Origin of the sequence: Janthinobacterium sp. SUN176 (genome assembly GCF_030587335.1) — a bacterium.
GTDB lineage: Bacteria > Pseudomonadota > Gammaproteobacteria > Burkholderiales > Burkholderiaceae_D > Janthinobacterium > Janthinobacterium kumbetense.
The window spans coordinates 1,135,641-1,193,311 of sequence record NZ_JAPWIA010000001.1 but is presented as its reverse complement, the minus strand read 5'-3'; the positions used below and the strand labels follow the sequence as shown (position 1 = coordinate 1,193,311).

36 protein-coding genes (2 of these 36 cut by a window edge) are annotated in these 57,671 nt (G+C 67.7%); 18 read left to right on the top strand and 18 right to left on the bottom strand.

Annotated features, from left to right (window positions below):
• Together O3299_RS05365 and O3299_RS05360 are read right to left on the bottom strand one after the other, a co-directional pair.
• Positions 1–2,573 carry the 5' portion of a TonB-dependent siderophore receptor gene (locus O3299_RS05365; RefSeq protein ID WP_305061685.1) on the bottom strand. Its footprint begins 373 nt before the window's first position, so the window shows 2,573 of its 2,946 coding nt (coding positions 1–2,573); the start codon lies at positions 2,571–2,573; the stop codon falls past the left edge of the window.
• 104 nt (positions 2,574–2,677) lie between these two features.
• Entirely contained in the window at positions 2,678–6,028 is a 3,351-nt protein-coding gene (locus O3299_RS05360; protein WP_305061684.1) for a TIM-barrel domain-containing protein, read from the bottom strand.
• Positions 6,029–6,373: 345 nt separating this feature from the next.
• On the opposite strand from O3299_RS05360, the gene O3299_RS05355 reads away from it, so the two are divergent.
• The 8 genes from O3299_RS05355 to O3299_RS05320 all read left to right on the top strand — a co-directional run bounded on the left by O3299_RS05355 (position 6,374) and on the right by O3299_RS05320 (position 16,514).
• Positions 6,374–7,522 (top strand): SIS domain-containing protein, encoded by a 1,149-nt coding sequence (locus O3299_RS05355; RefSeq protein ID WP_099664232.1) that lies wholly within the window; start codon positions 6,374–6,376, stop codon positions 7,520–7,522.
• The gene (locus O3299_RS05350) at positions 7,509–8,462 is read left to right on the top strand and encodes an ROK family protein (RefSeq protein WP_305061683.1); all 954 of its coding nucleotides are present in this window, start codon (positions 7,509–7,511) and stop codon (positions 8,460–8,462) included. Before O3299_RS05355 ends, O3299_RS05350 begins: the two co-directional genes overlap by 14 nt.
• Positions 8,462–9,805, top strand: coding sequence for a D-tagatose-bisphosphate aldolase, class II, non-catalytic subunit (locus tag O3299_RS05345; RefSeq protein WP_305059877.1), 1,344 nt, complete (start codon positions 8,462–8,464; stop codon positions 9,803–9,805). Before O3299_RS05350 ends, O3299_RS05345 begins: the two co-directional genes overlap by 1 nt.
• A 35-nt stretch (positions 9,806–9,840) precedes the next feature.
• Complete coding sequence (locus tag O3299_RS05340) at positions 9,841–10,608, top strand: DeoR family transcriptional regulator (RefSeq protein ID WP_034781637.1); 768 nt, start codon at positions 9,841–9,843, stop codon at positions 10,606–10,608.
• Between the two features lie 3 nt (positions 10,609–10,611).
• Complete coding sequence (locus O3299_RS05335) at positions 10,612–11,706, top strand: N-acetylglucosamine-6-phosphate deacetylase (RefSeq protein WP_305061682.1); 1,095 nt, start codon at positions 10,612–10,614, stop codon at positions 11,704–11,706.
• A 50-nt stretch (positions 11,707–11,756) separates the two neighbouring features.
• Positions 11,757–13,544 carry an MFS transporter gene (locus O3299_RS05330; RefSeq protein WP_305061681.1) on the top strand — a complete coding sequence of 596 codons (1,788 nt, stop codon included), beginning with the start codon at positions 11,757–11,759 and terminating at the stop codon, positions 13,542–13,544.
• Positions 13,545–13,752: 208 nt separating this feature from the next.
• Positions 13,753–15,150 carry an amino acid permease gene (locus O3299_RS05325; protein WP_305061680.1) on the top strand — a complete coding sequence of 466 codons (1,398 nt, stop codon included), beginning with the start codon at positions 13,753–13,755 and terminating at the stop codon, positions 15,148–15,150.
• 77 nt (positions 15,151–15,227) lie between these two features.
• Positions 15,228–16,514: a DUF445 domain-containing protein gene (locus O3299_RS05320; RefSeq protein WP_305061679.1), complete on the top strand. Its 1,287-nt coding sequence runs from the start codon at positions 15,228–15,230 to the stop codon at positions 16,512–16,514.
• A gap of 7 nt (positions 16,515–16,521) precedes the next feature.
• Here O3299_RS05320 and O3299_RS05315 read toward each other — a convergent pair whose 3' ends face one another.
• The 3 genes from O3299_RS05315 to O3299_RS05305 are packed head-to-tail and all read right to left on the bottom strand — an operon-like array spanning position 16,522 to position 19,580.
• Positions 16,522–17,544, bottom strand: a complete 1,023-nt coding sequence (locus O3299_RS05315; RefSeq protein WP_305061678.1) for an LLM class oxidoreductase — start codon at positions 17,542–17,544, stop codon at positions 16,522–16,524.
• 18 nt (positions 17,545–17,562) lie between these two features.
• Positions 17,563–18,186 carry a glutathione S-transferase family protein gene (locus O3299_RS05310; protein ID WP_305061677.1) on the bottom strand — a complete coding sequence of 208 codons (624 nt, stop codon included), beginning with the start codon at positions 18,184–18,186 and terminating at the stop codon, positions 17,563–17,565.
• Positions 18,183–19,580 (bottom strand): MFS transporter, encoded by a 1,398-nt coding sequence (locus tag O3299_RS05305; protein ID WP_305061676.1) that lies wholly within the window; start codon positions 19,578–19,580, stop codon positions 18,183–18,185. Before O3299_RS05305 ends, O3299_RS05310 begins: the two co-directional genes overlap by 4 nt.
• A 123-nt stretch (positions 19,581–19,703) precedes the next feature.
• Between O3299_RS05305 and gcvA the strand changes: the two genes are divergently transcribed.
• Positions 19,704–20,606 carry a transcriptional regulator GcvA gene (gene gcvA / locus O3299_RS05300; protein ID WP_305061675.1) on the top strand — a complete coding sequence of 301 codons (903 nt, stop codon included), beginning with the start codon at positions 19,704–19,706 and terminating at the stop codon, positions 20,604–20,606.
• On the opposite strand, the gene O3299_RS05295 is transcribed toward gcvA, so the two are convergent.
• On the bottom strand, positions 20,603–20,860 hold the full coding sequence (locus O3299_RS05295; protein ID WP_305061674.1) for a hypothetical protein: 258 nt from the start codon (positions 20,858–20,860) through the stop codon (positions 20,603–20,605). The two genes, gcvA and O3299_RS05295, sit on opposite strands and share 4 nt — an antisense overlap.
• Positions 20,861–21,285: 425 nt before the next feature.
• Between O3299_RS05295 and O3299_RS05290 the strand changes: the two genes are divergently transcribed.
• The 4 genes from O3299_RS05290 (at position 21,286) to O3299_RS05275 (ending at position 25,898) form a co-directional block, all read left to right on the top strand.
• Positions 21,286–23,091 (top strand): alpha/beta hydrolase, encoded by a 1,806-nt coding sequence (locus O3299_RS05290; protein WP_305061673.1) that lies wholly within the window; start codon positions 21,286–21,288, stop codon positions 23,089–23,091.
• Between the two features lie 23 nt (positions 23,092–23,114).
• Positions 23,115–23,960: a universal stress protein gene (locus O3299_RS05285; protein WP_305061672.1), complete on the top strand. Its 846-nt coding sequence runs from the start codon at positions 23,115–23,117 to the stop codon at positions 23,958–23,960.
• A gap of 101 nt (positions 23,961–24,061) precedes the next feature.
• Positions 24,062–25,120, top strand: a complete 1,059-nt coding sequence (locus O3299_RS05280; protein ID WP_305061671.1) for an alpha/beta fold hydrolase — start codon at positions 24,062–24,064, stop codon at positions 25,118–25,120.
• Positions 25,121–25,199: 79 nt separating this feature from the next.
• Positions 25,200–25,898 carry an alpha/beta hydrolase gene (locus O3299_RS05275; protein ID WP_305061670.1) on the top strand — a complete coding sequence of 233 codons (699 nt, stop codon included), beginning with the start codon at positions 25,200–25,202 and terminating at the stop codon, positions 25,896–25,898.
• A 9-nt stretch (positions 25,899–25,907) separates the two neighbouring features.
• Here the strand turns inward: O3299_RS05275 and O3299_RS05270 are convergent, their stop codons facing one another.
• A complete protein-coding gene (locus O3299_RS05270) occupies positions 25,908–26,894 on the bottom strand; it encodes a magnesium and cobalt transport protein CorA (RefSeq protein ID WP_305061669.1) in 987 nt (328 codons plus the stop codon).
• A gap of 185 nt (positions 26,895–27,079) precedes the next feature.
• Here O3299_RS05270 and O3299_RS05265 point away from each other — a divergent pair, with 185 nt between their 5' ends.
• From O3299_RS05265 to O3299_RS05255, 3 genes are all read left to right on the top strand, one after another.
• Positions 27,080–27,607: a sigma-70 family RNA polymerase sigma factor gene (locus O3299_RS05265; RefSeq protein ID WP_305061668.1), complete on the top strand. Its 528-nt coding sequence runs from the start codon at positions 27,080–27,082 to the stop codon at positions 27,605–27,607.
• 1 nt (position 27,608) lies between these two features.
• Positions 27,609–28,577 (top strand): FecR domain-containing protein, encoded by a 969-nt coding sequence (locus O3299_RS05260; protein WP_305061667.1) that lies wholly within the window; start codon positions 27,609–27,611, stop codon positions 28,575–28,577.
• A 62-nt stretch (positions 28,578–28,639) separates the two neighbouring features.
• Positions 28,640–31,060 (top strand): TonB-dependent receptor, encoded by a 2,421-nt coding sequence (locus O3299_RS05255; RefSeq protein ID WP_305061666.1) that lies wholly within the window; start codon positions 28,640–28,642, stop codon positions 31,058–31,060.
• Positions 31,061–31,072: 12 nt separating this feature from the next.
• Here O3299_RS05255 and O3299_RS05250 read toward each other — a convergent pair whose 3' ends face one another.
• The 11 genes from O3299_RS05250 to O3299_RS05200 form a co-directional block, all read right to left on the bottom strand.
• Positions 31,073–33,592, bottom strand: a complete 2,520-nt coding sequence (locus O3299_RS05250; RefSeq protein WP_305051721.1) for an ATP-binding protein — start codon at positions 33,590–33,592, stop codon at positions 31,073–31,075.
• 10 nt (positions 33,593–33,602) lie between these two features.
• Entirely contained in the window at positions 33,603–34,631 is a 1,029-nt protein-coding gene (locus tag O3299_RS05245) for an ABC transporter substrate-binding protein (protein ID WP_305061665.1), read from the bottom strand.
• On the bottom strand, positions 34,628–36,265 hold the full coding sequence (locus O3299_RS05240; RefSeq protein ID WP_305051719.1) for a response regulator: 1,638 nt from the start codon (positions 36,263–36,265) through the stop codon (positions 34,628–34,630). The genes O3299_RS05245 and O3299_RS05240 overlap by 4 nt, the downstream gene beginning before the upstream one ends.
• 130 nt (positions 36,266–36,395) lie before the next feature.
• Complete coding sequence (gene paoC, locus O3299_RS05235; RefSeq protein WP_305061664.1) at positions 36,396–38,594, bottom strand: aldehyde oxidoreductase molybdenum-binding subunit PaoC; 2,199 nt, start codon at positions 38,592–38,594, stop codon at positions 36,396–36,398.
• 4 nt (positions 38,595–38,598) lie between these two features.
• The gene (locus tag O3299_RS05230) at positions 38,599–39,558 is read right to left on the bottom strand and encodes a xanthine dehydrogenase family protein subunit M (protein ID WP_305051717.1); all 960 of its coding nucleotides are present in this window, start codon (positions 39,556–39,558) and stop codon (positions 38,599–38,601) included.
• Entirely contained in the window at positions 39,555–40,202 is a 648-nt protein-coding gene (gene paoA / locus O3299_RS05225) for an aldehyde dehydrogenase iron-sulfur subunit PaoA (protein ID WP_289909605.1), read from the bottom strand. Before paoA ends, O3299_RS05230 begins: the two co-directional genes overlap by 4 nt.
• 115 nt (positions 40,203–40,317) lie before the next feature.
• Positions 40,318–41,034, bottom strand: a complete 717-nt coding sequence (locus O3299_RS05220) for a sigma-70 family RNA polymerase sigma factor (RefSeq protein ID WP_305051716.1) — start codon at positions 41,032–41,034, stop codon at positions 40,318–40,320.
• Complete coding sequence (locus tag O3299_RS05215; RefSeq protein WP_305061663.1) at positions 41,031–53,675, bottom strand: filamentous haemagglutinin family protein; 12,645 nt, start codon at positions 53,673–53,675, stop codon at positions 41,031–41,033. The genes O3299_RS05220 and O3299_RS05215 overlap by 4 nt, the downstream gene beginning before the upstream one ends.
• A 165-nt stretch (positions 53,676–53,840) precedes the next feature.
• Positions 53,841–54,824 (bottom strand): DUF4880 domain-containing protein, encoded by a 984-nt coding sequence (locus O3299_RS05210; RefSeq protein WP_305061662.1) that lies wholly within the window; start codon positions 54,822–54,824, stop codon positions 53,841–53,843.
• A gap of 8 nt (positions 54,825–54,832) precedes the next feature.
• The gene (locus O3299_RS05205; RefSeq protein WP_305061661.1) at positions 54,833–55,408 is read right to left on the bottom strand and encodes an RNA polymerase sigma factor; all 576 of its coding nucleotides are present in this window, start codon (positions 55,406–55,408) and stop codon (positions 54,833–54,835) included.
• Entirely contained in the window at positions 55,405–56,148 is a 744-nt protein-coding gene (locus O3299_RS05200) for a hypothetical protein (RefSeq protein WP_305061660.1), read from the bottom strand. The genes O3299_RS05205 and O3299_RS05200 overlap by 4 nt, the downstream gene beginning before the upstream one ends.
• Before the next feature lie 209 nt (positions 56,149–56,357).
• On the opposite strand from O3299_RS05200, the gene O3299_RS05195 reads away from it, so the two are divergent.
• Together O3299_RS05195 and O3299_RS05190 are read left to right on the top strand one after the other, a co-directional pair.
• Complete coding sequence (locus tag O3299_RS05195; protein WP_305061659.1) at positions 56,358–57,374, top strand: M14 family zinc carboxypeptidase; 1,017 nt, start codon at positions 56,358–56,360, stop codon at positions 57,372–57,374.
• Positions 57,371–57,671 carry the 5' portion of an alpha/beta fold hydrolase gene (locus tag O3299_RS05190; protein ID WP_305061658.1) on the top strand. 515 nt of this gene lie beyond the right edge of the window, so the window shows 301 of its 816 coding nt (coding positions 1–301); the start codon lies at positions 57,371–57,373; its stop codon lies beyond the right edge, outside the window. The genes O3299_RS05195 and O3299_RS05190 overlap by 4 nt, the downstream gene beginning before the upstream one ends.

Sequence of the window (57,671 nt, the reverse complement as noted above, 5' to 3'; positions counted from 1 at the left end):
TAGTAGCCGACGGTGTTGCCCTTGATGTCGCTGCCGTCTTCGCTGTCGTGGGTGTCGCGCTTGCGGATGGTGGCCGCAATGCCCGTACTCAGCTTGCCCATGTCTCCCAGCGAAAAGCGCGTGCGCGCATCGATGTCGACGCCGTCCATCAGGGTGCGGCCACGGTTCGAATACGAGTTGATCAAGCCGCCCAGGTTGCCCACCGAGTAGCCGGGCACGCCGCCCGCGCACACGCCCGCGTTGGCGGGATTGGCGCACATGGCCGCCACGGCCGCCACATTGCCACGGTCAGCGTCGGTCAGGTCATTGCGGATGGCGCTGGGCGTGCCGGCCAGGGTCGGACCGTATTTGTCCACCAGTTCCGTAAACAGCTCGTTGAAGTCCTGGCGCACGATTTCGTCGCGGCGGTTGATGAACCAATAATCGATGGAAATGCTCACGTCCTTGGCCGGCTGCAGCACCAGACCGACGGTGGAAATCTTGGCCTTCTCCGGACGCAGGTTCTGGTTCGGCGGCGTCAGGCCGCCCACCGTCGTCGAGCAATTCGAATTGAGCAGGCTCTTGCCCAGGTCCGCATCCGTCGCCACCTTGGACTTCATCAGCGCGCGCGCCATGGCATTCGTTTCATCGCAGCGCACCGTGTCGCGGATGCCGCCCACCTGCGCAAAGACGCCGCCCGTGCCCGATTCGGCCAGGTTGGGCGCGCGGAAGCCTTCAGAATACGTCCCGCGCAGCATCAGGTCGGGCCGCGCGCGCCAGATCACGCCCAGCTTGGGCGCCAGGTTGGCGGCGAAATGCGGATATTTGTCCAGGCGCGCGGCCGCATTCACTTCCAGTGTGTCGGAAAGCGGCACCACCACCTCGCCAAACACGGCGGCGATGGTGCGCCGGCCGTCGAACCAGGAACCGCCCTGCTGCGTGATCAGGCCATTGGCCGCATCCGTGTTGCCGGGCGTGAGAAAACTCTCGCGCATGACGTTGGTGCCCACGGCGGCGCGCACTTCGCGCTCGCCCAGCTTGAACAAGGTGCCTTCCAGCTTCGCATCCCAGGTCATCAGCTTGGTCCAGGATTCGATGGCGAAGGTGGGATAGGCGGCGCGCAGCAGCGCCGCATTGGCCTCGCTGATTTCGCCGAACTTGTAGGCGGGATTGTCCGAAATGAACGTGCGGCCGCTGACGGGGTCTTTCGTGAACGGGCCGAATGCCTGTTCAAAACCCTTGATGTTGATGTTCGCCGTCTGGAACAAGGTGGAATGGCTGCCCGCCACGCTGAGCGCCGTTTCAAAATCCCAGCCGCCGCCGATGCTGCCGCGCAGGCCGACGAGCGCGCGGTAGTTTTCATCGACGTTCTTCTGGCCGAAGTGGCCCGTCGCATCCTGCAGCAGGTAGTTCAAGCCGGCCGCACCGCCCATCTTGGCCACCATGTCGGCATCGAGCTTGCCTTTCAGGTAGACGTTGTTGGGACTCAGGAAAGGCGTGGCGAAGGTGTTCAGGGTATTGCCCGTGTTGCGGGCGAACCAGTTGTTCGTGCTGCCGCTGTTGAAGCTGGACGGACCATTTTCGCCGCGCATCTTGATGTGGGTGAAGGCGCCCTCCGCGAACGCTTCCAGGTCGCCGCCCAGTTTCAGCCGGCCGCTCAGGTAGGCCGTGGCCCGCTCCGAGGTAGGCCCCGTGTCGAGCTGGTTGGGCAGCGCATTCCACACGCAGCGCGTGCCCGACGCTTCCGTGATGCTGGTGTTGCAGCCAGGCGCGGCGCGCTGGGTGCGGGCATTGTTGTTGGCCTTGTCGAAGACAAAGAAGGTTCCGGGGTTCATCGTGCCCGGTTCGCTGCCGACGCCCACGCGCATGTTCGGGATGAAGTTGGGATTATTCGCATAAAAATACGCGGGACGCTTCTGCCAAGTGTCGGCCAGCGCGATGCGGTCGCGCTGGTAGACGTTCACGGAACCGTAGATGTTGTAGCCGTCGCTGGCCAGGTCGCCCAGGCCATACAGCACGCTGGCCTGGCGCTCGCCATAGGATTTCACGCTGGGCGAAAACTCGCCGTTGGCGCGCGCTTCCAGCCCCTGATACGACTTCTTGGTGATGACGTTGATGACGCCGGCCACGGCATCGGAACCATACACGGCCGACGCGCCATCCGTGAGGATTTCCATGCGCTCGATGGCCGCGGCGGGAATGGCGTCGATATTGACGAACATGGTCTGGAAACCGGCCGGCGCGCCATAGAACGACAGGCGGCGGCCATTCAACAGCACCAGGGTGCCCTGCGCACCCAGGCCGCGCAGGTTCGCCTGCGAACCGCCGTCCGAGCCCGTGAACATCGAGCGGAAGTCCTGCTGCGCCGGACGGGCGGCGGGCAGGTTGTCGAGCACCTGCAGCAAGGTGAGCGCGCCCATGTTCTCGATCTGCTTGGCGTTGATCAGCTGTACGGGCGACGCCGTTTCCGCGTTGATGCGCTTCAGGCTGGACCCCGTCACTTCGACGCGCGCCAGCTTTTCTTCCTCCGCTGCCAGCGCCGTTGACGCCAATCCTACCGCCACCATGGCGGCCATCAGTTTTTTCAAGTGCATTCCCATCTCCCTTTTTATCAGTGATTTGTTTTCGTCAGGTTGCAAGAGCCCCTCCCCGGTCCGAAGAGGGGCTCGTTTTTGGTGAAATGATGAAGTGAAGTTGCTTAGCGCGGCTTGACGATCGCGCCTTCCGTGCCGGTCAGCACGGCGTTGGCCCAGTTGCCGCAGACCTGGGCCGGGTGGGCGCCGCGCGCGCCCAGGGTGCGCAAACTGAGCTGGCTCAGGCCGCGCACGTCGATTTCGGGTTTGACCACCCCGGGAGCCGTGACCAGGCCGCTGTCATACAGCAGCCGCTCACCGCTCCAGACCTGGAATTGCAAGCCGCCCGCGCTGCGGCAGCTATCGTCCACGCCCAGGTCGGCACGCAGCAGATTCCAGTTGCCCGCCAGTTGCAAGTCGATGCGGCTGGCGGGTCCCACGCCGAGGCCCTTGCGGAACCACAGCCCGTTCATGCGCATTTCGGCTGCCTTGCCAGCTGGCCTGTCTTTCGCGATATGCTTCGGCAGCGCCAGGTCCGACAGATAGCGCTGCACCTCCTCGCCTTCGGCCACGCGGTGCTCGAGTACGCGGAATTCGGACAGGGTGACGGGCGCCACGTCGGTCGCCAGCGCCGCATCGAACGCGCGCGCCACCGGTACGCCTTGCGCCGCCGTCACCATCGGGTCGGTGGACGCCGCGCCATCGCCTTCCGGATTTTGCGTGCTCATCACGCGGAAGCGCAGCAGGCGCCCGGCCGTGGCGGGGAAGTTGATCGTCTGCGTGCCCTGTTCCAGTTTCAGGGTGCCACGCGCAAGCGGTGCGCCCCACTCTCCATTGTTGTCGCCGATGTAGATTTCATAGTCGCGCACCTGGCCATGCTTCCAGTGCTGGTCGTTGCGCGGCGCCAGTTCGATGCCGTCGACCAGGCGCCGCTCCGTAAAGCCGATCACCCATTCGTGCGGCCCGCTCTTCACGGACGGACTGCGCACGGTGCGGAACCACGTCTCCGGCTTGCCGTCGAAGGCGTTTTCCAGCGGATAGCCATTTTCCTCAAAGGGACGTCCCACCACCTGCATGGCGTCCGCCGGCAAGGCGCGGCCCGGCACGGGGGCGGCCGGGAAATCGGCGTCGACTCTCGCCACGGCCAGCGCGCCGGCGACCTGCAAGGTCAAGGCCTGGCGGATATCCTGCGCCGCCACCTTCACGTGCAGGGTGCCCTGGCGGTCGGCAGCATCGAAATACCAGGCATCAAACGCCTTGTCGTAGGCGGCGCGGTCGACGAACGCCGCGATCACGCGTTCGCCGGCCCGCACGGCGGCCGGGGCCTGGCCCGCCAGCATGCGCAGCGCATAGCCGCGGCGCGCTTCCTGGCCCTGGTACTGGCCATCGACGGCGCCGATGTCGACCTGCACGTCGCCGCCCGTCTGACGCATGCGGATGACTTGCTGGCTGAAGGCGCCGCCCTGGTACTGGCGCGTGTTGCCGTCGTCTTCATACAGCGTGTATTCGGAGCCGCCATGCGGGTAGATATCGAGCGTGAGCTGATCCTTCGGCTTCTGGCCGTCATACAGCATTTCCGGATACATGGGCAGGATGGCGCCGGCGCGGACAAAAACCGGAAGCTTGTCCAAGGTGACCTGCATGTCCAGGTCGCGCCCTTTCGCGTCCGCCGTGGCCTGGCGGCCGTCCCAGTAGTCGTACCACGTGCCCTGCGGCAGGTGGATGCCCTTGCGCCAGCCGCCGCTGACGGCCTGGCTGCGGTAGACGGGCGCCACCAGCACGTCGCGGCCCAGGAGGAACTGGTATTTATAGGCTTCCGTGTAGGCGGCCGGGTCTTGCGGGTAATCCCACATCAGGCCCCGCACCAGCGGCGCGCCCGATTGCTCCGCTTCGCGCACCAGCGTATACATATACGGCGTCAAACGCATCTTGAGTTTCAAGTAGCGGCGGTTGATGTCGCGGTACGGTTGTTCGAACCACCACGGATGCTTGCGCTCGGCCGCGGCCCAGCCGGACATGCCCATCAGCACGGGCGTAAAGCTTTTCCACTGCAAGTCGCGCAGATAGGTTTCCGGGCTGCCGCCAAAGATGGCGTCCACGTCGCCGGACGCATACGCCTGGCCGGACAGGCCCGAGCCGATCAGGGTAGGGATGTGCCAGCGGATGTAGTCCCAGCTGGCGCTCTGGTCGCCCGTCCAGGCCACGGCGTAGCGCTGGATGCCGGCCCAGCCCATCACCGTCCACAGAAATGGCCGGCTGTCGGAGTTGTTCAGGATGCCGTCATAGGCCGACTTGTTCGCGTCCATGGCAAACTGGTAGCCCTTGCCCGTCCACGCCACGTCCAGCTTTTGCACGCGGCTGCCCGCCTGGCCCACTTCCCAGGCGATCTTGTCGACGCCGTTTTCCGTCCACAGGCCCGTGCGAAAGCCGTAGCCGGCCAGGCCCTTCACCGTTTCCGGCAAGTTCGTGTAGCCGCAGCCATAGCCGTCGTTGGGCAAAATCCAGCCGCCCGGCATATCGTGTTCGCGGTATTTGCGCGCCACCGTTTCCACCACGTCCGGCGTCTTGCCCGTGGGGCCATCAGTCCAGCCCTTCGGCACGGAACCGGGCTTTTTCACGTTGTCGCCATCGTTGTAGCAATCGGCGTCGCCGTATTCCAGCGCCCAGCGGGGCAGCATGCGGGCGCGGCCCGTCAAGTCCGTGTAGCGGGCGACGACGTCGCGCACGTCCTTGCCGACGAAGAAATACGCGTCATAGCGGCCTTCCGCGTGCTGCAGCGAGATCTGTTCCTTGTCGCGCAAGTCGTAGTTCCCGTCGGACCAGGTATTGCGCAGCATGCCCCAGCCCCGTGAACTCATGAGAAATGGCGCGGGATTCGGCCGGTCGCCCTCTTCCCAGCCGCCCGAATACGACACGGGCACCTGCTTGCCCTTGAATTCAAAGCGGCCATTCTGCTGGCCGCCGCCAAAGTATCGTTCGCCGGGCAAGCTGGAAAGCACCTGCACGCCCTGCTTGTCGTCGAGCGACAGCGGCTGCACTTCGCGCCACAGGGGCACCGCGTCGCCCTTGCGGTACAAGGTAAAGCGCAGCGGCTTGCGGTCGATGCGCAGGCTCAGGGCTTCGGTGCTGATCAGGATATGGCCGGGCTGTTCGTCGATCTGGTATGCCACCTGTGCGGCCGGCTGGCCCACGACGATGGGCGCGGCCTTGTCGCCGGGGCCCGTCAAGCCCCCCTTGCCGCCCGCCTGGATGCGCAGCACGTCCGCCTGCGGCAGGCTGATACGCAACTGCATGCCCGTGTCGCTGCGCACATCCCAGCCCAGCGCCTCGCCCTTGACCACGTCGGCCGGGTGCACGGCGGACAATGACTGCAGATTGCCGATGGTCGCGGCCTGCAAGCCAGGGGCAGACAGAGTGGCAAGAGCGGCGAGGACACAGGCGGCAAGGAGGCGGCGGGGAAGCGGGAGAGGTTTCATCGGCTGGCTTTCAGAAGTAATTCAATAAAATTACTTTAAGAAGAAAAATAAATATCGTCAACCAAAAGAAAGTTTTGGCGCCAATTTATTAATAAAATACCTAAAATCAGCTCATTTATCTTACGTTTTACTAAAAAATTACGATACATACTTTCGTTATCGTCGCATTTCAGCGACAGGCCGCGCCGCCACACGCTTTCACGCTGCACTGCAGCACACTATCACACCGTTAAAACGACACAATTTCGCAAGTCGATTAAAAATTTACTTTCGTTTTACTTTCGTATTTGACTTTTCGAAATTTAGTATTTATGCTTTCTCCAACAAACACTTTACTGACACTCCATGACTACCCTTCTTCAGCGTGACATTCAAACCTGGCGCGACATCGGCGGCCTGCACACGGCCGAGGAAATCGCCCACCAGCCAGCCATCTGGCGCGCGCTGTCCGGCATTTTGCGCAACGAGCAAGCCAGCCTGGCCGCCTTCCTGGGCGACGCGCTGTCCAATCCGCAGCAGCGCGTCATCCTGACGGGCGCCGGCAGCTCGGCCTATGTGGGCGAGATCGTCGTCGATACCCTGAACGCGGCCTGGCCCGCGCAGATCCGCGCCATCGCCACCACCACCCTGCTGACACACCATGAGCTGTACCTGGAAGCGGATGCGCCCACCCTGCTCGTCTCGTTTGCCCGCAGCGGCGACAGCCCGGAAAGCCTGGCGGCCGTGGAACTGCTGCGCCAGGTCGTGCCCGGCGCGCGTTTCCTGAACATCACCTGCAACGCCGACGGCAAGCTGGCGCGCCAGGGCGCCAACGACAGCAACACCTATAACCTGCTGATGCCGGAAGGCAGCTGCGACCGCGGCTTCGCCATGACCAGCAGCTTTACCAGCATGCTGCTGGCGGCCCTGTCGGTGCTGGGCAAGGACACGGATCTCACGCGCCTCGACACCCTGGCGCAGCTGGGCGAGCAAGCCTTGCGCGACTGGTCGGCCCCCGTGGCGCAGCTGGGTTCAACACCCGTGCAACGCGTCGTCTACCTGGGCAGCGGCCCGCTGGAAGCGCTGGCCAAGGAAGCGGCCCTGAAAATCCTGGAATTGACGGGCGGCCGCGTGATGGCGATGGCGAATACCGCACTGGGATTCCGCCACGGCCCGAAATCGGCCGTCACCACGGAGTCGCTGGTAATCCTGCTGCGCAGCAGCAAGCCGCTGGCGCGCCAGTACGAAGACGATCTGCTGAAAGAACTGCAGCGCGACAGCGTGGCGCAGCGCTGTCTGACGGTAGGCATCGGCGGCGACTTATCTGCCAACTTAGCGGCCGATGCGCCGGCCTGGCCCGACGCCTGGCTGGCCCCTCTGTGGCTGCTGATGGCGCAGCAATATGCACTGCACCAGTCCGCGCTGCTGCAACTGCGCCCCGACAATCCATTCGCCGGCGGCATCGTCAACCGTGTCGTGCAGGGCGTCACCATCTATGGCCATGACCAATTCTAATCGCACCGCCGGCTACCACGGCATCGACATCGGCGGCAGCAAGATGGAGCTGGTCGCCTTTGCCGACCGCGACGGCGCGCTGACGGAAGTGTTCCGCGAACGGGTGGCCACGCCGGGCGACGATTTTGCCGCCTTCGTGCAAGCCATCGTCGACCTGGTGGCGCGCGGCGACGCCTCCCTGGGCACGACGGCGCCTGTCGGCATCGGCTTGCCCGGCGTGATCGACAGCGCCAGCGGACGCCAGCTCAGTTCCAACGTGCCGGCCCTGAACGGCCGCCTGGTGGCGCAAACCCTGCAGCAAGCCTTGCAGCGCCCTGTCGCCATCGGCAACGATTGCCAGTGCTTCGCCCTGTCGGAAGCGCAGGGCGGCGCGGCCGACAATGCCGCCAGCATGTTCGGCGCCATCCTCGGCACGGGCGCCGGCGGCGGCTACTGCGTGGGCGGCCAGCTGCTGCGCGGCTTTAACGGCGTAGCCGGCGAATGGGGCCACTGGAGCCTGCCCGCCACCCTGCTGGCGCAGCACGACCTGGCCGAATACCCCTGCCCGTGCGGCAAGGCGGGCTGCCTGGAACGCTATGTCTCCGGACCCGCCATGCGCAAGCTCCACGCGCATTTCGGCGGCGACGGCGCCGAACCGCTGGCCATCGTGGCGCGCGCCAACATGGGCGACGCCGTGGCCCAGCGCACGGTCGCCGTGCACCTCGATGTGCTGGGCCACGCGCTGGCCGGCCTGGTGCTGGCCTACGACCCGCACGTCATCGTGCTCGGCGGCGGCTTGTCCAAGCTGCCGCACCTGTACGACAAGCTGCCGGCCGCCGTCAAGCGCCACCTGTTCCCCGGCGTGCACGTGCCGCCTATCCTGCCGCCCCGCTTTGGCGACGCCGGCGGCGCGCGCGGCGCGGCCCTTTTGATACGACAACACACAAAGGCGTCAACATGATGAAGCAAGCGGAAAACCCGACTTTTACCCTGTCCCCGATCCAGCAAGTGATCAAGGCGCACCGCCGCGGCGAGCGCGTGGGGCTGTACGCCGTCTGCTGCAGCCACCCGAGCGTGCTGCGCGCCGCCATGCGCGTGGCCAGCGAATACGACACCGTGCTGCTGGTCGAGGCGACCTCGAACCAGGTCGACCAGTTCGGCGGCTACACGGGCATGACGCCGGCCGTTTTCCGCGACACCATGCTGGCCCTGGCCCGCGAACAGGGCTTCCCCGCCAGCCGCCTGGTGCTGGGCGGCGACCATCTGGGTCCGAACGCCTGGCAGCACCTCGATGCGGCCACCGCCATGGACCATGCCGAAACCCTGATCGCCGCGTATGCGTCGGCCGGTTTCCATAAAATCCACCTCGATTGCAGCATGCGCTGCGTGGATGACCCCTTGCAGCTCGACGATGAAACCGTGGCTGCCCGTTCCGCGCGCCTGTGCATCGTCGCCGAGGAAGCGGCCGCCGCCGCCGGCTTTGCGCCGCCCGTCTATGTGATCGGCACGGAAGTGCCGATTCCCGGCGGCGAAGCGTCGCTGGCGCAGGCAGGCGCCGTCACCAGCCCGCAAGCGGCGCGCCGCACCCTCGACGTGCACCGCCGCGCGTTTCTCGACAACGGCCTGCATGGCGCCTGGCGCCGCGTCATCGCCATGGTGGTGCAGCCGGGCGTCGATTTCGACCAGAGCAGCATCCAGCATTACGACGCGGACGCCGCCGCCGAGCTGTCGGCCTTTGTCGCCGAGCAGCCTGGCCTCGTGTTCGAAGCCCATTCCACCGACTACCAGCGCGAAACGGCGCTGCACGCCATGGTGCGCGACCATTTCGCCATCCTGAAAGTGGGCCCGGCCGCCACCTTCGCCCTGCGCGAGGCGCTGTTCGCCCTGTGCCAGATCGAGGAAGAACTGCTGCCGGCGCACGCCACCTCGCAGCTGATGCAAGTGCTCGACGACGTGATGGTGGCCAAGCCGAAGAACTGGATCAAGCATTACCTGGGCACGCCGGAAGAACAGCGATTGATGCGCCGCTACGGCTTGAGCGACCGTTGCCGCTATTACTGGGGCGAGCCGGAAGTGGCGGCCGCCGTCGGCAAGCTGCTGGCCAACCTGGACGCCGTGGCCATTCCGCTGCCGCTGCTGAGCCAGCATTTGCCGGAACAGTACCTGGCCGTGGTGCAGGGCAGCTTGCCAGCGCAGGCGCCGGCCTTGATCGAGCACAAGATCGGCAGCTTGCTGGCGCAATATGCGCGCGCCTGCAACCGCAATGCGGCAGTGGCCGTCATTGCCGAAGCGGCAATCTGTTAAGCTCGGTATTTTCATTTTTTACTGAGCCCGCCACCATGCGAAATACCAGCCAACGCCGTGAATCCATCCTCCAAATGCTTGCCCAGCAGGGCTCGGTGCAGGTGACCGATCTGGTGGAAAAGCTCGGCGTGTCCGCGGTCACCATCCGCAGCGACTTGAATGCGCTGGAAGCGCAAGGCATGGCCACGCGCAGCCACGGCGGCGCGACCCTGACGCGCACGCCGCCGCCCGAGCACACGATACGCCAGAAGGACGCCATCAACCACGAGCAGAAGGAGCGCATCGGCGCCTACGCGGCGCGGCTGGTGGAACCGGGCGACAACATCATCATCGACTCGGGCACCACCACCATCTCGCTGGCGCGCCATCTGCGCGATGCGACGGGCGTGACGGTGGCCACGAATGGCCTGAACATCGCATGGGAACTGGCCGATGCGCCCGGCGTGGACCTGATCCTCACGGGCGGCCTGCTGCGCAAGCAATCGCTGTCGATCCAGGGCAGCCAGGCCGAAACCTGCCTGCAGGCGTACAGCTTCGACAAGCTGTTCCTGGGCGTGGACGGCTTCGACCTGCAGTTTGGCGTGACCACCCACCACGAAGCGGAAGCAAGCCTGAACCACAAGATGGTGGAACGGGCCAAGAAAATCATCGTCCTCACGGACGCCTCGAAGTTCGGCCGCGTCAGCCTGCACCGCATCGTGCAGCTGGACCGCGTCGATACCGTCATCACCGATGCCAGCATCAGCCAGGAGTACCGCGAAGGGCTGCAAAAGCTGGGCATCGAACTTTTTATAGCGGAATAACACATGCTGAGCGGCAGAATCCTTACCCCATCTGGCTGGATCACGGGCACCATCACCTTTGACCAGCGCATCGTCCAGATACAAGAAGACCCTGCCGCCGACAGCGCGCTGACCATTCTGCCCGGCTTCATCGACCTGCACGTGCACGGCGCGGCCGGCGTCGACATCATGGAAGGCGACGACGCGGGCGCCACCGTGGCGCAGGTGCATGCGCGCCACGGCACCACGGCCCTGCTGGGCACCACCCTGACGGCGAAGGAGCCGTCGATCCTGCGCGCCCTGCAAGGCCTGGCCGGCGTCATCGCCGAGCGCCCGGCCAACGGCGCGCGCATGCTGGGCGTGCACCTGGAAGGCCCGTTCCTGAACCTGCACCGCCTGGGCGCGCAGCCGCCCGACGTCGTGCAGGCCAGCTTGGCGCTGGTGCAGCGCTTCCACGCCATCGCCCCCATCAAGGTCTTGACCATGGCGCCGGAAATCCCCGGCCATCTGGAACTGATCCCGCAACTGGCGGCGATGGGCATCCGCGTGCAGATCGGCCACAGCGCCGGCACGTATGACGAAGGCGTGGCGGCGCTCAATGCCGGCGTCTCCGGCTTTACCCACCTGTACAACGGCATGACGGGCATGACGCATTACGACCCGGGCATGGTGGGCGCGGCCCTGGCGCACGCCGAATACGCGGAAATCATCCCCGACCTGCAGCACGTGGCCAAGGGCGCCCTGCGCGCGGCCCTGCGCGCCATCCCGCGCCTGTACGGCGTGACGGACGCCACCTCGGCCACCGGCATGCCCGATGGCGAATACGGCCTGGGCACGCAGCGCGTCTACAAATGCCTGGGCTGCGTGCGCCTGGCAACGGGCTCGCTGGCCGGCAGCGTGCTGACCATGGACCAGGCGCTACGCAATTTCGTCGACCTGGGCCTGGACCTGGCCGACGCCTCGAACCGCTTGTCGCTGTACCCGGCCGATTACCTGGGCGAATCCGAACGGGGCCGCCTGGCGCCCGGCGCCTGGGCCGATATCGTCGTCCTCGATGCCAACTTGCAGCCAGTGTCCGTCTTCGTCGAAGGCGCGGCCATCGATCTTTCCACCCGCTAGATTCAGTCTCTAGACCCAGTCCCCAACCTCAACCCCGTCCCGGAGTTTTCATGCACGACACGTCACACAAGGCCCCCGTGTGGGCCATGCGCTACCTGCTATTTATTGCCGGCATGGGGGGATTGCTGTACGGCATAGACATCGGCATCATCGCCGGCGCCCTTCCCTACCTGGAATCGACGGCCTCCGTGGCGTGGAAACTGACGGCCCAGCAGCTGAGCTTTATCGTTGCCGCCGTGCTGTTGGGCTCCGTCCTCTCCTCGCTGTTCGCCGGCGCCTTGGCCGACCTGCTTGGCCGGCGCTGGGTGATGTTCCTGGCCGGCGCCCTGTTCAGCGCCAGCATCCCGCTGATCGCGCTGGCCGACGGCTACATGCCGCTGCTGCTGGGCCGTCTGCTGCAAGGCATCAGCGGCGGCTTGATCGGCGTCGTCGTGCCCCTGTACCTGGCCGAATGCCTGCCCGCGCAGCAGCGCGGACGGGGCGCGGCCCTGTTCCAGCTGCTGCTGACCATCGGCCTGGTGGCCGCCGCCCTGATCGGCCTGCTGCAGGCGCAGACGGTGGAAACGGCCACGCAGGCGGCGCAAGCCTTGCCGGAAGCGGGCCGCATCGCCGCCATCTTCACGGCCAAGGACCACGCCTGGCGCAGCATCTTCTGGGTCTGCCTGACGCCGGGCCTGGTGTTTACCATCGGCGCCCTGCTGCTGGCCGAATCGCCGCGCTGGCTGGCGCAACGGGGCCGCATCGAGCAGGCGCGCCAGTCGCTGCTGCGCACGCGCCTGCCCGCCGACGCCGACATCGAACTGCGCGAGATGCAGGATACGCCGGAAAATACGGCCAAGGCCGGCGGCAAGGCCAGGGATCCGCTGCTGAGCCGCCGCTACGTGCTGCCCTTCCTGCTCGCTTGCCTGATCCTCGCCTGCACGCAGGCGACGGGCATCAATTCCATTCTCGCCTACGTCGTCAATATCCTGAACCAGGCGGGCCTGTCGGGCGCCTCGGCCAACATGGCGGACGTGTTGTTGAAGGTGCTGAACGCCGTGATGACGGTGGTGGCCGTGCTGCTGGTCGACCGCAAGGGCCGCAAATTCCTGCTGATGCTGGGCACGGGCGGCATCGTCGTCTCGCTGCTGGCGGCCGGCCTGCTGTTCCGCGGCGCCGAAGCGCACCTGGCCGACGTGCGCCCTGCCATCGCCGCGCAGGTGCAAGCGGACAGCCTGGCCTTGCACCTCGATGCGGCCACCTTGGCGGCGCTGGGCGCGGCAACCGACGGCACGCCGCAGCAGCTGACCATCGCCTACGCCTACGGCCCGTTCACCAACGTGAAAAGCCTGCGCAGCGACGATCCCGTGCTGCGCCAGGTGACGATCGCCCGCGCGGACGCCGTGCAGGCCGACAGCGTGATCGGCGTGTTCTTCCGCAAGCTGCACCTGAACCCGTTCGCCGACCCGGCCGCCGGGCGCGAGGCGCCGCTGCGCATCGAGAAGGCCAGCCTGGGCCCCGTGCCCTCGTCCACGCACGGCTGGCTGGTGGCGATCGCCATCTGCGTGTTCGTTTCCAGCTTTGCCGTGGGGCCGGGCGTGTGCGTGTGGCTGGCCCTGTCCGAGCTGATGCCGACCCGCATCCGCTCGAACGGCATGAGCATCGCCCTGCTGGTCAACCAATTTGTCTCGACGGTGATCGCCGCCATCTTCCTGCCGACCGTGGGCTTGCACGGTTATTCGACGCTGTTCTTCTTCGGCGCCGGCTGCACCGTGCTGTACTTCCTGGCGGCGGCCTTCCTGCTGCCGGAGACCAAAGGCAAGACACTGGAAGAGATCGAGGCGCACTTTTCAAAGTAAGCCAAAGTAACCATTTGCAGCAGTCTCCTTTTCAGCCCCGGCCGTTTCCGGGGCTGTTTTTTTGCCCGCAAGACAAGCTTCCGGGCTGGCGCGCACGCCAAAGTACGGTTTTCCTTCTGGAATCTTGGCCGCCTGGGCTAGAATCTGGCTGCGTCGTGCTACTCACGAGGCGGCAATGGCGCCATGACAAAAACCACCAGGAGACACAGTGAGCTTATTTAGAACCAAGAATTTGGATGACATGATTGCCCACAGCAAGAAGCCAGGAGGTCTGGCCAAGGTGCTGGGGCCCTTCGACCTTGTCCTCATGGGCATCGGCGCCATCGTCGGCACGGGCATTTTCGTGCTCACCGGCACGGGCGCGCTGACGGCCGGCCCCGCCCTGTCGCTGTCGTTTGTCGTGGCGGCCGTCGCTTGCTGCTTCGCCGCCCTGTGCTACGCGGAATTTGCCTCCACCGTGCCGGTGGCCGGCTCCATCTACACCTACAGCTACGCCACCCTGGGCGAGCTGGCCGCCTGGATGATAGGCTGGGACTTGCTGCTCGAATACGGCCTGGCCGCTGCCGCCGTCTCCGTCGGCTGGTCCGGCTACTTCCAGTCGCTGCTGTCGGGCTTTGGCATTACCCTGCCCGTCGCGCTCACCGCCGCACCGGGCGCCCTGCCCGGCGTGACGACCTTCATCAACCTGCCGGCCCTCGTCATCATGCTGGCCCTGACGGCCATGCTGGGCTGGGGCGTGCGCGAATCGGCGCGCCTGAACAACATCATGGTGGCCATCAAGGTGGGCGTGGTGCTGCTGTTTATCATCTTCGGCGCGCGCCACGTGCAGCCGGCCAACTGGCAGCCCTACATGCCGTTCGGCTACCACGGCATGCTGAGCGCCGCCGCCCTCGTCTTCTTCGCCTTCATCGGCTTTGACGCCGTCACCTCGGCCGCAGAGGAAGTCAAGAAACCGTCGCGCGACCTGCCGATCGGCATCATCGGCTCGCTGGCCGTGTGCGCCGTGCTGTACGTGGTGGTGTCAGCCATCATGACGGGCATCGTGCCGTATCAAAAATTCCTCGGCGTCGACCATCCCGTCTCGCTGGCCCTGCAGTATGCGGGCGAAAACTGGATCGCCGGCTTCGTCGACCTGGGCGCCATCCTCGGCATGACCACCGTGATCCTCGTGATGGCGTTTGGCCAGACGCGCATCATCTTCGCCATGTCGCGCGACGGCTTGCTGCCCAAGCGCCTGTCCACCGTGCACCCGCGCTTCCACACGCCGTTCTTCGCCACCTGGCTGGTCGGCATCGTGTTCGGCCTGATCGCCGCCGTGATCCCGCTCAACATCCTCGCCGAGCTGATCAACATTGGCACCTTGGCCGCCTTCACCATGGTGTCGGTTGCCGTGGTGGTGCTGCGCAAGAGGCGTCCCGACCTGCCGCGCGCCTTCCGCTGCCCCGGCGTGCCGTACGTGCCGGCGCTGGCCGTGATCCTGTGCGTGGGCCTGATGAGCTTCCTCAGCTGGGTCACCTGGGTGGCCTTCACCATCTGGCTGGTGATCGGCCTGGGCATCTACTTCGGCTACGCGCGCCGCCGTTCGCTGCTGCACCCGCCGCAGTAAAAAATCCCCTGCAGCGACATATCCTGTCGCTGCCCCAGTTAAGATGGCGGTCTCGCAACCACCGCAGGCCGCCATCCATGCAACCTTCCCCCGACCTCATCGCACAGCTGGACCAGAGCACGGACCAGCTCAAACGCGCGCGCCTGCGCAACATGCAGTGGCTGGCCGTCGGCTTGCTGCTGCTGGCCGCGCTGGTCTTCGCCGTGGCCCGTTCGCAGCGGGACGGCCATCCCGCCTGGGGCTACGTGGAAGCGTTTGCCGAAGCGGCCATGGTGGGCGCGATCGCCGACTGGTTCGCCGTCGTCGCCCTGTTCCGCCACCCGCTGGGCATCCCCCTGTGGCATACGGCCATCATCCCGAACAGCAAAGCGGACATCGGCCGCAGCCTGGGCGCCTTCGTGGAAAACCATTTCATTACCGAACAAGGCATCGCCGAACGCATCGTGCAAGCCGACCCCGCCGCGCGCCTGGGCGCCTGGCTCGGTGACGAGACGCACGCGCGGCAGCTGGGCATGGCCGGCGCCGGTGTCGCCAGACAGCTGCTGGCGATGGCCGACCACGACAAACTGGGGCGTCTGCTGCGCGAGCAGGTCAGCGGCTATCTGGGCCAATTGAATTTGTCGGACGTGGCGGCCGACTGCATCGATGCGCTGATCGCCGACGGCAAGCCGCAGGAATTGCTGGACTTCCTGCTCGACCGCAGCGCCGCCTACCTGGACGATGAGCACCACCACGCCGCCATCGGCGACTTCGTGCTGGGCGCCTTCCAGATCGAGAACGCGCTGGTGAAAAAAGCCGTGAAAGCGTATGAACCGCGCATGATCGCCTCGCTGCAGAAATTCGCCCTCGCCGTGCGCGTCGATCCGGCCCACCCGCTGCGCCAGCGCATCGCCGGCTGGATCGCCGACAGCGCGCTGCACCTGAAGGCCGACCCGCAGTGGCAAGCCACGGTGCGCCGCTACCAGCTGCAGCTGATCGCCAGCGATACGGTGCAAGCCATGCTGGGCGACGTCTGGAACCACCTCCGCGCGCGCCTGCTGGCCGACCTGCACGCCGACCAGCCCGTGCTGGCGCAAGCCATTGCCGGCCTGGCGCAGAACACGGGCAAGGTGCTGGGCGCGGACCAGGCTGCGCGGACATGGCTGAACGACGCCATCGTCGCCGGCAGCGGCGCGCTGGTGCGCCGTTACCGGGGCGAGGTGGGCGCCTTCATCGCCGCACGCCTGGACCTGTGGAGCAAGGACGAAATGAGCGAGCGCATCGAACTGGCCATCGGGCGCGACCTGCAATTCATCCGCATCAACGGCACCGTCGTGGGCGGCCTGGCCGGTTTGCTGATTTATACGGCTACCCAGCTGTTCTAGGCCGCCTTCACCAGCGCGGCACGGCACTGGCCGGCGCCGCATGCGAGGGAAAATGCGGCAGCACTTCCTGCGCCAGTTCCTGCAGCACCTCCGCGGCCGGGCGCTGGCCATGCTGGATGCCCAGCGCCGCATGGTTGACGCCCGCTTCGCGCCATTCACCGAGCAAGTCGATCAAGCCCCTGCGCCCCGTGCGCAGCACATAGCCGCTGCGCACGGGCGTGCGCGGGTAATCGGGGTCGTCCACCAGGTCCAGCCACTCGTTGCACATGTGCGGACGAAAGCCGCCATCGGGTATGCAGGCGCGCCAGGCGCGGATCTTGTCCGCCAGCCGGCGCGGCCCGTCCGGCGTATCCGTCGCTTCCGGATACGTCAGCCATCCATCGGCGTGGCGCCCGATCCACTCCAGCGGCTGGCCCGAGGAGCTGGTGACGACGAGGGGAATGGTGCCCGCCACGGGCTTGGGCAGCAGTTCGAGGCCCGCCAGGCTGCCCAGCGGGCCGTCGATGCTGGCGGGACCTGCCTGCAGCAGCTGGCGGAACATGTGCACGGCCTGCGCATAGCGCGCGCCGCGCGTGGCATACGGCACGCCATACGCGGGAAATTCGCTGGACCGGTCGCCCGACGCCGTGCCCAGCACCAGGCGTCCGCCCGACAGCTGGTCGATGCTGGCGGCCGCCTTGGCCAGGTTGATCGGATGGCGCAGGGTGAAAATGGCGCTGCCCGTGGCCAGGGCCAGCGCATCCGTGCGCGCCGCCAGATACGCCAGATAGGTCCACGGGTCGAACAACTGGCCCGCATCGCCGAAGCGCGGGTCGAACAGGGGAATGTCGCGCACCCAGGCGGCGGCAAAGCCTTGCCGGTCCATGGCGGCGACCAGGTCGGCCTGGCCCGCCAGCGCCTGCATGTCGCCCTGGTAAAAGCGCAGCGGCAGATAAATGCCGAGGGTGAGCGCGCCGGGCGCGAACATGCGGCGGTAGCCTGCATGGTGGGCAAACGCGTGCGAGGACGCGCCGCCGGTATCGATCGTCATATTGTTCCTTGATATAGGTCAAGCGCCCGTGGCGGGCGCGGGAAGCGTGATGCCCAGCTGCACGGCCGGGCGGGCCGCCACGCGGGCGTACCAGGCGGCCACGTGCGGCCAGTCATCGAGCTTGAAGCCGACCAGGTCGGCGATGTGCAGCCAGCCGAAGCTGGCGATGTCGGCGATGGAATAGTCGTCGCCGGCCAGATAAGCGTGGTTCGCCAGGCGGCCGTCCATGGTGGCCAGCGCGGCGTCGCACAAGTGGCGGAAGTGCGCCGTGGCGGACACGTTCGCGCCTGCGTCCGCGATCTCAAAGTGCACGCGCTGGCCCAGCATCGGCCCCATGCTGGCCGCGTGAAATTGCAGCCAGGTGATGGCGGCCCAGCGCTGCTGCGGCTGCGCCGGCAGCAAGCGCCCCGTCTTTTCCGCCAGGTACAGCAGGATGGCGGCCGACTCGAACACGGTGATGCCCGTGTCGTGGTCGACCAGCACGGGAATGCGCCCGTGCGGGTTGAGGGCCAGGAAGGCGGGCAAGCGGTGCTCGCCCTGTTCGATGCGCACATGGCGTAGCCGGTATGGCAAGCCCAGTTCGGCCAGCGCGATGGTGGCCTTGAAACCGTTGGGCGAGCTGTCGGTGTACAAGTCCATCATGACGCCGCCTCTTGGCGCGCGGCCTTGCCGGGCAAGATGGCGATGGCGCAGGCCAGGCCCGCCGCCACCAGGCAGGCGGAAACCAGGATGGCGCCGCTGTAGCCTTGCGCGGCCGTGCCGCCGCCGGCCAGCACGGCGATGCTGACCGCCACGCCCACGGCCAGGCCGACGGCCGAGCCGACTTCCTGCGTGGTCGTCAGCATGCCGCCCGCCAGGCCATGGTCCGCTTCCGGCACGCCATCGATGCCGGCCACGGTCCAGGCGGGAAACGCCAGGCCATAACCGATGCCGGCCAGCACGGTGCCGGGCAGGATGGAGGCGGCCCAGGCAGACAGCGTGGCCAGCGACGCGCCCAGCATGGCCAGCCCGCCGATGAACAGCAGCGTGCCGCCGACGATAACGGGCTTGGTGCCGCAGCGGGCGATCAATGCCGGTCCGGCCCACGCGCTGGCCAGCGTAAAGGCGACGGCCATCGGCAGCAAGCCCAGTCCCGTGCGCGTGGCGGAAAAGCCCAGCACTTCCTGCATGGCCAGCGCCACGACGACAAAGGTGGGGCCGAGGGCCGTGTTGGCCAGCAGGGAGACGACATTCGCGCCGCCCGTCGAGCGGCGCAGGAAGACGGCCAGCGGCATCAGCGGCGCGGCCACGCGCCCTTCCACCCAGACGAACAGCGCCAGCAAGGCCAGTGCCAGCGCGACCAGGGCAAACGTGAGCGGATGGGCCAATCCCACATGCTCGCTATTGGCAAAGGCAAACACCAGCGTCGCCGCGCCCGACGCCACCAGCAGCGCGCCCCACACGTCGAGCGAGCCGCCAGCCGCGGCGGCATCGGGTCGGCCCTGGGGCAAGGCCGGCGACAGGGCCAGCACCAGCAAGCCGACGGGCACATTGATCCACAGCACCCAGCGCCAGCCCAGCAGGTCCGTGATGAAGCCGCCCAGTATCAGTCCCGCCACAAAGCCGCTGGCCGCCACGGCCGTCCAGGCGCCGAGCGCCCGGTTGCGCTGCGCCGGCTCGGGAAACACGGCCAGCAGCAGCGAGAACGCGGCCGGCGAAAACATGGCGGCGCCGAAGCCCTGCAGCGCGCGCGTGGCCACCAGCATGGCCGGGCTGTGCGAAAAGCCGCCCAGCAGGGAGGCGGCCGTGAACAGCAACAGCCCCGCGATGAAGACGCGGCGGCGGCCAAACAGGTCGGCCGCGCGCCCGCCCAGCAGCAGGAAGCCGGCGATGGCCACGCCATACGCATTGATCACCCATTGCAGCCCGCCGGGCGTGAAGCCCAGGCTGTGCTGGATTTGCGGCAAGGGGATCATGGTGATGGAAAAATCGAGCAAGGCGACGAATTGCGTGGTGCACAGCAAAAGCAGGCAAAGCTGCCGATGTGAAAGTAACATGGATATCCTATCGATATAGTTTTACTCGACGTCAAAAGAACGCCGAACTCCCCTATAATGCGTTTTCCAAGAGCGAAACAGAAACGATGTTTTTTCGCACTTAACTTTAGAAAAACTATATCGATGACGCATCCTTTACCGCTCCAGGCGCTGCGCGCCTTTGTCGAAGTGGGCCAGCGCGGCAGCATCAAGGCGGCCGCCGAAGCGCTGCACGTGACGTCGGGCGCCGTCAGCCAGCAAATCCGCCTGCTGGAAGAACGGGTCGGCATGCCCCTGTTTACGCGCGAACGCCAGGGCTTGCGCCTGACCGAGGCGGGCGCCAGGGTCCACCCCGCCCTGCTGGGCGCCTTCGCGCAGATCGCCGGCGCCAGCCAGGCGCTGGAAGACATGGGCGCGCGCCAGACGCTCACCGTCAGCACGGTCGCCACCTTTGCCGCCGCGTGGCTGGTGCCGCGCCTGGGCCGCTTCAACCAGCGCCATCCCCATATCGAAGTGCGCGTGGAAGCGACATCCGCGCTGGTCGACCTGCGCCGCGACCGGGTCGACGTGGCCTTGCGCCACGGCCTGGGCGACTATCCGGGCTTGCAGGTGACGCGTTTGATGGCGCCCGTGCTGGTGCCCGTCGCCAGTCCATCCCTGATGGCGGGCCAGGCGCCCATCGCCACGCCGGCCGATTGCCTGCGCTACCCGCTGCTGCACGATACGGACCGCGCCGACTGGCCCCTGTGGCTGGCCGCGCATGGCGCGCCGGACGGCAGCGAGGATGCGGCGCGGGCGCTGCGCGGCTCGGCCTTCGAAGATGATTTTCTGTTGATACGCGCGGCCGAGGCGGGCCAGGGCCTGGCCCTGGTGCCGCAGCTGTATGCGCAGGAAGAAATCGCCGCCGGGCGCCTGGTGCAAGTGCTGGACTTGCCGTGGCCTGCGCGCTTTGCCTACTATCTGGTGACGCGGCCCGACGCAGCCACGCGCCCCGCCGTGCAGGCATTCATGGCATGGATTTGCGAGGAAGCGCAGGCCACGCGCTAGAACACATCGCCCCCGGCCGCGCACGACACCACGCCGCACGCGGTGCTGAACAGCACCGGCACGCCGGCGCGCCCCATGGCGATGCAGCTTGCGGCGGGCGGCACGGCCAACAGCAGCGCCAGGTAGGCGAGCGCCTGCAGGCGGCCCAGGGCCGGTCGCACAGCGCCCGCGGTATCGCGCGCCATGCCGCGCCTGAACGCCGTATTGCCCCTGCAGGCATCGGCCCTGCCGCTTGTCATCCAGTTCGTAAGCATGTCCCTCTCCTCGATTCCGGTTACCGGCCTGTCCCGCCGGCTTGAACGGCCTGCACGCCTGCTGGTCAGGCTGTAATGGCATTTTGCTGCATAAATTTACCAAATACAATAAATAAATCCAAAAAGAAACAAATTTTTTGGTTTGCCAGCATGCATGGTTGCGCAAAGAAATCCGCCTTGACAGAGTGTAAAATGGGGCACTGGACACTGGCGCCACCATCGAGTCCGGGTATTGCCGCATGGAAAATTCAATTTTAATCATTGCAATCAGTAAATTCGTTGGAATGCATTTCGTTTATGCGGCAAACGGACTCAATCATTCAGGTGGCAGGCTGCCGGCCGCGGGCATCCGGCCAAACTTGATGTAGATCATAATTTTTTGAACAAGCTCTTGCTATCCTGTAAAAAAATGACGGGAGCCCCGGATGAACAAGACGCAGTCGAGCAATGCGGAGCAAAAGTTTGCACATGAGCGCCTGGGCAGCGCCTGGCAAGGCGTGCCGGTTCCCGGCTATCCGGAAAGCGCACCGGAAGGCGCCACGCTCGACCTGCTGCTGAACGCCTGGCTGGGCAAGTTCACGGGCGGCATTTCGCCGGCCGCGCTGGGCAATGCGTATGCCGACTGGCTCAGCCACCTGGCGCTGGCGCCGTCGAAGCAGCAAACGCTGCTGCAGGAAGCGTGGAAGAAGATCGGCCGCTGGCAGCAATATGCCTGGCAATCGGCCCTGACCGGCGGCGGCGCCGAGCCGCCGTGCATCGCGCCGCTGCCGCAGGACCGGCGCTTCGACGACCCGGCCTGGCAACGCTGGCCCTACAATCTCGTCTACCAGGGCTTCCTGCTGCAGCAGCAGTGGTGGCACCGCGCCACCACGGGCGTGCGCGGCGTCTCGCCGCACCACGAGGATGTCGTCACGTTCACCGTGCGCCAGTGGCTCGACATGCTGGCGCCGTCGAACTTCCTGCTGACCAATCCCGTGGTGCAGCAAGCCACCCTCGCGAGCGGCGGCGCCAGCCTGGCGCGCGGCATGGTCCACGCGGCCGACGACTGGCAGCGCGCCGCCATGGGCGCCGGCGCGGCCGGCGAAGCCACGTTCAAGGTGGGCGGGAACGTGGCCGTCACGCCGGGTAAGGTGGTCTACCGCAATGATTTGATCGAATTGATACAGTACGCGCCCGCGACAGAGAGCGTGCATGCCACGCCGCTGCTGTTCGTGCCCGCCTGGATCATGAAGTTCTATATTCTCGACCTGTCGCCGCACAATTCGCTGGTGCGCTACCTGGTGGGCCAGGGCCACACGGTGTTCATGATTTCCTGGAAAAACCCGCAGGAAGAAGACCGCGAACTGTCGCTGGAAGACTACCGCCAGCTGGGCGTGATGGATGCGCTCGACGCCGTTGCCCGCATCACGGGCGCGCCGCAGGTGCACGCGGCCGGCTACTGCCTGGGCGGCACCCTGCTGGCGATCGCCGCCGCGACGATGGCGCGCGATGGCGATGCGCGCCTGGCCAGCCTCACCATGCTGGCCTCGCAGGTGGACTTCAAGGAACCGGGCGAACTGTCGCTGTTCATCGACGACAGCCAGGTCAGCTTCCTGGAAGCGGCCATGTGGAAGCAGGGTTACCTCGATACGAAGCAGATGGCGGGCGCCTTCCAGTTGCTGCGCTCGAACGATCTGATCTGGTCGCGCCGCTTGAACCACTACCTGCTGGGACAAGATGAACAGGACAGCGACCTGATGGCCTGGAACGGGGACGCCACGCGCATGCCCTGCCGCATGCATTCGGAATACCTGCGCCGCCTGTTCCTGCACAACGACCTGGCCGAGGGCCGCTACCGCACGGCAGGCCGCCACATCGCCCTGCCCGACATCGATGCACCGATCTTTGCCGTCGGCACCCTGACGGATCACGTGGCGCCGTGGCGCTCCGTCTACAAACTGCAGTTGCTGACCGACACGGACGTCACCTTCCTGCTCACCTCGGGCGGCCACAATGCGGGCGTCGTCTCGCCGCCGGGCCAGCCGCGCCGCAGCTACCAGCTGGCCACGCACCGCCACGACGCGCCCTATGTCGACGCGGACAGCTGGCAGCGCGACGTGCCGCACCATGACGGTTCCTGGTGGCCCGCCTGGCAAGCCTGGCTGGCGCAGCAAGCGGGCGCGCAAGTGGCGCCGCCGGCCATGGGCCCCGACCTGGGTGACGCGCCGGGCAGCTACGTGCTGCAGACCTGACAACTGACAACCGAGGAAACGCCATGCCCTACACCACCCTGCTGGTCCACGTCGACAATTCCCGCCACTGCGCCCAGCGCATCCGCCTGGCCGTGCGCCTGGCCATCGCCGAAGGGGCGCACCTGATCGGTTCGGCCATGAGCGGCATCTCGCGCTACGCGTATGGCGGCGGCGTCAACGCGCTGCAGTTTGCTCCGGCGCAGATGCAGGCGCTGCGCACCCAGGCCAGTGTAGCCTTGCACGACTTCGAGCGCATCGCGCGCGAGGAAGGCCTGGGCGCCTACGAAACGCGCTTCGTCGACGACGACGCGCAAGGCGCGCTGCTGCTGCAGGCGCGCTATTGCGACTTGCTGATCCTGGGCCAGACGGATGCGCAGGATACGCCGTCGCGCGTCATCGCCGGCACGGCCGAATACCTGATGCTCCATTGCGGCCGGCCCGTGCTGATGGTGCCGCACGCGCCCTCCGCCGCGCCGGCGGGCGCCACGCAGCATCCGCTGCTGGCCTGGAACGGCAGCGCCGAAGCGCTGCGCGCCATCACCGATGCGCTGCCGCTGCTGCAAAAGGCGCGGCAAGTCACCCTGGCCGTCGTCAATTCGCACGCCCAGCCGGCCGCGCACGGCGAGCAGCCGGGCGCCGACCTGGCCCTGTACCTGGCGCGCCATGGCGTCAACGTCGAGGTGCTGCAGCACGACACGCCGCCGGGCCAGGACGTGGGAACGGCCCTGCTGGCCATGGCCGCGCAGCGGCGCTGCGACCTGGTCGTGATGGGCTGCTACGGCCACATGCGCCTGCGCGAAGCGCTGCTGGGCGGCGTCACGCGCACGGTGCTGCAGGAGACGACCTTGCCGGTGCTGGTGTCGCACTAGCGCGGCCGGAGGACCTTCAGCCTTCCTTCACCCGCCCCTCATCCGCGCTTCATGCGCGGCGGCGACACTGCTCATGCCCTCACCCACACCAGGAGTACAGCATGAGCAAGACACCCGGCACCCCCGCGCATTTCCACGCCCGCAGGCACTTTCTGTCGGGGATGACGGCGCTGGCCGGCCTCGCCGCATGCGGCGGCAGTTCGCTGCCGCGCGCACCCGCCGTGACGGACCGGAAGATCGGCGTCGCCCCCGGCGTCAGCCTGCACGTGCGCGACTGGCCATCGGCAAGGGGCGGCAGCGACGACGTGATCGTGCTGCTGGCCGGCCTGGGCGCCAATGCGCATGCGTTCGACAGCCTGGCGCCCGCGCTGGCGCGCCGCCACCGCGTGCTGGCCATCACGCGGCGCGGCTACGGTTCGTCGAGCAAGCCAACGCCCGCCAGCGACGCCAGCTACTCTCCCGCCACCCTCGTGGCCGACCTGCTGGCCGTACTGGACGCACTGAAGGTGCCGCGCATCATCCTGGCCGGGCACTCCATCGCCGGCAACGAGCTGACCCTGTTCGCGGGCAGCCACCCGCGGCGCGTGCGGGGCCTCGCCTACCTGGACACGACCTTCGATTACCTGGCCAGCGGCGGCTATGAAGAACCCGCACCGACGCCCTACGACGAACCGCCGCCCGGCCCGGCCGACCTGGCATCGCTGGACGCCTCGGTCGCCTATGCCAGGCGCATCAACAAGCAATGGTGGCCGGCGCTGGAAGCGAACTGGCGCGATGCGCTGGAAGTGCTGCCCGACGGTTCGGTGCGGCCGAACACGCCGCCCGCCATCGCCAGGGCCATGGACGTGGCCGCGCACAATTTTTCGCCCGACTACCGCCGCGTGCACGCGCCGGCGCTGGTCGTCACCGTCGATCCCGGCACCTTGCGCAACCTGTTTCCATGGCTGTTGCAAGCCGATCCCGCCACCCGGGCCGCCGCGCAGGAAGTACTCGACGTTATCCGGCCCCTGCGCCTGGCCGACGGCGAGCGCCTGGCCGCCGCCCTGCCCGGCAGCAGCCACCTGGTGATGCGCAACGGCTTCCACAGCGATTTCTTCATCGAATACGAGAGCACGGTGGTCGACGCCATCGAGGCCATGCGCTGGGAAGGTCTACAATAGGCATGCAGCCAGCCGCCGCGCAGTGCCGCCTCGCACACGGCGCGGTCTTCTCCGTTTCCCTTGTCCCAAGGAGTTCCGCATGAGCAAGCAAGCCACCATCGTCCTCGTCCACGGTTTCTGGGGCGGCGCCGCCCACTGGAGCCGCGTCATCGTCGAATTGCGGCGCCACGGCCACACGGCCATCCGCGCCGTCGAACTGCCCTTGACGTCGCTGGCCGACGACGCCGAGCGCACGCGCAAGATGGTGGCGCAGGTCGATGGCCCGGTGTTGCTGGTGGGACACTCCTACGGCGGCGCCGTCATCAGCGTGGCCGGCAATGCGCCGAATGTGGCGGGCCTCGTGTACATCGCCGCCTTTGTCCCCGACGCGGGCGAAAGCCCGGGCAGCATCACGCAGGAACACCCGCCCCTGGGCGCGGCCAGCCTGGAAGGCGACAGCGACGGCTATCTGTGGGTCAAGCCCGAGCAATACCATGACAGCTTTTGCCAGGACCTCGACGCGGAAGAAGGCGCCGTGCTGGGCGTGGTGCAGAAAGCGCCGCTGGCCAGCACCTTCGGCGACACCGTCAGCGACCCGGCCTGGAAACATAAGCCCAGCTGGTACCAGGTATCCAGCGCCGACCGCATGATTTCCCCCGTCAACCAGGAGCGCATGGCGGCGCGCCTGCAAGCGAGAAAGGTCATCACCCTGAACGCCAGCCACGCCTCGCTGGCTTCGCGCCCCGTGGAAGTGGCGGCGCTGATACTGGAGGCGGCAAGCGCGCTGGCCGCAGCGTAAGCTTGCCGGCTACAGCCAGCCTTCGCGCTTCAGGCGGCGGTGCAGCCACCAGCAGCCGGCGATGATGACGACGATCACGGCCGGATAGCTGCCGCGCCACTTCAGTTCCGGCATGAATTCGAAGTTCATGCCGTACAGGCTGAAGACCATGGTGGGCACGGCCAGGATGGCGGCCCAGGCGGCCAGGCGCTTGACGACCTCGTTCTGGCGGATGGAAATCTGCCCCAGCGCCACCTGCATGGCCGAATTGACCAGCTCGCGCATCTGCCCCGCCGTATGCGTGACCCGTTTGACGTGGTCGAGAATGTCGCGGTAATAGATGCGGTTTTCCTTGGGCACGATATCGCCATGGAAACGGATCAGCTGGGTGCAGATGTCATGCAGGGGATTGACGGCCGCGTCGAGCTTCAGCAGCTCCGTCTTGAGCTGGTAGAAATCCTGCAGCTTGTCCTCGCTCAAGCTGGGCTTGAACAGCTGCAGCTCATGGTGCTGGAAGCGGGCCTGCAGATGGTCGATGCACGGCTGGTACTGGTCGACGATGAAATCGATGATGGAATACAACACGTAGCCGGGACCGCTGGCCAGCTTCTCGGGCACGCTTTCCTTGCGTTCGCGCAACTTCGCATAGCCGGCCGAAGCGCCGTGGCGCACCGTGATGATGAAGCGGGGGCCGAGAAAGACGTGGGTTTCGCCGTAGACGATAGCCTCGCCATCCAGGGTGGCCGTGTGCATCACCATGAACAGGGTGTCGCCGTACTCTTCCAGCTTGGGGCGCTCGTGCGCGCCCTGCGCATCCTCGACGGCCAGTTCGTGCAGGCCGAAGGCCGCTTGCAGCGCGTGCATGGCCGTGACGTCGGGGCTGGCCAGGCCGATCCACACGAAACAATCGGGGTCGCCGAGGAAGTCGCCCACCTTGTCGATATCAAAGTGCGCGATCTTCTTGCCGTCGCGATACGCTTCGCAATTGACGACGGCGGCGTGGGTACTCAGGTCCATGGTGTTTTTCGGCCAGGGGCAGCAATATTGGGGGGCCAGTATAGCGGAAAGCCCATGATTGCCATGCCAATCCGGCTACCGCATTGACATTCGGGCACGTCAATGTAAAATGAGAACCATTCGCATTTAAGAAGAGCCTGCATGCGCCAGCGGCACGGGACTTCCGCGCCAACCTGGAGTGTGCCGTGACGTATGCCGTATCGCCTGCCGCCGATTCTCAAAGCCCCATGTCATTGAGTCAGCTATATGGCCAGCACCATCCGTGGCTGCTGCGCTGGCTGCGCGGTAAATTGTCCTGTACGGACCACGCGGCCGACCTGGCGCAGGATACCTTCATCAAGCTGCTGGCCACGCCCGGCGAGCGCGCCGTCACCCTGCGCGAGCCGCGCGCCTACCTGACCACCGTGGCGCGCCGCCTGCTGATCGACCATTACCGCCGCCAGTCGCTGGAGCAGGCCTGGCTGGCCACCCTGGCGCAGCTGCCCGCCCCCGTCACGCCGTCGGCGGAAGACCGCTTGCTGATCCTGGAAACCCTGCACCAGATCGACGCCATGCTCGACGGCCTGGGGGCGAAAGTGCGCACGGCCTTCCTGCTGTCGCAGCTGGAAGGCATGGCGTATGCGGACATCGCCACGCGCCTGAACGTCAGCGAGCGCACCGTCAAGCGCTACATGGTGCAGGCGTTCGAGCAATGCATCCTGCTGCTGGCCTGACATGAGCGCGACCCTCGATGCGCGCGCCGCGCGCGAAGCGGCGCACTGGATGATGCGCCTGCAAGGCGGCGAACTCGACGCTGCCGCGCAGCAGGGGCTGGCCCGCTGGCGCGCCGCCCACCCCGACCATGAAACGGCGTGGCAGCGGGCCGAGCAAGTATGCCGCACCTTCGGCATGCTGCCCCCGCCGCTGGCCATGCCCTTGTCCAGGCAAGTGCTGGACCGCCCGTCCGGCGCGCAGCGCCGCGCCATCCTGAAGACCCTGGCCGTGCTGATCGTCGCCGGGCCAGCCGGCTGGGCCATGCTGCGCGTGGCGCCATGGCAGGCATGGACGGCCGACCTGCGCACGGCCACGGGAGACATCCGCCATTTCCCCCTGCCCGACGGCAGCGGCCTGAGCCTGAATACGGCCAGCGCCGCCGATGTCGCCTTCGGCGCATCCCTGCGCTTGGTACAGCTGCGCGGCGGAGAGATACACGTGGCGACCAGCCCCGATCCCCTCGGGCGCCCCTTCATCGTGCGCACCAGCAACGGCAGCATCCGCGCCCTGGGCACGCGCTTCACGGTGCGCCAGGACGACAGCCTGCTGGGCGCGCGCACCCACGTGGCCGTCTCGCAGGGCGCCGTGGAAGTGCGGCCCGCCGAAGGCCGGCCCGTCACCGTGCAGGCGGGCTGGCAAGCCAGTTTCGATGAAACGGCCGCCGGCGCGCCGCAGCCGCTGGCGCCGCACGCAGCCGCCTGGCTCAAGGGCTTGCTGTACGCGGACGACACGCCGCTGGAGCAGGTGCTGGCGCAGCTGGCCCGCTACCGCCACGGCGTGGTGCGCTGCGATCCGGCCGTGGCGCGGCTGCGCGTGTCGGGCGTGTACCAGCTGCGCGACACGGACGCCCTGCTGGCCCTGCTGCAAGCGTCGCTGCCCATCCGCGTACGGCGCCACAGCCGTTGGTGGATTTCTGTCGGGCCCGCATAAAAATTTTTGAGAACAATGTCCCTTTCCGTCATGTGCCCCGTCAATCCACACAGGACCAACACATGAACGAAGGGAAACAAGCAATGAAGCACTACCGCCACACCAGCATCACCCTGGCCCTGCTGGGCAGCCTGGCCTTGACCGCGCCCGCATCCGCCCAGCAGCAACCGCAGCAGGCGCCCGCGCGCCACTACCAGGTAGCCGCCGGCCCCCTCGGCGCCGTCCTGTCCGCGTTTGCGGCCGACGCCGGGGTCAGCATTTCCGGCGCCGCCGGCCTGTATGCGGGCTTGAACAGCCGCGGCTTGAACGGCAACTACCAAGTGGCCGACGGTTTCGCCCGCCTGCTCGATGGCAGCGGCCTATACGCTGTCGACCAGGGCGGCGGCCACTACGCCGTACGCAAGCTGCCCTCGGCGGCCGACGCGGCCACCCTGCCCGGTATCGCCGTGCGCGCCACGGCCGAGCGCAGCACGAGCACGGAAGGCTCGGGCTCGTACACGACGCCGGCCACGGCCAGCGCCACGGGCCTGGTGCTGTCGCTGCGCGAGACGCCGCAATCGGTCAGCGTCATCACGCGCCAGCGCATGGACGACCAGGACTTGCTGACGGTGCGCGACGTGCTGCGCAACACGCCCGGCATCGCCGTCAACCAGTTCGACACGGAACGCAGCACCTTTTCCGCGCGCGGCTTCGACGTCGACAATTTCCAGTACGACGGCGTGCCCACCACCTATAAGGTGCAGTATTCGGGCGGCGAATCGGAAATGGATTCGCTGATCTACGACCGCGTGGAAGTGACGCGGGGCGCCACGGGCTTGCTGACGGGCGCCGGCTACCCGTCCGCCTCGATCAACCTGGTGCGCAAGCGGGCCAGCGCCAGGCAATTCGAAGGGCAATGGTCGCTGGCGGCCGGCTCGTGGAGCGATTACCGGGGCACGCTCGACCTGGCCGCGCCGTTGAATGCCGACGGCTCCGTGCGCGGCCGCGTGGCCGGCGCCTGGCAAGACCGCAAGTCGTTTACCAATGGCTATTCGAACCAGCGCCAGCTCGTCTACGCCACCGTCGAAGCGGACCTGGCGCCCGGCACCGTGGCCATGCTGGGCGCCAGCTACCAGAAGAACGACCCGAAAGGCAGCAACTGGGGCGGTTTCCCCCTGTGGTACAGCGACGGCACGCGCACCAATTTCGACCGGTCCGTCACGACGGCGCCCCGCTGGGCCGCCTGGGCCACGGAACAGACGAATGTGCACGCCACCGTCGAACATGCGCTGGGCCAGGGCTGGAAAGCGCAGGCGCAAGCCATGTACAGCAAGCACACGGAAGACACGCCGCTGGTGTTCCTGGCGGAGCGGCCCGATAGAATCACGGGCCTGGGCATGCTCGGCTACCCGAACCGCTACATCGGCGCGCGCGACCAGAGCAGCGCCGACATGAAGCTGTCCGGCCCGTTTACCCTGGGCGGACGCCAGCATGAAGTCATCGTCGGGGCCAATTACACGGTGCAGCACGCCGAGTTCAGCGTCAAGGAAGCGCTCGACCCTGAACCGATCGGCAATTTCCTCGCCTGGGATGGCAGCTACCCGCAGCCGGCCTGGGGCGAACTCGTGCTGTCGGAGCAATACACGACCAAACAATATGGCGCGTATGGCGCGGCGCGCCTGAACCTTGCCGACAACACCAAATTCATCCTCGGCGGTCGCTTGAGCCGCTGGGACAAGGACCGCATCGGCTTTGACGGCAGCGCCCGCTTTGCCTTCGCCAAGAGCAAGTTCGTGCCGTATGCGGGCGTGGTGGTGGACCTGAACGACACCTATTCGATGTATGCCAGCTACACGGACATCTTCCGCCCGCAGGAAAACCAGGACCGCACGGGCGCCTGGCTGGACCCGCTGACGGGGCAAAGCATGGAAGTGGGCTTGAAGGGAGAACTGGCCGGGGGCCGGGCCAACGGTTCCATCGGCATCTTTGAAATCAAACAGGATCAGCTGGCCCAGCCGGACGGCGCGCATAGGATTCCCGGCACCACCACGCAGGCGTACTACGCGGCGCGCGGCGCCACCAGCCGCGGCATCGAGGGGGAATTGTCTGGCCGCTTGGCGCCGGACTGGAACGTGACGGCCAGCGCCAGCCACTTCCGCGCCAGGGACCGCGAGCAACAGGATATCAACACCCTGTCGCCCCGCTCGACGGCGCGCCTGTTCACCACCTGGAAGGTAAAGCCCGACCTCACCGTGGGCGGCGGCGTCAACTGGCAAAGCAAGTTCTACTTTGACGACGAAGGCCCGAACGGCAAGGAAAGAGTGACGCAGGAAGCCTACAGCACAGTCAGCCTGATGGCCACGTACCAGCTGTCGCGCCAGTTGACGGCCCAGCTGAACGTGGAAAACGCGCTGGACAAGAAGTACATCAACATCAACACCTACGCGCAAGGCACGTATGGCGTGCCGCGCAGCGTGCGGGGGACGTTGACGTACCGGTTCTGACGAGACGCGGCGCTACCCCGTCGAAATGACCATGTTCAAGGCGCGCCGCAATTCCTTCAGCCGGGGCGGCTTGCCCAGCACGCAGTTGACGTACTCCGGGTAGTCGCTGTCGGCCGCCAGGCGCTGGCCCCAGCCCGTGAGCATGATGATGGGCGTGGCCGGCGAATGCTGGCGCACGGCGCTGGCCACCTTGCGCCCGTCCACGTGGGGCATGCCGAGGTCCGTGATGACCACCGCGAAATGCTCGCCCCTGTCGCAGGCGACCAGGAAGCAGTCGATGCCGGCCTGGCCGCCATCGGCGGACACCACGTCGTGGCCGTCGATTTCCAGGATGTCGCGCAGGGACTTGAGCACCATCGGGTCGTCGTCCACCACGAGGATGCGCAGGCGCGGCGGCACGGCGTGGGCCGTGTCGGGCACTTCGATCCCCTCGCCTTCCGCGCAGGCGGGAAACGCCAGGCGCACCGCCGTGCCCTGCCCCGGCGCCGTGACGATGTCGATGCCGGCCCCATGGCGCTCCATCATGCCGTACACCATGGCCAGGCCCAGGCCCGTGCCCCGCTCGCCCTTGGTGGTAAAAAACGGCTCCAGGCAGCGGCGGCGGGTATTTTCGTCCATGCCGATGCCCGTATCGCCCACTTCGACCTGCACCTGCCGTACCCCGGCCTGGCCCGGCCCGGCGATGCAGGCCGTGCGCACGGTCAGGGTGCCGCCTTCCGGCATGGCGTCGACGGCGTTGAAGACCAGGTTCGTCAGCGCTTCGCGGATTTCGCCCACGCTGCCGGGCAGCATGGGCAACCCGTCCGCCAGCTCCATGCGCAGGGCGATGACGATGCCGCGCTGCTGCGGCATGTCGCTCCAGCGCGCGCGCGTCAAGTCCAGCACCTGCTGCACCACCAGGTTGACATTGATGGGCGACAGCGCCAGTTGCGGTTCGCGCTGGCGGTAGAATTCGCGCATGCGCGCCACGGTGGCGGCCACGTCGTCGATGGCCCGTTCGATGACTTCCAGGCAATGCCGGCCCTGCGGACTGAGATTGGTTTCCGTCTCCAGCAAGGACTCGGTGTACAGGGCCACGGGGGAAATGGCGTTATTGATATCGTGTGCGATGCCGCTGGCCATCTGCCCCAGCGCGCGCAGGCGCTCCTGCTGCATTACCGACTGCTGGGTCTGGCGCAAATCGTCATACGCGCGCTGCAGCGCGCCATAGAGCTGCGCCTGGTTGGCGGCCAGCGCCACATGCTCGCTCAGCTGGCTGAGGAATTCGCATTCGCCGCTGGTGAAACTGTGCGCGGCACGGCGCGCCACGATCAGGATGCCGAAGACCGTGTTTTCAGCCAGCAGCGGCGCCATGACGAGGGCGCGCAGCCCCCCTTGCGCCAGCCGCTGCGGAAACGGAAACGCCACATCGGCGATGTCGGCTTCATACACGAGCTTGCCGCGCACGCAGCTCGACAGGCCATTTTCATCGATGGGAATGTGCGCGTGTTCGCTCATCATGAAGGACTGCGCCAGCGCCTCGCTGCGCACGCCCACGCACGTCACCTGCAGCGCGTGCTGCGACGGCTCATACAGGCAGATGCAGCTGAAATCGATGGGCAGCTGCTCTTCCAGGCTGCGCACCACCACCTGGAAGATGCTGCGCAAGTCCTGCCGCTCGCCGATCGAGCGCGTGATCTGCTGCAGCAGGTTCAGGCGCTCGAGCTGTTCATGCACCTTACGCTCGGCCAGCTGGCGTTCGGCGATCTGCGTTTCCAGGGCTGCATTCGTGTGCGCCAGCTCGTCGCGCGAAACGGTGGTGCGGCGCAGCTTTTCCGTCATGCCGTCGAAGGCGCGCGCCAGGTCGCCGATTTCATTCTTGGTGTGCACGCCGAGCGCAAAATCGAGCTTGCCGGCGCCGACGATCAGCGTGCCCTGGCGCAGCTTTTCCAGCGGTCCCGTGACGCTGGTCATGGTGAAGTAAATCAGGCCGGCCACCAGCGCGATGATCATGCCGCCAAACAGCATCACGGCCACGTTGGCTTGCTGCTGCGCCTCCAGCACGCCTTGCCGGCTCAATTCGGACAGCCGCATCGCATCCGAAATCATGCCCTGCACCTTGCCCATGATCTGGCCCGACAGGCGCGCTTCCAGCTCGCCCAGCACCTCGCGCCGCTGCGGATCCTGCCCCAGCTCGCGGTGATTTGCGACAAACAGCTCGAACAGGCCGCCCACGCCGGCCAGGTCGCCCTGCAATTCGCGCAGCAGCTTGCGCTCTTCGTCGCCGTTGAAGGCGGGCGTGGCCAGCAGCCCCGTGGACAGCGACTCGCTGCGCAGCTGCCACTGGGCGCGCGTGCGCGCACCGTGGTGCAGCGCATATTCGATCGACAGGTAGCGCAGCGACGTGACGGCTTGCAGGATATCGGCCGCCGCCTTGTTCTTCGCCAGTTCACGCTGCATCGCCATGGTGGTGGAGAACAGCACGGCGACGATGATGGCCACCAGCACCACGCAAAACAGTTGGGCCAGCTTGAAGCGCGTGACGATTTTCACGGTGGCCCTCTCAATGAATGACCGTCACGGCCGATGGCGCCACGGCTTCCAGGCCATCCAGGTAGACGGCGTCGAGGAAGTTCGGCATGTCGCCGCGCTCGCCCAGGCGGTTCTTGATGGCCCAGCGCGCCTCGTCTTCCAGCGCCAGCAGCAAGCCCTGGTCGAGCACGACGCCAAACTGATAGCCGTGCCAGGCCGCCTGCAGGCGCGCCGCTTCGCCGGGCGACGCCCTGGCAAACAGGGCGCGCGCGGCGTCGGGTTCGTCCTGGCAAAAGCGCGCGCCGGCGATCAGCGCGCGCAACACCTTGCGCATCGTCGCCGGGTGCGCACGCACGTAATCGCCCGCGCCGGCCACGTTGAACAGGCCCGCATACACGTCCTCGCCATAGAAGATGGCCGCCTTGCCCGCGATGGCATGCGTCATGGCCGTCAGGAACGGTTCCCAGCCGGCCGCCGCATCGACCTCGCCGCGGGCCAGCGCAGCGGCCAGCTGGTCCGGCGCGTAGTTGTGCAGGGTGACTTCGCCGGGCAGCAGCTTCTGGCGGTTCAGGAAGGCGTCCAGCGCGAACTGGCCGGAGGTGCCCAGGGTCACGCCGATGCGCTTGCCCTTCAGGCTGGCGGGCGTGGACACGCCGCGGTCCAGGCGCCCCACGATGCCGTGGTCGCGTTCGGCCTCGAAGATGCTGGCGATGATGACGACGGACTGATTCTTCAGGCTCGCCAGCACCACGGGAATATCGGACACGGTGCCCAGGTCGGCCTGGCCCTGCAACACGGCTTCCAGCGACGCCTTGCCCGACGAGTAGGATTGCAGCCGCGCGTGGATGCCTTCGCGCGTGAAATAGCCCTGCCCGTGCGCGGCCAGCACGGGGCAGCTGCCCACGTATTCCGCGTTCACGGCCAGGCGCAGCTCTTCCACGGGGCCGGGCGGCGGCGCGGCACGGAAATACAGCCGCCAGAGGGCGATGGCGGCCAGCACCGCCAGCAGCAGTGCGGCCGCCAGCCAGACCGTCCGCCGCGCTGGCGTCGGGCCGCTCATGCGCTGCACTGCGCCGTGGCCAACTCCAGCGCGCTGTTGACGGCCTCGGAAAACGCCACCACGTCGACCGGCTTGGTGAGGTAGCGGTAAAAGCCGGCCGCCAGCCCCTGGCGGACATCGCCGGGCCCCGCCACGGCCGTCAGGGCGATGACGGGAATATGCGCCGTGCGGGCATCGGCGCGCAGCAGCTGCATGACTTGCGTGCCGCTGATGTCGGGCAGGTCGATATCCATCAGTATCAGCTGCGGCAGGTGGCGGCGCGCCATCTCCAGGCCCGTTTGCCCATCGCCGGCCGACAGCAGGTCGAGATCGGGGCGAAAATGGATCAGGCCCGCCACCAGGGTCACGTTCAGGGGATTATCTTCCACATACAGCAGCGTCTTGCGCTCCGGCAACGCTATCGGCTCGGCGGGCCGGGCGATGGCGGGCAGGCGCGGGCTTTCCTGCAGCGGCTGGCGCGCCGGGCAACTGGCGATGTCGAGCCAGAAGGTGCTGCCGCGCCCTGGCGTGCTGGCCACGCCGAGCCTGGCCTGCATGGCTTCGGCCAGGCGCTTGCTGACCACCAGCCCCAGGCCCGTGCCCTCCTCGTCGCGCGCATCGCGTCCAAGGCGGTTGAAGGGCTGGAACAGCGCCTCGAGCTGCGCGGCGCTCAGCCCGGCGCCCGTGTCGCGCACGGACAGGCGCAGCCGCTGTGCATCGACGGGCTGGCAATCGACGTGGATCTCGCCCTGTTCGCGGTTGTACTTGACGGCGTTCGACAGCAGGTTGATCAGCACCTGCTTGAGGCGCGTGCGGTCGGCCAGCACATGCAGGCCGACCGCTTCCACGAACGTCAGGGTGATGCCGCGCTTGTGCGCCAGCGGTTCCATCATTTGCCAGCATTCGTGGTAGATGCCGGCCAGGTCCACGGGCTCCATCGACAGCGACATATTGCCCGACTCGATCCTGGCGATGTCGAGGATATCGTTGATCAAGGTCAACAAATGCCGGCCGGCGCCGAAGATGTGCGAGGCAAAGGTTTTCCTTTCCTGCGCCGTCGAGGGGATGGAATCGGATGTCAGCATCTGCGAAAAGCCCAGGATGGCGTTGAGCGGCGTGCGCAACTCGTGGCTCATGCTGGACAGGAAATTGGTCTTTTCCTGGTTCGCCCGCTCGGCCACTTCGCGGGCCAGCTGCAAATCCTTGTTCATGGCGTCGAGTTCGGCCGTGTGCTGGCGCAGCAGCAGTTCCAGGCGCGCATTGGCGATGCGCAACTGGCGCGTTTCCAGCGCCCGCGCCAGTATCAGCAGGATGCCCGACACCTTGAACGGTTTGACGACGTAATCGAGCGCACCCGCCTGCATGGCCTGCACGGCCGAAGCAATCGTGCCTTCGCCCGTCATGATGATGCAGGCCAGGTCGGGATCGATCTGCCGCGCCGCTTCCACCACGGCGATGCCGTTCATGCCCGGCATCATCAGGTCGACCAGCAGCAGGTCGAACGATTCGACGGCCAGCAGCGACAGCGCCGCCTCGCCCGAGGCGAGCCCCGTCGTGTCGTAGGCCTGGCCGCGCAAGGTGTCGCACAGCGCGCGCACATGCGCCAGCTCGTCATCGACGATCAGTATCCGCGGCGGCATTGGTGAGCTGTTCATGCATTCTCCTGGCGGCATGGCCTTGCGGACCTGAAACCTGCCCCGCAAGATGCGTTCCGAGCATAGCACTTGAAAATTACCAAAAATACACGCTTTGTCACGCGCGCGGCGACGCCAGGACGCCAGACCCCTAGGCCGGCACGGGCAGCCCCCGCAGCAGCTTGTCGAGGGTCAGCGGATAGTCGCGCACGCGTACCCCCGTCGCGTTGTAGACGGCATTCGCGATCGCGGCCGCCACGCCGCAGATGCCCAGTTCGCCCACGCCCTTGGCTTTCATGGGCGAGGACATGGGATCCGTTTCATCGAGGAAGATGACGTCCTGGTGCGGGATGTCGGCGTGCACGGGCACTTCGTAGCCGGCCAGGTCGTGGTTGACGAAGTAGCCGCGCCGCTGGTCGACCACCAGTTCCTCCATCAGGGCCGCGCCCACGCCCATGGTCATGGCGCCGATCACCTGGCTGCGCGCCGCCTTCGGGTTCAAAATGCGGCCGGCCGCGCACACGGCCAGCATGCGGCGCACGCGTACTTCGCCCGTGTCGCTGTCCACGCCCACTTCGACGAAATGCGCGCCGAACGTGGATTGCTGGAATTTTTTATCGAGGTCGCCGTATTCCATGCGGTCTTCCGCGACGACGTCGCCATGGTAGGCGGCGGCAGCGAGCGGCACGCTGCGCTCGCCCTGGCTCACCTGGCCGTCGGAAAAGCGCGCCTCTTTTTCATCGAAACCCAGCTTGGCGGCGATGGCCTGGCGCAGGCGCACGCAGGCCGCGTACACGCCGGCCGTGGAACTGTTGCCGCCCCACTGCCCGCCCGAACCGGCCGAGACGGGGAAATCCGAGTCGCCCAGGCGCACGACGACCCGCGTCAAGGTCACGCCCAGCATTTCCGCCGCCGTCTGCGCGATGATGGTGTAGCTGCCCGTGCCGATGTCCGTCATGTCCGTTTCCACCGTGATCATGCCATTGCCATCGAGGCGCACGCGGGCGGCGGACGGCATGACGAGGTTGTTGCGGAAGGCGGACGCCACGCCCATGCCCACGCGCCAGCGGCCATCGCGCCGCATGCCCGGCTGCGTCGACCTCTCCTTCCAGCCGAATTCCACGGCGCCCGTGCGCAGGCAATCGATCAGGCGGCGCTGGGAAAACGGCCTGCCCGGCTTTTCCGGGTCCACTTTCGTGTCGTTCAGGATGCGAAAGACGATGGGGTCCATTTTCAATTTATCGGCCATCTCGTCCATGGCGACTTCCAGCGCCATCAGCCCCGGCGCCTCGCCCGGCGCGCGCATGGCGTTGCCTTCCGGCAAATCGAGCACGGCCAGGCGCATGGCCGTCATGCGGTTCGGCCCCGCGTACAGCAGCCGCGTCTGCATCACGGCCGTTTCCGGCTGGCCCCCTTTCAAGTCGCCCGACCACGATTCATGGCCGATGGCCGTGATCTTGCCATCGCGCGTGGCGCCGAGGCGCAGGCGCTGGATGGTGGCGGGCCGGTGCGTCGTGCTGTTGAACATCAAGGGCCGCGTCAGGGCCACCTTGACGGGACGCTGCGCCGCGCGCGCCCCCAGGGCTGCCAGCAAGGCTTCCGCGCGCACGAACAGCTTGCCGCCGAAACCGCCGCCGATGTAGGGCGAGACGATGCGTACCTTGTCTTTCGGCACACCCAGGGTGCGGGCCAGGTCGCCACGGCCCCAGTCCACCATCTGGTTCGCCGTCCACACCGTCAATTTATCCCCTTCCCAGGCGGCAATCGAAGCGTGCGGCTCCATCATGGCGTGCGACTGGTCGGGCGTCGTATAAGTGGCGTCCAGGCGCACGGGGGCCTGGGCATAGGCGCCGGCGAAGTTGCCCGTCTTGCTGTCGGGCTGGCCATCCTTCGGCTTGGTGGCCGTATTCTTCGCCTTGGCCAGGTCGAAAACACCCGGCTGTTCGACATATTTAACGTCAAGCAACTGCGCGGCCGAGCGGGCTTGTTCGAAGGTTTCCGCCACCACCAGGGCGATGGCCTGGTGGTAATGTTCGACCTCGGGGCCGCCCAGCAGCCTGGCCGTGTTCATCTTGCCTTTGCCCAATTTCCCAGCCGATTCCGCCGTCACCACGGCCAGCACGCCGGGCGCGCGCCGCGCCGCGCTGCTGTCGATGGAGGCGATGCGGCCCCTGGCGATGGCCGCGCCTACGACATGGCCGTAGGCGGCGTGCGGCGCGGCCTTGTTCTGCTCATACGCGTACGGCGCCGTGCCCGTGGTTTTCAGGGGGCCGTCGATGCGGTCCGTGGGGCGGCCCACGACTTTCAACTGGTCGATGGGATTGGTGGTCGCCGGTGTCGTAAATTTCATGGCCCTAGCCTTTCTGTGCGGATGCGTGCGCCATCACGGCGGCGATCGTGCGCTGCGCCAGGGTCACCTTGAAGGCGTTGTCGGCCGTCGGTGCGGCGCCGGCCAGCAGGCGTTCGCTCACGGCGGCGGCGCCTTGCGGCATCGATTGCTCCGCCGCGGCAATTCTCCACGGCTGCGGCGCGACGCCGCCCAGGGCCAGCCTGCCCGTACCATCGGGCAAGATAATCGCCGCCACGGACACCAGCGCGAACGCATACGAGGCGCGGTCGCGCACCTTGCGGTAGACGTGCATGCCGGCTACGGGCCGGGGCAAGGTGACGCTGGTGATCAGTTCGCCCGGCTGCAGCACGGTTTCCAGCTGCGGCGTGCTGCCCGGCAAGCGGTAAAAGTCGGCGATGGGGATGGTGCGCACGGCGCCGTCTGCCCGCACCGTGTCGATGGAAGCGTCAAGCACGCGCATGGCCACGGCCATGTCGCTGGGATGCGTGGCGATGCAGGCTTCGCTGCCGCCCAAAATCGCCAGCGGCCGGCTGAAGCCGGCGATGGCCGAACAGCCGCTGCCCGGCACGCGCTTGTTGCACGCCTGGTTCGTGTCATAGAAGTACGGGCAGCGCGTGCGCTGCAGCAAGTTGCCGGCCGTCGTCGCCTTGTTGCGCAATTGCGCCGAAGCGCCGGCCAGCAAGGCGCGCGACAGCACGGCATAATCGCGCCGCACCGTGGCATGCGCCGCCAGCGCCGTGTTGCGCACGAGGGCGCCGATGCGCAAGCCGCCGTCCTTTGTAGTTTCCACCTTGTCCAGGGCGAGGCCATTGACGTCGATCAAATGCGCGGGCGTTTCGATGTCCAGTTTCATCAGGTCGAGCAGATTCGTGCCGCCGGCGATGAACCTGGCGCCCGGCGTGTTCACGGCGGCGGCCGCCGCTTCGGCCGGCGTGGCGGGCTTCTGGTAGCTGAACACTCTCATGCGGGCCTCCCCGCCACTTCCGTGATGGCTTCGATGATGTTGGAATACGCGCCGCAGCGGCAGAGATTGCCGCTCATGCGCTCGCGCAATTCTTCCGGCGTCGCCTGCGGCGCCGCATTCAAGTCGGTGCTGACGTGGCTGGGGATGCCCTGGCGGATCTCGCCCAGCGCGGCCACGGCCGAACATATCTGCCCCGGGGTGCAATAGCCGCATTGATAACCGTCATGCGCGATGAAAGCCGCCTGCATCGGGTGCAGCTTGTCGGGCGTGCCCAGCCCCTCGATGGTGGTGACCTTCGCGCCGTCATGCATCACGGCCAGGGTCAGGCAGGCATTGATGCGCTGGCCGTCGAGCAGGACGGTGCAGGCGCCGCATTGCCCGTGGTCGCAGCCCTTCTTGGTGCCCGTCAGGTGCAGGTGTTCGCGCAAGGCGTCGAGCAAGGTGGTGCGCGTGTCGAGTTCCAGGCTGTGGCGCTGGCCGTTGACGTCCAGGCTGACTTGCATCAGGACGGGCGGCGCCTGGCCGGACGTGCTCACCGCTTGCGCCGCTCCCGCTACGCCGGGCACGGCCACCGCCGTGGCCGACAGCGCGCCGGCGATCAGCACGCCGCGCCTGCCGGCATTGATGTGATTACACTCGGTCATGTCGCGCTTCCTCCTGGCAGTGGGCTGGGTGGGCGCATGCAGGCCCGGAGTTCCAGTCTGTCAGCGGAATTTCTGCGCGTCTGTACGCGAACGAACGTAAAACAGGGGGGAGCGCCTATCCTTGGCGCAAGCGCAGGCCGCGCCGGGTCGTGCCGACGCCCCCCTGCGCCGCGTAACCCGTGTGGCGCGCGCAATGGTCGAGCGCCTGGCGCAAGGCCGTATCGACGTTGCGCAGCGACATGTCATGCCGTTCGGCCACTTCCTGGCGGGTCAGCTCATCCACGCGCAGCGCTTCGAGCACTTGCCGGTGGCGCCGCGGCAGCAAGTCGACGGCCTGCGCCAGGCGCCGCACGTCCGCCTGCAGCTCGGCCAGGCGTTCCGGCCCGGCCGCCGTATCGGCCAGGAAATCGACCAGGCCGGCGGCGCCATCGTCACCGCCCTCGTCCGCATACAGCCAGGCGCGGTTGCGGCGCAGGCTGTCCATGGCCGCATTGCACGCCACGCGGAAGACATAGGCGACGGGGCTGTGCGCCAGCGCCGCGCCGTCGCCGGCCGCCAGCGCGCCCAGCCGCAGCCAGGCGTCGTGCAGGCTGTCGCTGGCCAGCTCGGCGCAGCCCAGGTGGCGCGCCAGGCGCCGGTGCAGTCCCGCGTAATTGCCTTCCAGCACAGCCTGCAGCCGGGCGCCCTGCGCCGGCGCCGGCATCGGCAGGGGCGCCACGTCGTTGGCCGCCTGCAGGCGGGGCCGGATGGCGGGCCGGCACCAGGCCATGCCGGCATGCCCCGCCGCGCGCAGGGGCAAGACCGCAGCCACATTCGCCATGCCGGCCATCATGGCGACAACCTGCTGCGCTCTTGCGCCGTCAGCTGGCGCGTGGCCGATTCCGGCAAGGTGCCCAGGCCCAGCACGCGCACGGCGCTGCGCGGGTTGTAGTCGGCCGCCTCGATGCGCGCGCCCTCCTGCGGCGCCGCTTGCGCGCTGTCGGGCGGTGCTTCGCTGCCAAAGCCCAGCACGCGCACCGTGAACACGGATGGCTGCGCGGAACGGGTGGCGGCGCGCTCGCGCTGCACCACGTCCTGCGCCGCCGCCGTGGCCTGGGAAGCGGCCGCGCTGGCGTTCGTCATGGCCGCCACGTTGACGGACGCCGCCGTCGGCATGCCCTTCGCTTCGCCCTTGACCTGGATGTTGGCCGCATTCATCACTTTCAGCGCGGCCAGGTTGACGTTGCCCGAGACGCGGATGCCCGCCTCGCCCGCGTCGATGGTGCCCAGCGGGGCCAGCAAGTCCACGTCGCCGGCCGGCACTTCCGCGATCGGCGCCAGGGTGGCGATGCCGGCGCCCGTGCTCGGCACGTCGGACGACAGGGTCACGTTGCCCCAGTTGTCATATACGCGCTTGGGCGGCGTGTAGACGATGGTCGACTTCGAGCCGCGCCCCGCGTTGATGTCGCCTTCCGACGACCAGCCGAGGATATCGCCGCCAAACGTCGTCATGATGCGGCTCTGGCCCAGCAGGATGCTGCCGTGCGAAAACAGCTCGATATTGCCGCCGCCCTTGGTGATGATGCCCGAGGTCGCCGGCGGCGCCTCGCCTTCGATGCCGAACACCTGCCTGCCGCCCGGCGTCAGCAGCTGGATGTCGCCGCCGAAGTTCGTGTTCACGTAGCCGCTGCGGGGGTAGTAATCCCAGCGCTGCTCGCCGTCATTGCGCACCGCGTACAGGCCGCGGTACATGACGATGTCGCCCGCATAGGCAAGCGCCTTGCCGTTGGCGTCCGTGGCCGGCGCCAGGGCCGCGATGGCGTTGCGGCTACGCAGGAAACTGCCATAGCGCGAGCTGTCCCAGTCGTTGTATTCGCGCCCGCCCGCCTTCAGTTCCGCGAAATACACATTGCGGGCGAACACGCGCTGCTGCGGCTCGGGCAAGGCCAGGTAAAAGGCCAGAACCTCGGCGGCCGTGCCCTTGAAGGCATAGCGTTCGCCCAGCCACACCGCCAGTTCGCTGTCGTACGCTTTCACGACCTTGCCCGCCTGGTCGGCCAGCGGCACGCCCTTCTGCGCCACGTTCGCCGGGTCGAGATACGGCTTGACGAAGCGCAGGTAGTCGAGACCGGCCGCGCCCACGCCCGCCTGCATGGCGATGCCGGCGCCCGGACGCTTGTCGCCCGCCACCACGGGACCGAGGCTGACGACGCTGCCCTTGTCCTGCATCAATATGTTGCGCCCGGCGCTGATGTCCAGCGTGCCGGGACCGGCCACGTTGAAGGAACTGTTCAGGATGTCGCGCCCGGCCGACACCACCGATACGTCAAATGCATTATTGTGCACGAACAGGTTGCTGTAATTGCGGAACATCATGTCGCCGTCGCCCCTGGCACCCACGGCTTCCAGCTGGGCCGTGCCGCTGCTGACGATATCGCGGCCTGCCTTCATCCACACCGGCTGCGCCCCCTCGTACCAGGTGACGCCCGCCCGCGGGGCATCGTCAAACGCGACCATGCGGCCGCTGTTCACGCCCATCAGGTCGCCCGTGACGGCATAGATGCGCGCCGCCTGCGTGCCGCTGTTGGCCGGGCCGGCGGCGGAATCGGGGCCGAAGGCGAACAGGGGATAGTTCACTGTCGACGATGGCACGCCCGTGCTCGCGAGATTGTCGGCCAAGGGCGTCAGGCTGCCAGGCCTGAGGTTCCACGCCGCGAAGGCGGGCTTGAACGGCGTCGCCATGCTGTCGGCGGCAGCGCCGGACTGGCTGATGGCATAGCCGCCCGCATAGATGGAGTCGCCGGCCAGCCATTGCAGCTGGGCGTTGGGCGACGGCGCCAGCAGCAAAGGCGCGGCATACAGCGATGCGGAGCTCCAGTCCGTGATGGCCTTGCCATAGTACAGGCTGCCATGCGGCGCCGCGACCCGCACGATGGACGGGTAGACGATGGCCAGGTCGGTGGCCGTGTCGATGCCCGCCGTCAGCGGCGTCATGTTGCCGCCGGCGGAGAGCAGGTCGAGCGCCGTGCGCGGCGTCCACAGGCTGAACCAGCTGTAGCCGGCGCCCTGCTCGCCCGACGCGCTGGTATACGACGAGGTATTGAGCTGCAGTGCGCGGCCGGGATCGGCCACTTCCTGCAGCACCTGGTCGCCCAGGGTTGCCACGCTGAAGGTGGCGTCGCCCGGTACCAGGGTCATGCCGCCCCGTGGCGTCGCGCGCGTGGCGCGGAAGGCGTCGAAGGCGCGCGTTTCCAGCGGCACGTGGTCGGTCCCCCAGGTGCCGTACTGCAGCGCAACGGTGCCCAGCTGGCCCGCCGCCACGTCGGCATGGCCGCGCAGGTCGGCCAGCGCGCCATTCAAGTGTCCGTCACCGGGCTTGCTGGCGGGATTGAGGGCGCCGCCCACGCGCAGGTCCAGGTCGCCGCCGCCCGTCAGTTGCAGGCTGCCATCGGCCAGCACGCGGCCGGTGCTCCCTACGGCCAGCAGCAAGCCTTGCGAGCGCACATTGATGTTGCTGTCGTAGATAGCGCCGACCTGCCGCGCCAGCATGCCGGCGTCGCCCGCCACGTCGGCGCGCACATTGCCGCCGCCCAGGGTGCCGAAGCCCGTAAAGCCCAGCACGGTGTCGGCCAGGCCGCTGCGGGCAGCATAGGTGCCGAAATTGATCCACCACGCCGTCGGCTGGGCCGGGCCGCCCGTGGCCACGCCACCGCTGCCCTGGCGCCACAGCCAGTTGCCTACCGCCACCGAACCGCCCAGGCCATCCTTGTTGACGGGACGCCCGTTGCTGGCCGCCGCCGCGCCCACCAGCGAACCGCTCAGGTCGCCAGCCACCTGCAGCAGCAGATTGCCGCCCTGGTCCGGATACCAGGCGCGGTAGAGGCTGTCGCTGCCGCCGTCGACGAGGCGCTCATGCGCGCCGTCGGGGTTGGACAGCACCGTGCCGTCCAGCCCCCGCGCGCGCGGCAGGTTGTACGGGTCGCCGGCCGCCGTCGCCACCGACGACGTGCCGGCCGTGTACACGCCATACAGGCTGTCCATGCGCAAGTTGCCGCCGCTGACCAGGTCCAGGTCGCCCGTGCCCGTGCGCAGCACGCTGTAGCGCAGGCTGGACGCCTTGTAGTCGAACGTGGGCTGCGACGTGCCGCACCAGGTGGGATTCTCCTCGCACATGCTGGGCCAGCCCAGGCCGTCGAGGTCGACCACGTCGCCCGCCTTCACGCTGGGGTCAGCGAACTCTTCCGCGCCCGCCCTGGTCCACACGTATGCCACCTTCAGCACGCACAGGCTCGGGTCGTTGGCGCAAAATACCTCGACAGTCTGGCCGAACTGGCTGGTGAACTCCTCGGTGATGGGCTCGCCCGCCACGATGCCGGGAATGCCTTCGCGCTCGCCCAGCTCCTGCGCTTCCTTGGTCCAGTACTGCACGCCCTTCGGCGGTATCAACACGCCATACATGCCGTAATGGCTGTCGGCCAGGCGCAGGGTGCCGTGCGCGGGATGCGCCTGCACGGCGCGCGTGTCGGCCCCGTCCAGGTCGGCGCCGGCTACCAGGCGCATGCCCCACGCCTGCGAGCCGTCGGCCAGCATGGGCGCGATGGCCCACAACCGGCCTTGGCGGCCCGCCACTTCCGGGCGCAGTTCGATGGCGTCCACGCCCGGCAGCAGCTTGACGTTCGTGCCATTCGGGATCAGCGCGCCGACGGGCAGCACCACCTTGCCGCTGAGGGTGACCACATTGAGCTCGCCCAGCAAGCCGGGCAAGGCGACGCCTTTCGGCCAGGTCATGGCGCGCACCTTGATCAGCTGCCCAATCACGCTGCCCGCGTCGAGGCGCGTGCCGGATGGCAAGGTTTGTGCCGTGGCCAGCAAGGTGCCCGCAGCGTGGAGGACCTTGCCGGTGCTGTCGCGCACGGCGGCCGCCAGCACCGTGCCGGCCGGCAAGGTGAGCACCTGGTTCAGGACCACGTCCACGGGCAGGCGCGTGTTGGCGCGGACATTGAAGGCCTTGACGGGCACGTCGTAATTGAGCGTGACGCCGCCCGGGAAGATGGTGCCGTCGGCCAGGGTCACGCCCTTGCCCGGCACAATGACGTCGCTGCCGTTGAAGTCGCGCCCCGGCAGCAGTTTCCAGCCGCTGTCGTCCTGGGTGGCAGGCGGCGGCGCGAAGCCGTCATTGATACTGCCGTAGATGCTCAAATCGCCGCCGGCGCGCAGCAGCAGGCTGCCCACCTCGCCCGAACCGCGCACGGTCGTGCGCTGGAAGCGGGGATTGAGGCTGGCGTAGCGCATGCCCGACAAATCCAGGTCGCCCTGCACCACCAGGTCGCCGTCCGCCGTCTTGCTGACGATATCGACGCCGGGACGCAAGTGCAGCGCATCGGCATACGCGGCCGTGGTCAAGCCGGCCAGCTTGCCGTTGCGCAAGGCCGTATTCGCCAGCGCCGCATCGATGAAAGCCGTGCTGTCCCCGTGCTTGCTGTCAAGATACACCTGGTTGATCACCTGGTAGGGACGGCCGCTGGCCGCCAAGTCGGGCACGGGCTGTCCATCGGCGCCCGGCACAGTGGCGTAGGCCGCGTCGTCGTAGCGCTGCATGGCGTTGACGGCGATGGATTTCGCGCCGCGGATGGTCAAGCCGCCGCCGGCGGCGATGGCGATGTCGCCAAAGGTGGCGGCGTCCGCATCCGTGCGCGCGCCGTCGCTGCCCAGGCGCGGCGCGCTCAATTCCACCGTGCCGCGCGCGGCGCCGTCGTATTCGCCCTTGCCCTTGCCCGCCACGGCGGCCGTGCCGTGGCGCACGTCGATCTGCGCGCCGCCGGCCAGGTTCAAGGCGCCTTCGCCCGCATTCAGTTCCACCGTGGCCCGGTTCGGGCTGTCGATGATCTTGCCATAGCTGTCGACGCGCAGGACGGTGCCATGCGCGTCGAGCACGGCGTTGCCGGCCAAGGTGACGCCATGCTTGCCGGCCAGGCGGATGCTGCCCACGCGCTCGCCGCTGGCGTCGATCACGCCAGCGACGGTGAGACGGCCATTGTCGACGGCCACCTGCACTTCGCCCGCCTTGACCTCATTGCCGATCGTCAAGTCGCCCCGTTTCAGCTGGAAGCTGCGCGCGCCCGTCACGCCGCCGTCCGTCAGGCGCTGGTTCAGCGAGGCGAACTGGCTGTCCAGGGTGCCGCCGGCGCCCAGGGTCTGCGCGCGCACGTCCACGCTGCCCTGCTTGTAGGGCACCACGGTGCCGCCCGCGTCGTAGCTGCCGCTGGCGCCGCCCAGGATCTTACCCTGCAAGTCCACCATGCCGGCCCCGCCGTCGAGGGCCACGGCCTTCAGGCTGCCGGCGCGGTTATGCTCGGCCGACAGGTCGATCACGCTGCCCGCCCCCTGGCGGATGTCGCCGGCGCGGCTGTCCAGGATGACGTCGCCGCCCCAGCTGTATTTATCCACGTCAAAGAAGGTGCTCTTGCGGCCCGCCATGTCGATGCGCGCCGCGTCGGCCACGGTGATGTCGTGCTGCGCGTTGATGGTGAGCTTGCCGCTTGGCAGCACCACGGCCGTCGCCACGCTGACGCTGTCGCCGTTCAAGGCCAGCTGGGCGCCCAGCGCGTCATGGTTCTTGACGGGCGCGGCGGGAGCCACGCCGGCCGGCGCCGCCACCGTCAGGGCGCCGCCCGCCGTGTAGCTGTGCGCGGAACCGGCGTCGCCCGTCAGCAGCGGCGTGCTGATGTGCAGGTTGCCGCCGCTGTACTGGAAGCCCTTGCCCGTCTCATATGCGCCCTGCGCCTGGTAGACGGACAGGCTGCCCTTGTGGTTGGCCGTGACTTGTCCCGACGCTTTCAGGTTGACCGTGCCAAAACCGAGCGCCAGGCGGTCGAACGAGGCGACACCGGCCGGCTGGGTGAACGGGCCGAAGCCGAAATCGATGCGTTCCGCTTCCAGGTTCAGGGTGCCGCTGCCCGTGCCGGCGCCGTGCGCGATCACGTTGCCGGCCGCCGACACGGCGCCGCCCCAGATCAGGTTGGCCGTGCGGATGGTGGCCGCCGTGCCGGCCCCGCCCTGGCCATACATGGCCGGCGTGGTCAGCACCAGGCGTTCCAGGTTCGATTTGCCGCTCGCCTTGTCGTAGGTGTCGAGCACCACGTCGCCATAGAAATTAACGCTGTCGGCCGCGCTCAGCATCAGCGCCTGCAGGGCGGGCGCGCCCGTGCTGGTATCGCCGCGCAGCAGGCGGTCCAGCACGCCCTGGTTCAGGGTCAGGCCGGAGGGACGCGTGCCGCTGGCCTGGGCTGCCGCCAGCGCCTCGTTCGAGCCGATATTGATGGCGCCCACGGCCAGGCTCAGGTTGCGCGTGCCGTAGCGGGCCGTGTCGTGCAGCTGGAAGCTGCCGCTGGTCGACAGCAGCAGGGTGCCTTCCGAGTACAGGCTGGCCGTGTCCGTGCACGCCAGCGCGCACATGCCGATGCGGATCCCGCCGCGCGCCGTGCCGCCCACGGGCGCCACGTTGAGCAAGCCGTTCGACGCTGCCAGCATGTGGATGTCCGCCTTGCTCTTGTAGATGAAGCCGTCGTTGGCGTCGTAGGCTGCCTTGCCCTTGCCCAAGGTGCTGATGCCGGCGCCGGCGGCGATATCGATCACGCCGATGCCCAGCTCGGTATTGCTGGGGTCCTGGGCGATCAGGAATACTTCAGGGGCGGACAGCACGGCGCCCGCGCGCAGGTAGATGGCGCGCGCAAAATTATTGCCAAAATTCACATAATTGCCGCCCTGGCCAAATTCCGTGATCGGCGAGCTGCCCACCACGATGCGCGCCGCGCCGATATTGTTCAGGCTTGAAGCGCGCACGCTGACCTGCCCGGCGCCGCTGGTGCCCGGCGCGCCGTCGCCAAGGATCTCGATGTCGCCAGCGGAAGGAATGCTCGACATCAGCACCACGGTGCCGCCGTAGCCCCCCTCGGCGGCGGCGAACTTGCCCGTGCCGCGGAACTGGAGCGTGTCCGCCCCGCCGCCGGGCGCCATGGTCAGCTTGAGCGTTTTCGCATCGGACGGCAGCAGCGCGCGGGGAATGCCCCGCGTTTGCGCGTCGGCCAGCGCGAAGGCGGCATAGCCCGTTTCGTTGTACTGCGAATACGTGCGCAAGACCTTGGCCGGCGTGAGTATCAGCTGGCTGGCCAGCGGCGCGCGGATGTCCGTGCCCGCGATCGACAGGGTGCCGGGCGCGGCCCAGGAACCGTTGCGCAGCGGCTGCGCCACGCTGCCGGCGCCGCCCTGGCCCGCCAGGCCGTTCAGTTCCACGCGGAAAGCGCCCGGCAGCAAGGCATAGGTGGACGGCATCAGCGTGTAGGTGCCGGCCGCCAGGCCCGGCACGCCGCTGCCTATCGTCACCTGCCGGCCCACGGCCGGGTCGGACGCCGCCTTTTCGCCGCCCGCGGGCGCTTGCGGCGCCTGCACGCCCGGCACGATGGCGTACACGGGGTTGGTGGCCAGGCCCGGCAGCACAAAGCCGCCGTTCGCTCCCACCTGCGCCAGCGGATGGTAGCGCGCATCGGTGGAACCGCCGCGGCCGGCGATGAAGCCGGCGCCCGTCAGTTCGCCGCCGCCGGACAGGTCGAGCAGCGCGCCCGGCTGCACATCCACGGCCACGCCCGCCATTTCCACGCCGATGTGCAAGCTGCCTTGCGAATTGACGCCGCCCACGCCGATGAAGGTGGCCGCCTTGCCATCCACGTTCCAGTTCTGCCCGTCGACGGTGCCGCCATACGGCATGACCATGCCGGCGCCGCTGACGGAGGTGATGCTATTGGCCAGCAGATTGACCGTCAGGCTCTTGTCATTGTCATAGCGGGCCACGCCGATCTCCAGGCGGCCCAGCGGCGCGCGCACGACGCCGCCCTGCTCGATATGCGCGGCCGCCAGCTCCAGCGAGCCGAAGGCGGAAGACGGCATGGCCGGCACGTCCGCCGTGCTGCGGCCGATGGTCAGGCTGTGCGCCGGATCGTAGCCGAACTTGCCGCCAACGGAACCATAGCCCACGCGCACGGCGGCGCCGGCGCCCGTGGCCGGATACAGCTGGGCCACATTGAGGGTCATGTCGCCGGGCGAGGACAATACCGTCGACGGCTGGTTGCCGTCCCAGCCCAAGGGCGACAGCAGGAAGCGCAGGTCGCCGCGGCTGCTCAGGCGCACGTCGTCAGCCAGCATGTTCACCATGCCGCGCACGTCGATCAGGTCGCCCGCAATACTGATCTGGCTGGCAACCGGCGACGCCCCCGCGCTGCCTGGCGTCGTATAGAAATCGCGGCCAGCCGGCTTGATGCTGGCCAGGCGCACATACGGCGCCGCGATGCTGATGCGCGCGCCGGGCTGGCTGCCGGGCGTGAGCACGGGCGCGCCGTACAGCTGGAAGCTTTGCTGCAGCCGCAGCGCCACGTCGCCGTCGAAGGAGGCGGCGCCCAGCAGCGCCAGGTTGGCGAAACCGCCCGCCTCCACCTGCTCCACGGAAAAACGGCCGTGGCCATACTGCAGCGTTGCCGCGGCGTCCTGCGCGCTCACGTGCGCGGCCAGGTCGCTGGCGCCCTGGCGCTGCGTCATGGCCAGCTGGCGGCCCTGCAGCACCTTGGGCGTGGCCAGCACTTTCAGGTACTCGGGCGTGCCCGTGGCCACGGACAGGGTGCCGCCCGCCGCGCCCGCGCCGCCGGCCCTGGCCCGCAGCTGGCCATCAAGGTACAAGCCATTGTTCGACGCCAGCGCGATGCTGCCGCCCGCGCTGGCCACGTCGATGGCGTCGCCATTGACGTGGAGCACGGCGTGCGCGCCGGACGCGTCGAGCACGGCGCCGTCGCGCACGACGACAAACAGGCTGGCCGCCGAAGTGCTGCCCTGTGCATGGTCGATTTCGCCGCCGACGACGATGCTGCCGCCATCGACCACCTTGCCGTAGCGCCGGCCCTGCGCATCCGTGGCGCTGACGGCGCGCGCGGCCACGTCCAGCACGGCATGCTCGCCGATCCAGATGGAACGGCCATGGCCGGCCGCTTCCACCGCTTCGGAAACCGTCCGATCGACGCCCACGCCGCCCAGGCTGATCTTGCCGCCCCACGCATTCAGCCGGCCTTCCACCGTCAGCTGGCCCACGCTGGACAGCTTGATGGACTGGCCCGCGTCGACGCTCACCACGGCATTCTTGCCCACCAGCAATTCGGCGATGGCCATGTCGGCCGCGCCGGACTGGATATCGCCCACCTGCAGGGCCAGGCTGGCGCCCTTGCGCTGCGTCAAGGTGCCCTTCAGCGGATTTTCCGTGACCTGTTCCGGCATCCACAGGGCCAGTTTTTCATTGTCCACCACGCGCAGCACGGGCATGCGCACGTCCACCTGGGTGCCGTCCGCTACCGTGACGCCTTGCTTGCCGACCAGGCTGTAGCTGGAAAAACCCTTGTCAAAGAAGCCGCCGTCCAGCTGCAGGGCGCCTGCCTCGGGTTTTTCAATGTGGCCGATCATGATCTTGTTGGCCTGTAACTCCAGCTTGCCGCCGCCCGCCACGCCGTGGCCGCGCACTTGCGCACCCTTGCCCAGCACCAGGTCGGCCTTCGGTCCGTAGCTGGCCAGGGTCACGTTGCCGCCCTTGCCGCCCTGCTGTTTCGCCTGCGCCAGGATGGCCGCGCCGGAACTGACGTCGACCAGGCTGCCATTGCCGATGCGCACGTCGCCATACGTTCGCAACGATACGCTGCCGCCGTTCATATAAGGCAGGCCGGCGGCGGCCAGCGGATCGCGCAGCACGTTACTGAGCAGGCCGCTGGTATCGAGGCTGACGCCGTCGGCCAGCACCAGCGTGCCCGGGGGCACGCCCGGATTGACGAAGGTATCGAGCATGCCCAGTGAACCGATCTGGTTCAGCACGTTGCCGGCCGCGATGCTGCCGCCACGGCTGCGCAGGCTGGCATTGATGGCCACGTCCTTGCCGAACAGGGTGATAGTGCCGCCATCGGCCACCTGCAGCGCGCTGTCGACGGTGATCGCGCCTTTCGCGGCGATGCGCAGGGCGCCCAATTGCTGATTATTCAGCAAGGTGGTGTCGAGCAGCAGCTTGCCCTCGCGCTCAGTGGACAGCACGCCTGTCACGTCGAGGCCGGCGGCGATGCCGTCCTGCACGCGCGTCAGGCGCACCTCGTCCATGACGGCGGACAGCGCATGCTGCAGCACGCCCGTGCGCTTGTCGAACATCGGCACGTACTGGCCCACGACCAGCTGGCCCCGCTGCGCGGCCGCCAGCTGCGACTGCTGGTAGCCGTCGAGCAGCGCTTGCGGCGCCTGCGCCTGGCGCTCGCCCTGGAAGACGTCGCCCGCAATGCCCCCTTCCAGCACGGCCGACCCCGTCGCCACCACCAGCTTGCCCGCGTCGCGGCCCACCGTGTAGCCGTTTTCCAGGCGCTTCTGTGCGGCGATCAATGGATTGGCGTAAAAAGCGCTGGCATCCTTGCCCCAGCGCACATGCTCTTCCTCGTAACCCTTGTACACGCCCGCATACGGCAAGTCGGCGGGCGCGCTGCCTGCCTCATACAGTTTGCCGTCCGCGCCTTTCAGCCAGGTCTGGCGCAGCGCGCCCGTCTGCACGTCCAGGGTGCCGCCCGACAGGTTGATGCTGGAGCCAAGCTGCGTGACGACATCCTTGCCGCCGAAGCTGACCGTGCCGCCCTGCGCCATCCATTCGCTGACGGAGTGGCCCTGCGTGCCCAGGTAACCGGCCACTTCCAGCAAGCCGCCCGCCGTATACCAGCGGTCGCTGTCGTAGCCGTTCGTGCCTTTTGGCACGAACACCAGCTTGCGGCGGTCCACCCAGATATTGTTATTGATCAAAGCCTTGCCGTCGCGGTTGACGGGCGCATCGCGCTGCTCGTTGCCCTGCACGTTGATCTCGACATTGTTCGCTTCCATCGCCATCTTCACACCCACGGCGCCGGAAACGTCGAGCTGGGCGCCGTCGCGCAGCAGGCTGCGGCTGGCCGCGTTGACGGCGATCTGGCCGCCCGTGGCCAGGGTCAGGGAGTCGCCCATGAATTCCACCGTGCCGGCGCTGCCGATCTCGATGCGCGACTGGTCGCGGCGGTCGTTGACGGCGAGGATGTTTTCCGTGGACGTCACGGCCGGGCCGCGCATGGCGTCGCGCTGGCTGTCGAGCGCCGTCGTCTTGCCGTCGTCCTCGACGAGGATGGCCGTGGTGGCGCCCCGTCCCACGGTGACGGCCGCGTCGCTGCCCAGGGCGTTGAGGTGGATGGTGCCGCGCGTGGCCGTGGTGGTGGACGCCAGCAGCACGCCGTCCTGCCGCACATCGCGCCCGGCCAGGGTGACGTCGCCTTCGCGCGCCTGGATCAGGCCCGTGTTGACCACCTTGCCCGCCGTGCTGCCGGCCGCGAACTGCGGCGTGACTTCGCTGCCGCGCGTGGTCGACAGGGGGTTGCCGTCCGTGCCCACGCCTTTTTTAATGGTAAAGCTGTCGCCGGCGGCCAGCAGGGCCTGGCCTTTCGGCGTGCCGATCTCGCCCCCGTTGTGGACTTCCTTGCCCAGCAGCATCACATAGCCGCCGCCTTCCGTGCTGCCCTTGGGCGCATTGCTGGCGATGCGCGCCCCCGCCTGCACCTGCACCTTGCCGGCCGCGTCCGTGAACGTCGTGGCGCCGGCCGTGCCGGGGCTATAGATACCGTTTTTCTGGAATTGCGCATCGCTGATACGGGCCGCGGCCGCCACCAGGCTGCGCGAGTCGACCTGGCTCGCGCCGTTGAAGACGATGCCGTTGCGGTTGACGAGCAGCAGCGTGCCGTCGGCCTTGATCTGGCCCTGGATCTGGCTGGGACGGGCTTGCGGATCGTTGACCCGGTTCAGCACGGCCCAATCCTTTTGTTGCTGGAACGTCAATATCGTGTCCTTGCCGACGTTAAACGTTTCCCAGTTCAGGATGGCCTTGTCCGCCGTCTGCTGCACCACCACGGCCGTCTTGCCGTTCGCTACCGTCTGCACGGGCGCCTGGGCGTTGAGCCAGCCGGCCGTCAGGCTGTTGGTGTCGACCTGCAAGCCGCCTTTCACGAGGCCATCGGGTGCGCCGGGCACGCCGGCCGCCGCCTGGCGCGCCTGCGCCTGGGCCGCTTGCTGCGCGGCAATGGCGCGCGCGGCCAGGTTCAGGTTGTTGAGCGAGCGCTGCAACTGCTGGTTCGCCTGCTGTTGCTGGCCCTCGGGCCGGCTGCCCAGCGGCAGCGGCTGGCCATTCGGCAGGCGGCCCGAAGTGGCCGCCGTATTCTGCGCCGCGCCCTTGGCCGCGAACCAGCCGCCGCTGAACGCCTGCTGCGCGCGGGCCGGCGTGGCAAAGGCGCCCGCCATCAGCATGGTGGTCAGTGCGTAGGCGAGCGGCGTGAGCCGCAAGCGGCTGCCCAGCGTGGAGGTACGCTGCGCGTCCATGTCGACGTTCGGGACTGGGCGCTGGGCAGTGTGAAGCTTGGTCATGGCAATGGTTTCCTGGCTAGAGAGAAGGGAACGGAGCCTGGCGGTAGCGCAAGCGTCCATGCCTCCATGACGTAGCCGGATGGCGGAAGGGATAATGTTTTTTGAAAAATATTTTTAAATATTTTCAAATAAGCCTGCCAAAGGGAAACCTGGAATCAGCGGAAATCAACTGAGCAGCACGATGCCGCCCGGCAAACTGGTCATTTGCGCGCCGTACAGGTCGCGTATCATCGCCAGCGCGCCATCGGTTTGCCCGATGGAAAAACGCATGCGCACGAGGCGGCGGCCCAGCTCGGCATTGCGCAGCACCACCCGGCCCGGCCGGTAGCGGTTGATTTCATCGACGACCTCGGCCAGCGGCTTGCCGACAAACGACAGCGCGCCCGTGCGCCACGCGCTGGCCTCCTCCGCTGGCGCGGCCGTGGCCGCCTGCACGCCCCGGTCATCGTAGACCAGTTGCTGCCCCGCATCGAGGGTCTGGCGCCGCTGCTGCCAGACCACGTCCACGGCGCCCGCCAGGCAGGTGACGCAGACGGCATCATCCGTATGGCGCACGTTGAAGCGGGCCGACTGCGCCAGCAAGCGCCCCGCGCCCGCCACCACCGTGACGGGCTGGCGCGCGCCGCTGGCGAGGATTTCCGCTTCGCCGCCCAGCAGTTCGATGGCTTCCGGCGCCCGCACATCGATGCGCGTCTGCGTATTCATCTGCACCGTCATCTGCTGCGACACGGCCACCTGCCGCTGCTCGCCCGTGCCCGTGCGGTAATCGGCGCTCCATTCCTGCAGCGACGGCCAGGCGCCCAGCGGCGGGCGCAAGGCCAGCACGGCCACGCCGGCCGCCAGCGCGCCGCCCAGGAAAGCCCGGCGCCCGGGGCGCGCCGGGAACGCCAGCACGTTCGCCCGCTGCGGCGCGGCATCGGCGGCGCGGTCCAACGCGGGGGCCAGCGCCTGCCACACTTGCTGGAGTTCGCGCCAGGCGCGCGCATGCGCGGGGCTGCGCGCGCACCAGGCGCGCAAGGCGTCGGCGTCCGCCTGCGTGAAATCGTCGCCGCGCAGCCGCGCCCACCAGGCAGCGGCTTGCCGGCCGATGTCAGCGTCGCTGTCGGCGGTATGGGAAGGGTCGCGTGGATCGCGGTCAGGAGCAGTCATGAGATTCATCAATATTTACGGCGGCCCGACACATCGCTGCGCTGGGCGGCATCGGCGTCGGCCATGCACGTTTTACAGTGTTGCATGGCGGCCTGCAATTCTTTCTTCACCATCGCCACGGAAATGCCGAAGCGCTCGGCAATGTCCGCATTGAGCAAGCCATCGACCCTGGCGGCCGTCAGGATGGCGCGGCGGCGCGGCGACAGGCCCGCCAAGGCCGCGTCGAGCGCCTGCACGTCGAGGCGCGCCGAGACGATGCGCGCCGGGTCGCTGATGTCGTCGCCGGCCTCGTCGGCCATGTGCATCAGCTCTTCGCGTTCGCGCTCGGTGACGATGATGCGGTCGCGGCGGTAGGCATCGGTGGCGATATTGGCCGCCATGCGCAGCAGATAGGCGTCCGGATTGTGGACGGGCGCGGCGGCGGGACCGGGCGCCACCATCGCTTCGAGGCGCAGCCACGTTTCCTGCAGCGCATCGGCCGCATGGTGCTTGCAGCCGACCACGCGCTCCAGGCGCCCGCGCAGCACGGCGTAGCGCGAACTGAGGTGGCGTTTCAGCTTGGTGCGCAGGTCGGGCATGCTCATGGCGCGAGCCTTCCCATTGTTCCGGGGGCGCAATCGACTTCGCTGCCCGGCCCTTGCGGCAGCAGCAGGATGGAGACGGGTTGCGGCATCGACGGCTGCGGCGCCGCGCCCACGCGCATGCCCAGCACCAGGCGCGCGATGGCCGTGTCGCGCGCGCGCAAGCCCGTGCTGTCGAGCAGGTGCACGCGGTCCACCACGCCGGCGCGGTTCAGATACAGCTGCAGCGCCAGCCGGTAGCCGCCGGGACGCGTCTGCGCCGCGCGGCACAGCAAGCCCAGCAGCACGTGCTGCAGGCGGCTGACATAGGCCGCATGGTCGCCGCCGCCCTGCACGGCGCCCGGGATGTCGGCAGCGGCCACGACGGCGGCCTGCGGCAGCTCCGCCGCGGCGGCAGCCGCAGCGCCGGCCGGGGCGTACACGATGACGGCTTGCGCGTCGGACAGGCGCGATTGCAGGCCCGTGCCTTCCAGCAAGGCTTGCAGGGCCGCGCCGGCCGCATGGGCGCCGCGCACGGCGCCCGACTGGCGCTGCGCATAGCGCTGGTCCATCAGCACGGCGATGCCCGTGCGGCGGCTGTACAGGTCCAGCGCGTCGCCCAGGTTTTGCGCGGCGATATCGAACTGCAGCACGGGGCCGTCGGCGGACTGCGCCCGCGCGGGCCCCACCGCGGCCAGGAAACCCAGCAAAACCAGGTATCCTGCCAGCGCAAGCACATGGACGGATGCCGGGCTGCCTGTCATATCGCTATCGAGTCGCTATCGTGTGAGGGGGGAATTGCGTGGAAACAAGGCATTGCCAAGTAACAACTCTTGCATCAACTGCAATAGCCTACACAGAAAAAATGACGGCTTCGTGACATCGTCAGCGTGCATAAATTTCGCCATGCGGGACGTCCGGCGCGCCACCTATTTCGGCTACACTGGCTGTCACTTTCCCTTTCAGACGCCTGATGATCGAAAAGAATCTGCCCGAGCTGGTCTTGCTGAAGCGCCTCATCGACGAGGGCGGCAGCCACCTGGAAGTGGCCGCGCCCTGCAGCATCGCCATGGATGGGCGCGAGTTTCCCGTGTACTCCATCGCGCTGGGCAATCCGAGCCCCGACGTGCCCGTGCTGGGCTTTTTCGGCGGCATCCACGGCCTCGAGCGCATCGGCACGCAAGTCATCCTGTCATTCCTGGAAAGCCTGGTCGCGCGCCTGCGCTGGGATGCCACCCTGCACCAGCAGCTGGAAACCATGCGCCTCGTGTTCATGCCGCTGGTCAACCCGGGCGGCATGTGGCAAGCCACGCGCTGCAATCCGCGCGGCGTGGACCTGATGCGCAACGCGCCCCTGAGCGCGCGCGAAAAAGTGCCGTTCATGCTGGGCGGACAGCGCTACAGCGCCCGCCTGCCCTGGTACCGGGGCGCGGCCGGGGGGCCGATGGAGCTGGAAAGCGCCGCCGTGTGCGACCTCGTCGAGCGCGAACTGCTGTCGCGCCAGTTCAGCATCGCCCTCGATTGCCACTCCGGCTTCGGCTTGCGCGACCGCATCTGGTTTCCCCATGCGCACACCAAGGTGCCCATCGAACACCTGGCCGAAATCGGCGCGCTGGAAGAGCTGTTCAGCCAGAGCTACCCCAACCACAACTATGTGTTCGAGCCGCAAAGCCGGCAATACCGCACGCATGGCGACCTGTGGGATTATCTGTACCTGAACGGCACCAGCTACAGCGGGCGCGTGTTCCTGCCGCTGACCCTGGAAATGGGGTCGTGGCTGTGGGTCAAGAAAAACCCGCGCCAGCTGTTCAACCGGGTCAGCATGTTCAACCCCACGGCCGCGCACCGCCTGCAGCGCGTGCTGCGGCGGCACCTGGTGTGGTTCGATTTCCTCATGCGCGCCGCCAGCAGCCACGGCCGCTGGATGCCGGAAGGCTTGCTGCGCAAGGCACAGCGCCGGCGCGCCCTGGCGCAATGGTATGAATCATGACGCAGATCAACACGCACGATAACTGGGTCCTGTTGCGCGGCCTGATGCGCGAACAGCGCCACTGGGGCAGCTTCCCCGCCACCTTCGCGCGCGCCCTGCCCGGCGCCAGCATCGTCACGCCCGACCTGCCCGGCAACGGCACGCGCCATGCGCAGGACAGCGCCACCCGCGTGGCCGACATGGTGGAAGACTGCCGCCGGGAGTTGCAGGCGCGGGGCATCCCGGCGCCCTACCACTTGCTGGCCCTGTCCCTGGGCGGCATGGTGGCCGTCGAATGGGCCAGCCGCTATCCGCAGG

Coding starts and splice junctions, on each gene's coding strand:
- O3299_RS05360 (WP_305061684.1), bottom strand. CDS start 6,028: ATGAAACCTCTCCCGCTTCCCCGCCGCCTCCTTGCCGCCTGTGTCCTC.
- O3299_RS05355 (WP_099664232.1), top strand. CDS start 6,374: ATGACTACCCTTCTTCAGCGTGACATTCAAACCTGGCGCGACATCGGC.
- O3299_RS05350 (WP_305061683.1), top strand. CDS start 7,509: ATGACCAATTCTAATCGCACCGCCGGCTACCACGGCATCGACATCGGC.
- O3299_RS05345 (WP_305059877.1), top strand. CDS start 8,462: ATGAAGCAAGCGGAAAACCCGACTTTTACCCTGTCCCCGATCCAGCAA.
- O3299_RS05340 (WP_034781637.1), top strand. CDS start 9,841: ATGCGAAATACCAGCCAACGCCGTGAATCCATCCTCCAAATGCTTGCC.
- O3299_RS05335 (WP_305061682.1), top strand. CDS start 10,612: ATGCTGAGCGGCAGAATCCTTACCCCATCTGGCTGGATCACGGGCACC.
- O3299_RS05330 (WP_305061681.1), top strand. CDS start 11,757: ATGCACGACACGTCACACAAGGCCCCCGTGTGGGCCATGCGCTACCTG.
- O3299_RS05320 (WP_305061679.1), top strand. CDS start 15,228: ATGCAACCTTCCCCCGACCTCATCGCACAGCTGGACCAGAGCACGGAC.
- O3299_RS05315 (WP_305061678.1), bottom strand. CDS start 17,544: ATGACGATCGATACCGGCGGCGCGTCCTCGCACGCGTTTGCCCACCAT.
- O3299_RS05310 (WP_305061677.1), bottom strand. CDS start 18,186: ATGATGGACTTGTACACCGACAGCTCGCCCAACGGTTTCAAGGCCACC.
- O3299_RS05305 (WP_305061676.1), bottom strand. CDS start 19,580: ATGTTACTTTCACATCGGCAGCTTTGCCTGCTTTTGCTGTGCACCACG.
- gcvA (WP_305061675.1), top strand. CDS start 19,704: ATGACGCATCCTTTACCGCTCCAGGCGCTGCGCGCCTTTGTCGAAGTG.
- O3299_RS05295 (WP_305061674.1), bottom strand. CDS start 20,860: ATGCTTACGAACTGGATGACAAGCGGCAGGGCCGATGCCTGCAGGGGC.
- O3299_RS05290 (WP_305061673.1), top strand. CDS start 21,286: ATGAACAAGACGCAGTCGAGCAATGCGGAGCAAAAGTTTGCACATGAG.
- O3299_RS05285 (WP_305061672.1), top strand. CDS start 23,115: ATGCCCTACACCACCCTGCTGGTCCACGTCGACAATTCCCGCCACTGC.
- O3299_RS05280 (WP_305061671.1), top strand. CDS start 24,062: ATGAGCAAGACACCCGGCACCCCCGCGCATTTCCACGCCCGCAGGCAC.
- O3299_RS05275 (WP_305061670.1), top strand. CDS start 25,200: ATGAGCAAGCAAGCCACCATCGTCCTCGTCCACGGTTTCTGGGGCGGC.
- O3299_RS05270 (WP_305061669.1), bottom strand. CDS start 26,894: ATGGACCTGAGTACCCACGCCGCCGTCGTCAATTGCGAAGCGTATCGC.
- O3299_RS05260 (WP_305061667.1), top strand. CDS start 27,609: ATGAGCGCGACCCTCGATGCGCGCGCCGCGCGCGAAGCGGCGCACTGG.
- O3299_RS05255 (WP_305061666.1), top strand. CDS start 28,640: ATGAACGAAGGGAAACAAGCAATGAAGCACTACCGCCACACCAGCATC.
- O3299_RS05245 (WP_305061665.1), bottom strand. CDS start 34,631: ATGAGCGGCCCGACGCCAGCGCGGCGGACGGTCTGGCTGGCGGCCGCA.
- O3299_RS05240 (WP_305051719.1), bottom strand. CDS start 36,265: ATGAACAGCTCACCAATGCCGCCGCGGATACTGATCGTCGATGACGAG.
- paoC (WP_305061664.1), bottom strand. CDS start 38,594: ATGAAATTTACGACACCGGCGACCACCAATCCCATCGACCAGTTGAAA.
- O3299_RS05230 (WP_305051717.1), bottom strand. CDS start 39,558: ATGAGAGTGTTCAGCTACCAGAAGCCCGCCACGCCGGCCGAAGCGGCG.
- paoA (WP_289909605.1), bottom strand. CDS start 40,202: ATGACCGAGTGTAATCACATCAATGCCGGCAGGCGCGGCGTGCTGATC.
- O3299_RS05220 (WP_305051716.1), bottom strand. CDS start 41,034: ATGATGGCCGGCATGGCGAATGTGGCTGCGGTCTTGCCCCTGCGCGCG.
- O3299_RS05215 (WP_305061663.1), bottom strand. CDS start 53,675: ATGACCAAGCTTCACACTGCCCAGCGCCCAGTCCCGAACGTCGACATG.
- O3299_RS05210 (WP_305061662.1), bottom strand. CDS start 54,824: ATGACTGCTCCTGACCGCGATCCACGCGACCCTTCCCATACCGCCGAC.
- O3299_RS05205 (WP_305061661.1), bottom strand. CDS start 55,408: ATGAGCATGCCCGACCTGCGCACCAAGCTGAAACGCCACCTCAGTTCG.
- O3299_RS05200 (WP_305061660.1), bottom strand. CDS start 56,148: ATGACAGGCAGCCCGGCATCCGTCCATGTGCTTGCGCTGGCAGGATAC.
- O3299_RS05195 (WP_305061659.1), top strand. CDS start 56,358: ATGATCGAAAAGAATCTGCCCGAGCTGGTCTTGCTGAAGCGCCTCATC.